Annotated in this window: 53 protein-coding genes (2 of these 53 only partly in view); 38 read left to right on the forward strand and 15 right to left on the reverse strand. The window is 65.5% G+C overall.

The features are described 5' to 3' along the window. The 7 genes from ACZ52D_RS11525 to pgi all read left to right on the forward strand — a co-directional run. A protein-coding gene (locus ACZ52D_RS11525) for a GntR family transcriptional regulator (protein ID WP_222455040.1) crosses the window boundary here: on the forward strand, positions 1 to 279 show its 3' end. It extends 477 nt beyond the left edge of the window; only the last 279 of its 756 coding nucleotides appear in the window; its start codon lies beyond the left edge, outside the window; its stop codon occupies positions 277 to 279. Between the two features lie 31 nt (positions 280 to 310). Beyond that, positions 311 to 1339 (forward strand): SIS domain-containing protein, encoded by a 1029-nt coding sequence (locus ACZ52D_RS11530; RefSeq protein WP_464441401.1) that lies wholly within the window; start codon positions 311 to 313, stop codon positions 1337 to 1339. Continuing rightward, positions 1336 to 2469 (forward strand): N-acetylglucosamine-6-phosphate deacetylase, encoded by a 1134-nt coding sequence (gene nagA, locus ACZ52D_RS11535; RefSeq protein ID WP_464441402.1) that lies wholly within the window; start codon positions 1336 to 1338, stop codon positions 2467 to 2469. The genes ACZ52D_RS11530 and nagA overlap by 4 nt, the downstream gene beginning before the upstream one ends. A 287-nt stretch (positions 2470 to 2756) precedes the next feature. Beyond that, positions 2757 to 4217, forward strand: a complete 1461-nt coding sequence (gene zwf, locus ACZ52D_RS11540) for a glucose-6-phosphate dehydrogenase (RefSeq protein ID WP_222455043.1) — start codon at positions 2757 to 2759, stop codon at positions 4215 to 4217. 38 nt (positions 4218 to 4255) lie between these two features. Beyond that, on the forward strand, positions 4256 to 6067 hold the full coding sequence (gene edd / locus ACZ52D_RS11545) for a phosphogluconate dehydratase (RefSeq protein WP_464441403.1): 1812 nt from the start codon (positions 4256 to 4258) through the stop codon (positions 6065 to 6067). A 3-nt stretch (positions 6068 to 6070) separates the two neighbouring features. After that, the gene (gene eda / locus ACZ52D_RS11550; protein ID WP_464441404.1) at positions 6071 to 6724 is read left to right on the forward strand and encodes a bifunctional 4-hydroxy-2-oxoglutarate aldolase/2-dehydro-3-deoxy-phosphogluconate aldolase; all 654 of its coding nucleotides are present in this window, start codon (positions 6071 to 6073) and stop codon (positions 6722 to 6724) included. Then, positions 6721 to 8346, forward strand: coding sequence for a glucose-6-phosphate isomerase (pgi, locus tag ACZ52D_RS11555; RefSeq protein ID WP_464441405.1), 1626 nt, complete (start codon positions 6721 to 6723; stop codon positions 8344 to 8346). Before eda ends, pgi begins: the two co-directional genes overlap by 4 nt. Before the next feature lie 126 nt (positions 8347 to 8472). Here pgi and katG read toward each other — a convergent pair whose 3' ends face one another. Further along, positions 8473 to 10692, reverse strand: a complete 2220-nt coding sequence (katG, locus tag ACZ52D_RS11560) for a catalase/peroxidase HPI (protein ID WP_464441406.1) — start codon at positions 10690 to 10692, stop codon at positions 8473 to 8475. A gap of 156 nt (positions 10693 to 10848) precedes the next feature. Here katG and ACZ52D_RS11565 point away from each other — a divergent pair, with 156 nt between their 5' ends. The 3 genes from ACZ52D_RS11565 (at position 10849) to ACZ52D_RS11575 (ending at position 13459) form a co-directional block, all read left to right on the forward strand. Continuing rightward, the gene (locus ACZ52D_RS11565; RefSeq protein WP_464441407.1) at positions 10849 to 11766 is read left to right on the forward strand and encodes a LysR substrate-binding domain-containing protein; all 918 of its coding nucleotides are present in this window, start codon (positions 10849 to 10851) and stop codon (positions 11764 to 11766) included. 341 nt (positions 11767 to 12107) lie between these two features. Then, entirely contained in the window at positions 12108 to 12728 is a 621-nt protein-coding gene (gene rpsD, locus ACZ52D_RS11570; protein ID WP_369925509.1) for a 30S ribosomal protein S4, read from the forward strand. Positions 12729 to 12886: 158 nt separating this feature from the next. Further along, the gene (locus tag ACZ52D_RS11575; RefSeq protein WP_464441408.1) at positions 12887 to 13459 is read left to right on the forward strand and encodes a PA14 domain-containing protein; all 573 of its coding nucleotides are present in this window, start codon (positions 12887 to 12889) and stop codon (positions 13457 to 13459) included. A 101-nt stretch (positions 13460 to 13560) separates the two neighbouring features. Here the strand turns inward: ACZ52D_RS11575 and ACZ52D_RS11580 are convergent, their stop codons facing one another. Next, complete coding sequence (locus ACZ52D_RS11580; protein WP_417472694.1) at positions 13561 to 14022, reverse strand: Lrp/AsnC family transcriptional regulator; 462 nt, start codon at positions 14020 to 14022, stop codon at positions 13561 to 13563. Between the two features lie 105 nt (positions 14023 to 14127). Between ACZ52D_RS11580 and ACZ52D_RS11585 the strand changes: the two genes are divergently transcribed. The 4 genes from ACZ52D_RS11585 to ACZ52D_RS11600 all read left to right on the forward strand — a co-directional run bounded on the left by ACZ52D_RS11585 (position 14128) and on the right by ACZ52D_RS11600 (position 18361). After that, positions 14128 to 15552 (forward strand): aminotransferase class V-fold PLP-dependent enzyme, encoded by a 1425-nt coding sequence (locus tag ACZ52D_RS11585; RefSeq protein ID WP_464441409.1) that lies wholly within the window; start codon positions 14128 to 14130, stop codon positions 15550 to 15552. A 96-nt stretch (positions 15553 to 15648) separates the two neighbouring features. After that, positions 15649 to 16734, forward strand: coding sequence for a histidinol-phosphate transaminase (gene hisC, locus ACZ52D_RS11590; protein WP_369925505.1), 1086 nt, complete (start codon positions 15649 to 15651; stop codon positions 16732 to 16734). Beyond that, positions 16731 to 17651, forward strand: a complete 921-nt coding sequence (locus ACZ52D_RS11595) for a prephenate/arogenate dehydrogenase family protein (RefSeq protein WP_222455053.1) — start codon at positions 16731 to 16733, stop codon at positions 17649 to 17651. The genes hisC and ACZ52D_RS11595 overlap by 4 nt, the downstream gene beginning before the upstream one ends. After that, a complete protein-coding gene (locus ACZ52D_RS11600; protein WP_464441410.1) occupies positions 17648 to 18361 on the forward strand; it encodes an extensin-like domain-containing protein in 714 nt (237 codons plus the stop codon). The genes ACZ52D_RS11595 and ACZ52D_RS11600 overlap by 4 nt, the downstream gene beginning before the upstream one ends. A 282-nt stretch (positions 18362 to 18643) precedes the next feature. On the opposite strand, the gene ACZ52D_RS11605 is transcribed toward ACZ52D_RS11600, so the two are convergent. Further along, entirely contained in the window at positions 18644 to 19642 is a 999-nt protein-coding gene (locus ACZ52D_RS11605) for a DUF2125 domain-containing protein (RefSeq protein WP_464441411.1), read from the reverse strand. 67 nt (positions 19643 to 19709) lie between these two features. On the opposite strand from ACZ52D_RS11605, the gene ACZ52D_RS11610 reads away from it, so the two are divergent. The 3 genes from ACZ52D_RS11610 (at position 19710) to ACZ52D_RS11620 (ending at position 23352) form a co-directional block, all read left to right on the forward strand. Beyond that, positions 19710 to 20240, forward strand: coding sequence for a gamma-glutamylcyclotransferase (locus ACZ52D_RS11610; RefSeq protein ID WP_464441412.1), 531 nt, complete (start codon positions 19710 to 19712; stop codon positions 20238 to 20240). A gap of 76 nt (positions 20241 to 20316) precedes the next feature. Continuing rightward, positions 20317 to 21507 (forward strand): biopolymer transporter ExbB, encoded by a 1191-nt coding sequence (locus ACZ52D_RS11615; RefSeq protein ID WP_464441413.1) that lies wholly within the window; start codon positions 20317 to 20319, stop codon positions 21505 to 21507. Between the two features lie 3 nt (positions 21508 to 21510). After that, complete coding sequence (locus tag ACZ52D_RS11620) at positions 21511 to 23352, forward strand: peptidoglycan -binding protein (RefSeq protein ID WP_464441414.1); 1842 nt, start codon at positions 21511 to 21513, stop codon at positions 23350 to 23352. A 420-nt stretch (positions 23353 to 23772) separates the two neighbouring features. Here the strand turns inward: ACZ52D_RS11620 and ACZ52D_RS11625 are convergent, their stop codons facing one another. From ACZ52D_RS11625 to gloB, 3 genes are all read right to left on the reverse strand, one after another. Next, positions 23773 to 24747, reverse strand: a complete 975-nt coding sequence (locus tag ACZ52D_RS11625) for a M23 family metallopeptidase (RefSeq protein WP_464441415.1) — start codon at positions 24745 to 24747, stop codon at positions 23773 to 23775. Beyond that, entirely contained in the window at positions 24747 to 27071 is a 2325-nt protein-coding gene (gene clpA / locus ACZ52D_RS11630) for an ATP-dependent Clp protease ATP-binding subunit ClpA (protein ID WP_222455060.1), read from the reverse strand. Before clpA ends, ACZ52D_RS11625 begins: the two co-directional genes overlap by 1 nt. A 177-nt stretch (positions 27072 to 27248) precedes the next feature. Continuing rightward, positions 27249 to 28022: a hydroxyacylglutathione hydrolase gene (gene gloB / locus ACZ52D_RS11635; RefSeq protein WP_464441416.1), complete on the reverse strand. Its 774-nt coding sequence runs from the start codon at positions 28020 to 28022 to the stop codon at positions 27249 to 27251. Between the two features lie 55 nt (positions 28023 to 28077). Between gloB and ACZ52D_RS11640 the strand changes: the two genes are divergently transcribed. The 6 genes from ACZ52D_RS11640 (at position 28078) to ACZ52D_RS11665 (ending at position 34135) form a co-directional block, all read left to right on the forward strand. Next, positions 28078 to 28824, forward strand: coding sequence for a class I SAM-dependent methyltransferase (locus ACZ52D_RS11640; protein WP_369925493.1), 747 nt, complete (start codon positions 28078 to 28080; stop codon positions 28822 to 28824). A gap of 401 nt (positions 28825 to 29225) precedes the next feature. After that, positions 29226 to 29786 (forward strand): F0F1 ATP synthase subunit delta, encoded by a 561-nt coding sequence (locus ACZ52D_RS11645; RefSeq protein WP_222455063.1) that lies wholly within the window; start codon positions 29226 to 29228, stop codon positions 29784 to 29786. Then, positions 29787 to 31325 (forward strand): F0F1 ATP synthase subunit alpha, encoded by a 1539-nt coding sequence (atpA, locus tag ACZ52D_RS11650; RefSeq protein WP_222455064.1) that lies wholly within the window; start codon positions 29787 to 29789, stop codon positions 31323 to 31325. Between the two features lie 15 nt (positions 31326 to 31340). Then, complete coding sequence (locus ACZ52D_RS11655) at positions 31341 to 32216, forward strand: F0F1 ATP synthase subunit gamma (protein ID WP_222455065.1); 876 nt, start codon at positions 31341 to 31343, stop codon at positions 32214 to 32216. A 21-nt stretch (positions 32217 to 32237) separates the two neighbouring features. Beyond that, entirely contained in the window at positions 32238 to 33662 is a 1425-nt protein-coding gene (gene atpD, locus ACZ52D_RS11660) for a F0F1 ATP synthase subunit beta (RefSeq protein ID WP_222455066.1), read from the forward strand. Positions 33663 to 33721: 59 nt separating this feature from the next. After that, complete coding sequence (locus ACZ52D_RS11665; protein WP_222455067.1) at positions 33722 to 34135, forward strand: F0F1 ATP synthase subunit epsilon; 414 nt, start codon at positions 33722 to 33724, stop codon at positions 34133 to 34135. A gap of 213 nt (positions 34136 to 34348) precedes the next feature. On the opposite strand, the gene ACZ52D_RS11670 is transcribed toward ACZ52D_RS11665, so the two are convergent. Next, positions 34349 to 34870, reverse strand: coding sequence for a carboxymuconolactone decarboxylase family protein (locus ACZ52D_RS11670; RefSeq protein ID WP_464441417.1), 522 nt, complete (start codon positions 34868 to 34870; stop codon positions 34349 to 34351). Positions 34871 to 35087: 217 nt separating this feature from the next. Here ACZ52D_RS11670 and ACZ52D_RS11675 point away from each other — a divergent pair, with 217 nt between their 5' ends. From ACZ52D_RS11675 to ACZ52D_RS11685, 3 genes are all read left to right on the forward strand, one after another. Beyond that, positions 35088 to 36707, forward strand: a complete 1620-nt coding sequence (locus tag ACZ52D_RS11675; protein WP_464441418.1) for a class I SAM-dependent methyltransferase — start codon at positions 35088 to 35090, stop codon at positions 36705 to 36707. 108 nt (positions 36708 to 36815) lie between these two features. Beyond that, complete coding sequence (locus ACZ52D_RS11680; protein ID WP_464441419.1) at positions 36816 to 38039, forward strand: PAS domain-containing protein; 1224 nt, start codon at positions 36816 to 36818, stop codon at positions 38037 to 38039. A 141-nt stretch (positions 38040 to 38180) separates the two neighbouring features. Then, positions 38181 to 38531: an H-type lectin domain-containing protein gene (locus tag ACZ52D_RS11685; protein ID WP_464441420.1), complete on the forward strand. Its 351-nt coding sequence runs from the start codon at positions 38181 to 38183 to the stop codon at positions 38529 to 38531. Here the strand turns inward: ACZ52D_RS11685 and ACZ52D_RS11690 are convergent. Then, the gene (locus tag ACZ52D_RS11690; RefSeq protein WP_464441421.1) at positions 38528 to 38929 is read right to left on the reverse strand and encodes a helix-turn-helix domain-containing protein; all 402 of its coding nucleotides are present in this window, start codon (positions 38927 to 38929) and stop codon (positions 38528 to 38530) included. The genes ACZ52D_RS11685 and ACZ52D_RS11690 overlap by 4 nt on opposite strands. A 69-nt stretch (positions 38930 to 38998) precedes the next feature. Between ACZ52D_RS11690 and ACZ52D_RS11695 the strand changes: the two genes are divergently transcribed. Further along, positions 38999 to 40195 (forward strand): MFS transporter, encoded by a 1197-nt coding sequence (locus tag ACZ52D_RS11695; RefSeq protein ID WP_464441422.1) that lies wholly within the window; start codon positions 38999 to 39001, stop codon positions 40193 to 40195. 68 nt (positions 40196 to 40263) lie between these two features. On the opposite strand, the gene ACZ52D_RS11700 is transcribed toward ACZ52D_RS11695, so the two are convergent. Continuing rightward, on the reverse strand, positions 40264 to 41286 hold the full coding sequence (locus tag ACZ52D_RS11700) for a ribose-phosphate pyrophosphokinase (protein WP_369925477.1): 1023 nt from the start codon (positions 41284 to 41286) through the stop codon (positions 40264 to 40266). 107 nt (positions 41287 to 41393) lie between these two features. Here ACZ52D_RS11700 and ACZ52D_RS11705 point away from each other — a divergent pair, with 107 nt between their 5' ends. After that, a complete protein-coding gene (locus ACZ52D_RS11705; RefSeq protein WP_464441423.1) occupies positions 41394 to 41996 on the forward strand; it encodes a DsbA family protein in 603 nt (200 codons plus the stop codon). After that, positions 41993 to 42946 (forward strand): alpha/beta fold hydrolase, encoded by a 954-nt coding sequence (locus tag ACZ52D_RS11710; protein WP_464441424.1) that lies wholly within the window; start codon positions 41993 to 41995, stop codon positions 42944 to 42946. The genes ACZ52D_RS11705 and ACZ52D_RS11710 overlap by 4 nt, the downstream gene beginning before the upstream one ends. A gap of 71 nt (positions 42947 to 43017) precedes the next feature. On the opposite strand, the gene ACZ52D_RS11715 is transcribed toward ACZ52D_RS11710, so the two are convergent. From ACZ52D_RS11715 to ACZ52D_RS11735, 5 genes are all read right to left on the reverse strand, one after another. Then, positions 43018 to 44052, reverse strand: a complete 1035-nt coding sequence (locus ACZ52D_RS11715; RefSeq protein WP_464441425.1) for a threonine aldolase family protein — start codon at positions 44050 to 44052, stop codon at positions 43018 to 43020. A gap of 36 nt (positions 44053 to 44088) precedes the next feature. Continuing rightward, positions 44089 to 44568 (reverse strand): YcgN family cysteine cluster protein, encoded by a 480-nt coding sequence (locus ACZ52D_RS11720; protein WP_464441426.1) that lies wholly within the window; start codon positions 44566 to 44568, stop codon positions 44089 to 44091. After that, positions 44565 to 45497, reverse strand: a complete 933-nt coding sequence (locus ACZ52D_RS11725) for a bifunctional riboflavin kinase/FAD synthetase (protein WP_464441427.1) — start codon at positions 45495 to 45497, stop codon at positions 44565 to 44567. Before ACZ52D_RS11725 ends, ACZ52D_RS11720 begins: the two co-directional genes overlap by 4 nt. 515 nt (positions 45498 to 46012) lie before the next feature. After that, entirely contained in the window at positions 46013 to 46456 is a 444-nt protein-coding gene (locus tag ACZ52D_RS11730) for a MaoC family dehydratase (protein ID WP_222455080.1), read from the reverse strand. Positions 46457 to 46640: 184 nt separating this feature from the next. Then, positions 46641 to 47516: a TIGR01459 family HAD-type hydrolase gene (locus ACZ52D_RS11735; protein WP_222455081.1), complete on the reverse strand. Its 876-nt coding sequence runs from the start codon at positions 47514 to 47516 to the stop codon at positions 46641 to 46643. Positions 47517 to 47666: 150 nt separating this feature from the next. On the opposite strand from ACZ52D_RS11735, the gene ACZ52D_RS11740 reads away from it, so the two are divergent. Continuing rightward, positions 47667 to 48065, forward strand: coding sequence for a VOC family protein (locus tag ACZ52D_RS11740; RefSeq protein ID WP_464441428.1), 399 nt, complete (start codon positions 47667 to 47669; stop codon positions 48063 to 48065). An 82-nt stretch (positions 48066 to 48147) separates the two neighbouring features. On the opposite strand, the gene ACZ52D_RS11745 is transcribed toward ACZ52D_RS11740, so the two are convergent. Continuing rightward, positions 48148 to 49068 (reverse strand): manganese-dependent inorganic pyrophosphatase, encoded by a 921-nt coding sequence (locus ACZ52D_RS11745; protein WP_464441429.1) that lies wholly within the window; start codon positions 49066 to 49068, stop codon positions 48148 to 48150. Between the two features lie 187 nt (positions 49069 to 49255). On the opposite strand from ACZ52D_RS11745, the gene ACZ52D_RS11750 reads away from it, so the two are divergent. The 8 genes from ACZ52D_RS11750 to ACZ52D_RS11785 form a co-directional block, all read left to right on the forward strand. Further along, positions 49256 to 50296 (forward strand): glycosyltransferase family 2 protein, encoded by a 1041-nt coding sequence (locus tag ACZ52D_RS11750; RefSeq protein ID WP_464441430.1) that lies wholly within the window; start codon positions 49256 to 49258, stop codon positions 50294 to 50296. Between the two features lie 104 nt (positions 50297 to 50400). Beyond that, positions 50401 to 51087 (forward strand): DUF2161 domain-containing phosphodiesterase, encoded by a 687-nt coding sequence (locus ACZ52D_RS11755; RefSeq protein WP_464441431.1) that lies wholly within the window; start codon positions 50401 to 50403, stop codon positions 51085 to 51087. A 185-nt stretch (positions 51088 to 51272) separates the two neighbouring features. After that, on the forward strand, positions 51273 to 51560 hold the full coding sequence (groES, locus tag ACZ52D_RS11760; protein ID WP_222455086.1) for a co-chaperone GroES: 288 nt from the start codon (positions 51273 to 51275) through the stop codon (positions 51558 to 51560). Between the two features lie 64 nt (positions 51561 to 51624). Further along, positions 51625 to 53274, forward strand: coding sequence for a chaperonin GroEL (groL, locus tag ACZ52D_RS11765; RefSeq protein WP_222455087.1), 1650 nt, complete (start codon positions 51625 to 51627; stop codon positions 53272 to 53274). Between the two features lie 362 nt (positions 53275 to 53636). Continuing rightward, complete coding sequence (locus ACZ52D_RS11770) at positions 53637 to 54227, forward strand: hypothetical protein (protein ID WP_464441432.1); 591 nt, start codon at positions 53637 to 53639, stop codon at positions 54225 to 54227. Between the two features lie 165 nt (positions 54228 to 54392). Beyond that, positions 54393 to 55265, forward strand: coding sequence for a DMT family transporter (locus ACZ52D_RS11775; protein WP_464441433.1), 873 nt, complete (start codon positions 54393 to 54395; stop codon positions 55263 to 55265). 44 nt (positions 55266 to 55309) lie between these two features. Further along, complete coding sequence (locus tag ACZ52D_RS11780) at positions 55310 to 56089, forward strand: alpha/beta fold hydrolase (RefSeq protein ID WP_464441434.1); 780 nt, start codon at positions 55310 to 55312, stop codon at positions 56087 to 56089. Then, positions 56086 to 56479, forward strand: the 5' end (the start) of a protein-coding gene (locus tag ACZ52D_RS11785) for an alpha-D-ribose 1-methylphosphonate 5-triphosphate diphosphatase (protein WP_222455090.1). The gene runs 758 nt beyond the window's last position; the window shows 394 of its 1152 coding nt (coding positions 1–394); it begins with the start codon at positions 56086 to 56088; its stop codon lies beyond the right edge, outside the window. The genes ACZ52D_RS11780 and ACZ52D_RS11785 overlap by 4 nt, the downstream gene beginning before the upstream one ends.

A 56479-nucleotide genomic window follows, 5' to 3' on the forward strand; every position in this document is an offset into this window, starting at 1 on the left:
CTGCCGCTGGATATCCTTCCGAACCCCTTGGCGGTGCGCGATTCGCTTTACGAACTGCTGGAGAAGGACGGGCTGCGGCCGGTTCGCGCGATCCAGAAAATCTCGGCCGTCAACCTTGGCCCGGCAGACGCGGAATTGCTGGGCGTGGCCGAGGGCGACGCCGGGCTGCGCATCCAGCGGATTTCGTATCTCGACAGCGGCCGCGTGGCCGAATTCACCCGCTCGCTTTACCGCGGCGACGCCTATGACTTCGTGGCCGAGCTGCGCTTGACCCCGTGACCCCGAAACCCGACTTGAGAGGGCTGCCAAGATGACGTCCACCAAAACCCTGATGCGTCAGGAAATCGAAGAGATCCCGGTTGCCGCAGAGCGCCTGCTGACCGGCGGCGGCGAGGCGGTTGCCGCCGCTGCCGCGATGGCCCGTGCGGGCGGGATGCGGTTCATGATGTCGGTGGCGCGCGGCTCCTCCGACCATGCCTGCACCTATCTGAAATACGCCAGTGAACTGACGCTGGGCCTGCCGATGGCGTCGGTCGGCCCTTCGGTGGCCTCGGTGTACGGCGCAGAGTTGCAAGCAGCCGGGGCGCTGTGCCTCGCGATCTCGCAGTCGGGGCAAAGCCCGGACATCGTGCGGCTGACCGAAAGCGCGCGCGCCTCCGGCGCCAGCACCGTGGCGTTCACCAATGATCCCAGGTCGCGGCTGGCTGGCGTGGCCGAGGCGACGCTGCAGCTCCACGCCGGGCCGGAGCGCAGCGTGGCGGCAACCAAGACCTTCGTGACCTCGCTGATTGCCGGTTTGTGGCTGATTGCCGAGCTGAAGGTAGACGAGGATCTGCTGGCGGCGCTGCACAAACTGCCGGAGCATCTGGAGGCCGCCACCCGCTGCGACTGGGGCGCGGCCGCGGCGGCGATCACCGGCAGCTCCCTGTTCACCCTGGGGCGCGGCCCGAGCCTTGCGATCTCCAACGAGGCGGCGCTGAAGTTCAAGGAGACCTGCCAGATCCACGCCGAGAGCTATTCCTCGGCCGAGGTTCTGCACGGGCCGGTCTCGATCGTCGACAGCGGCTTTCCCGTTATCGCCTTTGCCGCCGCCGATGCGGCAGAACCGCTGCTGGCCGAGGTTGCGGATGCGCTGGCGGCCAAGGGCGCGCAGGTCTTTGCTGTCACCGATCAGGTCAAACAGGCGCAGATCCTGCCGCATGTACGTACCGGCCACTGGCTGGCGGATCCGATCGCGGCGATCGTCTCCTTCTATGCTATGGTCGAGCAGGTGGCCGCGCAGCGGGGCATCAACCCGGATGCGCCGCGCCACCTCAAGAAAGTGACGGAAACGGTATGAGCGCGCAGGCAACCCTCTATCGTGGCGGGCGGATCTTTGACGGTGTCCGCTTCCACGAGGGCGCAGCGCTGCGCACCGAGGCGGGCCGGGTCACCGCCCTGGGGGCGGAGGCCGAAGAGCAGGGCGGCGATATCGTGGATCTGAACGGCGATATCCTGTCGCCGGGCTATGTCGACCTGCAGGTCAACGGCGGTGGCGGGGTCCTGTTCAACGCCGAGCCGACGGTCGATGCGCTCGCCTGCATGGCCGCGGCGCATCGTTCGCTGGGCGCAACTTCGATCCTGCCGACGCTGATTACCGATACGCCGGACAAGACACGCGCGGCGATTGCCGCAACGAAGGCGGCAATTGCGGCCGGGGTGCCGGGCATTGCCGGGCTGCATCTGGAAGGTCCGCATCTCTCGGTGGCTCGCAAGGGCGCGCATGAGGCGGCACTGGTGCGACCGATGGAGGCGACGGATATCGCCCTTCTGGTCGCGGCCGCGCAGGATCTTCCCGCACTGAAGATGACCCTTGCGCCGGAAAGCGTGACGCCTGCGCAGGTGCGCGAGTTGACCGCGGCGGGGGTGGTGGTCTCGCTTGGGCACACGGACGCGGATTTTGACACCTGCATGACCTACGCCGAGGCCGGTGCCAGCTGCGTCACCCATCTGTTCAACGCCATGAGCCAGCTGGGCAACCGCGAGCCGGGCCTTGTTGGCGCGGCGCTGGCGGCGCCGGGGTTGAATGCGGGGCTGATTGCCGACGGCATTCACGTGCACCCGCAAGTGATCCGCGCCGCCTGGGCTGCCAAGCGCGGTCCGGGACGTATTTTCCTGGTCAGCGACTCGATGTCGCCCGCGGGTACGGATCAGACAGAGTTCGAGCTGACCGGGCGCATGATCTCGCGCCGGGATGGGCGGCTGACGCTGGCGGACGGCACCCTGGCGGGGGCGGATCTGGATCTGACCACGGCACTGCGGGTGCTGACCGGAAAGGCGGATGTGCCGCTTGAGCAGGCATTGGCGGCAGCCACCAGCGTGCCTGCGGGGGTCGTCGGCCTGACCGGGGTGGGGCGGCTGCGGATTGGTGATGCGGCGGATCTCATCCGTATTGCCGGTGATCTGTCCTCCGTCGCCGTATTGGATTGAGTTGTCGGCGACATGTGCTCTGGACCCGGCGCGGGCTTGCCGCATCTGGTGTGGCAATGCCTCGGGCGCTTGCAATTGGGCCGGGTTGCGGCAAGATGCCCCGGTCAGCCGCGCGGCGGAACTGCCTTGACTTGACGCATCGTTATCGTTACCGTTACCGATAACATAAACACCCACCCGCTTGCATTGGCTTCCCGGCGGCGGCATGTCAAACTCAGCCGTGGCGACGCCGGGCTGATGGTATGCGTGAACCGGGCCGCCGGCCAGGGCTGACAGAGGTTGAATCAATGGTTTCGCGCGTCATTCCCGTCGCTCCTTTTGATCTGGTGCTGTTCGGTGCGACCGGCGATCTTGCGCGTCGCAAGATCCTGCCGGCCCTGTTTCACCGCTTTCAGATCGGTCAGTTCGGCAATGACTGCCGCATCATCGGCACCTCCCGCACCGAGCTGAGCGGCGAGGAGTTCCGCAGCCAGACCGCCGAGGCCATTCGCGACTTTGGCCAGGATGTCGAGACAACCGCCGAGGAGATCGCCGAGTTCACCCAGCTGTTGGACTATGTTGCGGTTGATGCGCGCGGCACCGGCGGCTGGGACCAGATCAACGAAAAGCTGCGCGATGACGCTGTGCGGGCCTTCTACCTGTCGGTGGGCCCGTCTCTGTTTCCCGACATCGCCCGCCGCCTCAGCGAGACCGGCATCGCCACACCGGAGAGCCGGATCGTTCTGGAAAAGCCCTTTGGCCATGATCTGGCCTCGGCGCAGGAGCTGAACGCCGCCCTGCGCGCTCATTTCCAGGAAAAGCAGATCTACCGGATCGACCACTATCTGGGCAAGGAAACCGTGCAGAACCTGATGGCGCTGCGCTTTGCCAACTCATTGTTCGAGCCGCTGTGGAACTCCTCCCATATCGATCACGTGCAGATCACCGTGGCCGAAAGCATCGGCGTCGAGGGGCGGGGCGAATACTACGATAAATCCGGCGCCATGCGGGACATGGTGCAGAACCACCTGATGCAGCTCTTGTGCCTCACCGCGATGGAGCCGCCGGCGCGGTTCACCCCCAACGCGGTGCGCGACGAAAAGGTCAAGGTGATCGAGGCGCTGCGCCCGGTGCCACAGACCAGCATTGCCCGTGGCCAGTACCGTGGTCGCAGTGATGGCGGTGCCGGGGACGGGTACCGCGACCATGCGGGCAACCCCGCCAGCCGCACCGAAAGCTATATCGCGCTCAAGGCCGAGGTCGCCAACTGGCGCTGGGCCGGTACGCCCTTCTACCTGCGCACCGGCAAGCGCCTGCGCGAACGTGTGAGCGAGATCGCGGTGTTCTTCCGCGACCCGCCGCACAATATCTTCGAAGGCTCCGGCCCGGTGCATGGCAACGTGCTGGTGATCCGCCTGCAGCCGGACGAGGGTATCACCCTGCGCACCACCATCAAGGATCCCGGCCCGGGCGGTATGCGCCTGACCGGCGCCAACCTCGACATGACCTTTGCCGAGGAACTGCCGGAATCGGGCCGCCCGCAGGACGCCTATGAACGGCTGATCATGGACGTGATCCGTGGCAACCAGACCCTGTTCATGCGCGGCGACGAGGTCGAGGCCGCCTGGGCCTGGGCCGACCCCATCATCGCCGGCTGGGAAGAGGGCGGAGAGGCGCCGCAACCCTATGACAGCGGCAGCGCCGGTCCCGATGACTCGCTATTGCTGATCCACCGCGACGGCCGCCGCTGGCGCGGCATCGGCAGCTGAACACCCGCAGCAGGACAGACACCGGAAAGGCATCTGACATGAGCTTGAACTCCACCTTGGCCGCGGTCACGGAACGTATCATCCGGCGCAGCGAAGAGACCCGCAGCACCTATCTGGAGCGGATGCGCGCGCAGGGGCGCAAAGGGCCTGCGCGGGCGCATCTGTCGTGCTCGGGTCAGGCGCATGCCTATGCTGCCGCCGGTCCCGACCAGTCGGCCCTGGCGGAGGCCACCACCGGCCATCTTGGCATCGTCACCGCCTACAATGACATGCTGTCGGCGCACCAGCCGTTTGAAACCTATCCGGCTCTGATCCGCGACGCGATCCGCGCTGCGGGTGGCACGGCGCAGGTGGCGGGCGGCGTGCCTGCGATGTGCGATGGCGTTACCCAGGGCGAGGCGGGCATGGAGCTGAGCCTGTTTTCCCGCGACACCATCGCCATGGCCACCGGGGTGGCGCTCAGCCACAACGTGTTCGACGCGGCTGTCTACCTCGGCGTCTGTGACAAGATCGTGCCTGGCCTGGTGATCGGCGCACAGGCGTTTGGCCATGTGCCTGCCGTGTTCCTGCCCGCAGGCCCGATGACCAGCGGCCTTGCCAATGACGACAAGGCCAAGATCCGTCAGAAATTCGCCGCCGGTGAGGTCAGCCGCGCAGAGCTGTTGAAGGCCGAGATGGCCGCCTATCACGGCCCCGGCACCTGCACCTTCTACGGCACCGCCAACACCAACCAGATGCTGATGGAGTTCATGGGGCTGCATCTGCCCGGCTCCTCCTTCGTCAATCCCGGCACGCCCCTGCGTGAGGCGCTGACGGTGGAGGGCGCAAAGCGTGCCCTGTCGCTCAGCGCGCTTGGCAACAATTACACCCCGGTCTGCGAGGTGCTGGACGAGAAGGCCTATGCAAATGGCATCGTCGGGCTGATGGCGACGGGCGGCTCCACCAACTTGCTGATCCATCTGATCGCCATGGCGCGGGCGGGCGGTATCATACTTGACTGGCAGGATTTCGCGGAGCTGTCGGACGCGGTGCCGCTGCTGGCGCGGGTCTACCCGAACGGGCTGGCCGACGTGAACCATTTCCACGCCGCGGGCGGGCTAGGCTACATGATCGGCGAATTGCTGAAGTCCGGCTTCCTGCACCCCGATACCCGCACCGTCGCGGGGGAGGGGCTGGAGCATTACGTGCAGGAACCTTTCCTGAGTGACGAAGGGCTGACCTATCGCCCCGGCCCGCGCAAGACCCTCAACGACAAGGTGCTGCGCCCGGCCTCGGACCCGTTCCAGAAAACCGGCGGGCTGAAGCGGCTGACCGGGAACCTCGGCACCGCGGTGATGAAGGTTTCGGCGGTCGCGCCCGAACATCACGTGGTCGAAGCGCCCGCACGGGTGTTCCACGACCAGGACGACGCCAAGGCCGCATTCAAGGCGGGCGAGCTCGCAGAAGGGGATGTGATCGTCGTGGTTCGCTTCCAAGGCCCCAAGGCCAACGGCATGCCGGAACTGCACAGCCTGACGCCCTTCCTGGGCATCATGCAGGGGCGCGGTCAGAAGGTGGCCCTGGTCACCGACGGGCGCATGTCGGGCGCTTCGGGGAAGGTGCCTGCCGCGATCCACGTGGTGCCAGAGGCGCTGGACGGCGGTCCGATTGCGAAAATCCGCGACGGTGACATGCTGCGCGTGGACGCCGTGAAGGGGACCCTTGAAATCCTCGATGAGAATGTGCTGGAGCGCGACAACGCCACGGCCGATCTGTCGTCCAGCCAGCATGGCACCGGACGAGAGCTGTTTTCCCTTTTCCGCCGCTCGGTCGCTTCGGCCGATGAAGGCGCAAGTGTATTTGGAGTTTAAGCAATGCCCATAACCGCACAGCAAGCCAGCCAGCGGACACGCGAAATTTGTGCCATGGCCCCGATTATGCCGGTGCTGGTGGTGGAGGATGCTGGCCACGCCCGTCCCTTGGCCGAAGCCCTGGTCGCCGGTGGCCTGCCTGCACTGGAGGTGACCCTGCGCACCGCCGCCGCGCTGGATGTGATCCGCGAGATGGCGCAGGTGCCCGGCGGCGTGGTCGGGGCGGGAACGCTGGTAACCCCCGCCGATGCCGAGGCCGCCAAGGACGCGGGTGCGCAGTTCGGCGTCTCGCCCGGTGCCACCGACGCGCTGCTGGATGCCTGTGAGCAGATCGGCCTGCCGATCCTGCCCGGTGCCGCGACCGCCAGCGAGGCGATGCGGCTGCTGGCGCGCGGCTACGACATGTTGAAATTCTTCCCGGCCGAGGCATCGGGCGGCGCGCCTGCGCTGAAAGCCATCGGGGCGCCGCTGCCACAGATCTCCTTCTGTCCGACCGGTGGCGTCAGCCCTGCCAATGCAGACAGCTACCTCAGCCTGTCCAACGTGGTTTGTGCCGGTGGGAGCTGGGTTGCCCCCAACGATCTGGTGCAGAGGGGGGATTGGGGCGCGATCAAACAGCTGGCCGCAGAGGCCAGCCAGCTAGGTGGCCGCAAATGACCGGCGCCTGGGATACGCTCGAAAAACTGCACGCCGATATCCGGGATCGCCGGATCCTGTCGCTGTTCGATGCGGATCCCGCCCGCTTTGACAGCTTCTCGGCAGAGGTAGACGGGCTGCTACTGGATTATTCCAAGACCAACATCGATGCCGAGACCCGCGCCGCGCTGCTGGAGCTGGCCGAGGCGGCAGACGTGCCCGGCCAGCGCGACCGGATGTTCAGTGGTGGCATCGTCAATAGCACCGAGGGCCGCGCGGTTCTGCACACTGCCCTGCGCGCACAGACCGCCGATCCGCTGCTGGTCGGCGGCCAGGATGTGCGTCCCGGCGTGGCAGAGATGCTGCGGCGGCTGGAAGAGTTTGCCGAATCCGTGCGCTCGGGGGCGCTTGCCACCCCGTCAGGACGCAAGTTCACCGATGTGGTCAACATCGGCATCGGCGGTTCCGATCTTGGCCCGCTGATGGCGGTACGTGCGCTCGCGCCCTACCACGACGGGCCTGCCTGCCACTTCGTCTCCAACATCGACGGCGCCCATGTATGCGACACGCTGGCGGCGCTGAACCCGGAAACGACGCTTGTCATCATCGCTTCCAAGACCTTCACCACGGTGGAGACGATGACCAACGCCGCCGCCGCGATCCGCTGGCTGGAAGCCGCTGTCGGCAAGGAGGCAGCCGGTCATCTGGCAGCCGTGTCCTCGGCGCCGGACCGGGCGGCCGAGCTGGGCATCACTGCCGACCGGGTGTTCGGCTTCGCCGATTGGGTTGGCGGACGCTATTCGCTGTGGGGGCCGGTGGGGCTGCCGATCATGCTGGCCATCGGGGCTGCGAACTTCCGCGATTTCCTGGCGGGTGGCGCGGCGATGGACGACCATTTCCGCAGCGCCGAGGCCGACCGGAACCTGCCCTTGATGATGGGGCTGGTCGGGATCTGGCACAACAACATCTGCGGCTATGACTCGCGGGCGGTGCTGCCGTATGACCAGCGGCTGGAACGGCTGCCTGCGTATCTCCAGCAGCTGGAGATGGAAAGCAACGGCAAGCGGACCAAGATGAACGGTGAAACCGTGGAGCGGGCGACCTGTCCCATCGTGTGGGGCGAGCCGGGCACCAATGGTCAGCACGCCTTCTACCAGCTGCTGCACCAGGGGACCCGGATCGTACCGGCCGAGTTCCTGATCGCAGCCGAGGCGCATGAGCCGGACTTGCAGCATCACCACGACCTGTTGAAGGCAAACTGCCTGGCGCAGTCCGAGGCGCTGATGTGCGGCCGGTCTCTGGAGGAGGCGCGCGACCTCGTCGCCAAATCCGGGCTGCCGGACGGAGATATCGAGGCCGAGACACTGGCCTGTCACCGCAGCTTCCCGGGCAACCGGCCCTCGGTCACGCTGGCCTACCCCAAGCTGACGCCCTTCGTGCTGGGCCAGATCATCGCGCTGTACGAACACCGGGTGTTTGTCGAGGGCGTGATCTGGGGCATCAATTCCTTCGATCAGTGGGGGGTGGAGCTGGGCAAGGAACTGGCCAACTCACTGCTGCCCATGGTTCAGGGGGCCTCGGCGGAGCGCAAGGATGGCTCCACCAGGGGGCTGCTGGCGAAACTCTCCGGATCAAGCGCATAAGGCAGCGCGGCCCCTAGGGGGCGGCGGGCCGGATGACGGTCGAACAAATCAAAGGGGGCGCATTGGCTGAACCAATGCGCCCCCGTTCTTTATGCGCGTCCCGCACGTTGGCAGGGCCGGGGCAGGTCAGGCGGCGAGGTCGAAGCGGTCGGCTTCCATCACCTTGACCCAGGCGGCAACGAAGTCATGGACAAACTTCCCGGCGCCATCGTCCTGCGCATAGACCTCGGCCAGCGCCCGCAGTTGCGAGTTGGAGCCGAACACCAGGTCGGCGCGGGTTGCGGTCCACTTCGGCGTCCCGCTGGCGCGATCCACGCCTTCGTACAGCCCGTCGCCGGTGGGTTTCCACTTGGTGCCCATGTCGACGATGCCGAGGAAGAAGTCGTTGCTGAGAACCCCGACGCGGTCGGTGAACACCCCGTGCGGGCTGTTGCCATGGTTGGCCCCCAGAACCCGAAGGCCTCCCAGCAGCGCTGTCATCTCCGGCGCGCCAAGGCCCAGCAGCTGCGCGCGGTCGACCAGCAGCTTCTCCGCGGGGATGCTGTAGGTGCCTTTCTGGAAGTTGCGGAACCCGTCAGCTTCCGGTTCCAGCACGGCAAAGCCCTCGACATCGGTCTGCTCCTGGGTGGCGTCGGTGCGACCGGGAGTGAAGGGCACCTCGATCGGGAAACCTGCCGCCCGGGCGGCTTCCTCCACCGCGGCGCTGCCTGCCAGCACGATCAGATCGGCAAGCGAGACCTTCTTGCCCGCCGGAGCGGCGGCGTTGAAGTCGCTCTGGATCTGTTCCAGCACGTCCAGAACACGGGCCAGCTGCTCGGGCTGGTTCACCTCCCAGTCCTTTTGCGGCGCAAGGCGGATGCGCGCGCCGTTGGCACCCCCGCGGTGGTCCGATCCACGGTAGGTCGAGGCCGAAGCCCAGGCCACCGACACCAGTTCCGGCACTGTCAACTCGGACTCCAGAACCTGCTTCTTCAGCGCCGCCACGTCCGAGGCATTGATCAGTTCGTGATCCACCGCGGGCAGCGGGTCTTGCCAGATCAGGTCCTCGTCCGGCACCTCGCTGCCGAGGTAACGCGACTTGGGCCCCATGTCGCGGTGGCACAGCTTGAACCAGGCACGGGCAAAGGCGTCGGCGAACTTGTCCGGGTTGGCGTGGTAATCGCGCGAGATCTTCTCGTAGATCGGGTCCATCCGCAGCGACATGTCGGCGGTGGTCATCATCGGCGGATGCATCTTGCTGGGGTCATGGGCGTCCACGACCATATGCTCCGGCTTCACGTTCTGCGCCTCCCACTGGTGCGCGCCGGCAGGGCTTTTGACCAGCTTCCACTCGTAGCCGAACAGCACGTCGAAATAGCCCATGTCCCATTTGGTCGGGTTGGGTTTCCACGCGCCCTCGATGCCGCTGGTGGTGGTGTCACCTGCGTTGCCGGTGCCGTGGGTGTTGATCCACCCGAGGCCCATTTCCTCGACGTCTGCCATCTCTGGCTCGACGCCGACCAGCTCGGGGTTGCCCGCGCCGTGGGCCTTGCCGAAGGTGTGCCCGCCGGCCACCAGGGCCACGGTTTCCTCGTCGTTCATGCCCATGCGCGCAAAGGTGTCGCGCACGTCAAAGCCCGAGGCGATCGGATCGGGGTTGCCGTCCGGTCCTTCCGGGTTGACGTAGATCAGACCCATCTGCACGGCGGCCAGCGGATGTTCGAGTTCCCGCTCGCCGGAATAGCGGCTGTTGGGCTTGTCGCTGGTGGCCAGCCATTCGGTCTCGGAGCCCCAGTAGATGTCTTCCTCGGGTTCCCAGATGTCTTCGCGGCCACCGCCAAAGCCGAGCACCGGGCCGCCCATCGATTCAATGGCGCAGTTACCGGCCAGGATCATCAGGTCCGCCCAGGAGATCCGGTTGCCGTATTTCTTCTTGATCGGCCACAGCAGACGGCGCGCCTTGTCGAGGTTGCCATTGTCCGGCCAGCTGTTCAGCGGCGCAAAGCGCTGGCTGCCGGTGCTGCCGCCACCGCGGCCATCGGCGCTGCGGTAGGTGCCCGCACTGTGCCAGGCCATGCGGATGAACAGGCCGCCGTAGTGGCCGTAGTCCGCGGGCCACCAGTCCTGGCTGTCCGTCATCAGCGCGAATAGGTCCTTCTTGACCGCGTCCAGGTCGAGCTTCTTGAACTCTTCGCGGTAGTTGAAGTCCGCGCCCATCGGGTTCGACTTGGCCGAATGCTGATGCAAGATCCGCAGATCCAGCTGATTTGGCCACCAGTCCTGGTTCCTGGTGCCGCCGCCGCGGGCGGTGTTATGCGCCGATCCATGCATTACCGGGCATTTTCCTGCGGGGGTATTGCCGTCCATCTTTCTCTCCGATCGTGGCTGCAAAGTGGGTTGTGCTACGTGACGCAACATCTTGAACCTTGGCGCGTCTCGCCTGTCCTGATGTTGAGAAAACCCTAGCAGACGTCGCTGATTGGATTAAGTTGCATTTATTCATCGCAGTGATAGGTTTGCCTTATGATAAATGTGACCTTGCGCCAGATGCGATATTTTGAGGCCCTGGCCCGCCACCGCCATTTCGGTCGTGCCGCGGATGCCTGCGCCGTGTCCCAGCCCGCCCTTTCGGTTCAGATCAAGGAGCTGGAGGAGGTGCTCGGGGTGCAGCTGGTCGAGCGGGGGGCCCGCCAGGTGCGGCTGACCAGCCTGGGCGAGGACCTGGTGCAGCGGGTACGCGGCATCCTGCGCTCGGTGGATGAGCTGGGAGAACTGGCGCGCGCCTCCCGTGAGGGGCTGGCGGGGCGCCTGCGGATCGGGGTGATTCCGACCATCGCCCCCTATCTTCTGCCAGCCATCGTGGCGACGCTCGCCCGCGACCACCCCGAGGCCGACATCCGGGTGCGGGAAACCGTGACCCCGAAACTGCTCAAGGAGCTGGGGGAGGGGCGGCTGGACACCGCCATCGTGGCCTTGCCGGTCTCGGAACCGGCGTTTGAGGAGGTGGCGCTGTTCAGCGAGCGTTTCGTGCTGGTGCGCCCCGGCGAAGACGGAGATTTGCCGGTGCCCGGCCCGGAGGGTCTGCGCGAAATGCGCCTGTTGTTGCTGGAGGAGGGGCACTGTTTTCGCGATCAGGCGCTGTCCTTTTGCAACATGCAGTCTGCCGCCCCGCGGGAGTTGCTCGATGGCAGCTCGCTGTCGACGCTGGTGCAGATGGTCGGCGCCGGCATCGGGGTGACGCTGATCCCGGAAATGGCAATCCCGGTCGAAACCCGCTCGGCGGCCGTTTCGGTAGCGCATTTTGCCGACCCGCAGCCCGCGCGCACGATCGGCATGATCTGGCGCCGCAGCAATCCGCTGGCCCGGCAGCTGACCCAGGTGGCCGAGCTGGTGCGGGAAACCGCGCGCACCCGGCTTGGCGCGACACCGGTGCAGGGTTGACGCAGGCGGGCGGGGCTGTGCCTTTCGGATGAAGAGGGGAGGGCACACCCCCTGTTTTTCGTGGGCGATGCATCTTTTCACCAAAACCCGTGCCGCCGATGTTGACTCTGCCACCGCCCTCTATATAAGCGCGGATTCATTGGTGTTGGTGGCCCCCGCAAGGGGATGCCTGTCATGCCCGGATCCTGGATGCGGAGCAAGAGGACAACGCCCTTCGATTGTTGCAGAGGCTTCTGGGACAGGCGAACACGGACGGTGCGGTCGCACAAGCGATTACAACCGTCCACGTGGGAACCGGTTTTGGAAAGTGGCTGCAGCGCCACTCAAGAAGGAGATCAGCCGTGACCAAACGCACGTCTGCCAAGTACAAAATTGACCGCCGCATGGGCGAAAACATCTGGGGCCGCGCCAAGTCCCCGGTCAACCGCCGTGAGTACGGCCCCGGCCAGCACGGCCAGCGCCGCAAGGGCAAACTGTCCGACTTCGGTATCCAGCTGCGCGCCAAGCAGAAGCTCAAGGGCTACTACGGCGACCTGACCGAAAAGCAGTTCCGCCGCATCTACGGCGAAGCCGAGCGTGTGAAGGGCGACACCGGTGAAAACCTGATCGGTCTGCTGGAGCGCCGCCTGGACGCCGTTGTCTACCGCGCCAAATTCGTTCCCACCGTCTTTGCGGCTCGCCAGTTCGTGAACCACGGCCACGTGACCGTGAACGGCAAGCGCGTGAACATCCCCTCCTACCGCGTGAAAGAGGGCGACGTGATCGCCGTTCGTGACAAGTCCAAGCAGCTGGCCATCGTGCTGGAAGCCGTGGGCCTGGCAGAGCGTGACGTTCCGGACTACCTGGAAGTCGACCACTCCAAGATGACCGCGACCTTCGTGCGCACCCCGGGTCTGAGCGACGTGCCGTACCCGGTCGTGATGGAACCGAACCTGGTCGTCGAATTCTACGCCAAGAACTAAGTCACCTGCCCCTTGGGCATGCGACTGGAAGGGCTGTCCTGCGGGGCAGCCCTTTTTCGTGGCGCAAAACGGTCGCAAAGTGGCGCATTGCAATTTTCCTGTGGCTGTTGGTCGTGGATCGCTCTACCCTCGAGTCAGAAAAAGACCGGGAGTGTATGATGAAATTCATTGCAGGGGCGGTCTCAGCCGCCGTAATTGCCTTCTCCGCCGCGGCGGCCTTGGCGGCACCTCTGAAGCTGACGCCAGCCAATCCTCAGCCATCTTCGGTCAAGCCGGGGCTGGCGGTTACCTACGCCTATCCGCAGGACGTCAAATCTCTGGCGCAGGCGGAATGGGCCTTGAAATCCCACGGTGAGCCGGGACGCCCGATTGCCGGGCTCGACAATCGCGACACCGCAGAGGGCGAGCCGACGCTCACCTCCAAACGTGCCATGCATGTGGCGGCGCGCATCACCGGCTACGTGCGGCTGGATCAACCCGGCGTGCACACCATCGACTTTCTGACCAATGACGGGCTGCTGGCCCGCATCGGCGGGCAGGAGGTCGGAAAGTTCGATGGCCGACAGGCCTGCGACAGCACCGTCCAGACCGAGGTCGAAGTGCCCAAGGCGGGATGGTACCCTGTAGATATCCTTTATTTTCAGAGGCTTGGAACCGCCTGCCTGCACATGCGCATGGGCCCCAAAGGCAAGCGTCCGATGTGGATGAAGAACAGCGCCTTCGGCCACTGAGGTCAGGCTTGGCCGGTCCCGTCGGCCAGCCGTGTCCACCCGCGGCAGCTGCCGGGTCCCTCTGATATTGGGCCGCGGGAACGCGGGGCCTTTGGGCGCGCCTACAGGGGCAGCGGCCGGGCCTCGGCGATAGCTTCCATCGCGAAATACGAGGTCACGCTGTCCAGTTCCACCCCCGCGATCAGCCGCTGGTAGACACGGTCATAGCTGGCCATATCCTGGGTGACCACCTTCAGCTGATAGTCGTAGTCCCCGCCAATGCGGTGGAAGTCCACGACCTCGGGAATGGTCAGCACGTGGCGGCGAAACTTTTGCAGCCAGTCTGCGGAATGATGCCGGGTCCGCAGCATCACAAAGACGACAAGATCCAGATCCAACGCCGCCCGGTCTATCCGCGCGGTGGACCCCTGCAATACCCCGCTGTCATTCAGCGCCTTCAGACGCCGCCAGCAGGCGTTCTGCGACAGCCCAACCTGCTCTGCCAACTCGCGTTGCGACAGGCTGCCATCCATTTGCAGCGCGCGCAGGATGCGCCTGTCTATCTGATCGATTATTTTGCTCATTTTGCGATCATACGACACAAAAATTGGCCAAAATAGTCATTAGTTGATGAAGAATCCGCGCTCAATGCCGTTCAGAATGCCGCTGCGACTACATGAGGGGCCGACATGACACTGGCAGCATTCAAACAATCCATCAAAATCGCCGCGCAAGATGGCAGCCTGGAGCAGGGGTTGATCGGAGAAGGGGTGATGATTCCCGGTCTCGATGGCGAGGTGCCGTTGGTCTATGCGGACTACGTCGCCTCCGGACGCCCCCTGCGTCAGGTCGAGGAGTTCGTCGCGCAAGCGGTTCTGCCGTTCTACGCCAACTCCCACACCGAAGCCTCCTACTGTGGCTCCTACATGACCCGCCTGCGCCGCGAGGCGCGCGCCGAGATCGCCCGCCTGTGCGGCGCGATGCAGCAGGACAGCGTGATCTTCACCGGTTCCGGCGCGACGGCGGGGCTGAACCGTCTGGTCAGCCTGTTCGGCGTCAACGAGGCCGCGCAGCCGGTGGTTTTCATCGGCCCGTATGAGCATCACTCGAACATCCTGCCGTGGCGCGAAAGCAAGGCCAAGGTGGTGGAAATTCCCGAGGCCGCAGGGGGCGGCGTCGACCTGGAGGCGCTTGCGCAGGAACTGGCGGCCCATGCGGACAGCGATCTGAAAATCGGCAGCTTTTCCGCCGCCTCCAACGTGACAGGCATTCTGACCGACCCGGATCCCGTCAGCCGGCTGCTGCACGCCCATGGCGCGCTGGCGGTCTGGGACTACGCCGGCGGCGGTCCCTATCTGCCGATCGACATGGGCGGGCAGGGCGCGGCCCGCAAGGATGCGGTGGTGGTCTCGCCGCACAAGTTCCCCGGTGGTCCAGGCTCTTCCGGCGTGCTGATCGTCAACGGTGCCGAGGTGCGCCGCCGTTGCCCCTCCTGGCCCGGTGGCGGCACCGTCAGCTTTGTGTCGCCCTGGCATCATGAATACAGCCGCGACCTGGCAGCGCGCGAGGAGGCGGGCACCCCCAATGTGATCGGCGACATCCGCGCAGCCCTCGCCTTTCTGGTGAAGGAAGCTGTCGGGCAGCAGCGGATCGAAGCGCGCGAGGCCCGCTATGCGCAGATGGCCTGGGACGGCTGGGCCGACAATCCGCGGCTGCGCGTCCTCGGCCACCGCGCCGCGCACCGGTTGCCGATCTTTTCTTTCCTGGTCACCGACGCGTCGGGCGCGCCGGTGCATCAGCAGCTGTTCACCCGCATGCTCAGCGACGTCTATGGCATTCAGGCCCGGGGCGGTTGCGCCTGTGCCGGGCCTTACGCGCACCGGCTGTTGGGCATCGGCGCGGCCGAGTCGGCGTCCCTGTTCCGGGATCTGCAGGCCGGAGAGGAAATGAAGAAACCCGGCTGGGTGCGGCTGAACTTCTCCTACCTGATGCGGGACGAGACCGCCCGCTACATCATCGACAGTGTCAACGCGCTGACCGAACGCGTCGGCGCGCTGGCGCCGCGCTATGGTGCCGATCCCGAAACGGCACGCTTCCAGGCGCTTGTCGCCTGACCCAAGTGGCAGCAGGTCGGCTGGGGGCGGCATCTTGGTGCTTCCCCAGCCCGCCTTGGGCCGCTATGACGGGCAGGAATTAACGGAGCCCGTATTATGACCCAAATCACCCCGCAGCCCGGCATCATGGACATCGCTCTGTATCAGGGCGGAGCCGCCCATGTGACTGGGGTGAGCAACGTTGTGAAACTCTCCTCGAACGAGAACCCGTTCGGGCCCAGCCCCCGCGCGGTTGCCGCGATGCAGGAGGCTGCGGCCAACATGCATCGCTACCCCAGCTCCGACCACGCCTCGCTGCGCCGGGCCATCGGAGAGGTTCACGGATTGGCGCCGGAGCAGATCATCTGCGGCGCTGGCAGCGACGAGATCATTGCCTTCCTGTGCCAGGCCTATGCCGGGCCGGGTGACGAGGTGCTGTTCACCGAACACGGGTTCGCCATGTACCGCATCAGCGCTTTGGCAGCGGGCGCGACCCCGGTCGAGGTGCCCGAGCGCGAGCGCGTCACCGATGTCGACGCCCTGCTGGCAGGGTGTACCGACCGCACCCGGCTGGTCTTCATCGCCAATCCCAACAACCCGACCGGCACCATGATCAGCGCGCGCGAGGTCGCCCGGCTGGCCGATGGCATCCCCGCGGGCGCGCTGCTGGTGCTGGACGGCGCCTATGCCGAATACGTCGAAGGCTTTGACGGCGGCGCCTCGCTGATCGCCGAGCGCAACAACGTGGTGATGACCCGCACCTTCTCCAAGATCTACGGCTTGGGTGGCGCGCGCATCGGCTGGGGCTACGGCCCGCAGGAAATCATCGATGTGTTGAACCGCCTGCGTGGCCCCTTCAACGTCTCCAGCACCGCGCTGGCGGGGGCCGAAGCCGCGGTCCGCGACACTGACTACCTCGACCACTGCCGCGCCGAGAACGCCAAGTGGCGCGGCTGGCTGGCGGATGCGCTGGCTGAACTGGGGGTGCCGTCGGATGTCTCCTGCACCAATTTCATTCTGGCGCGATTCGGCAGCCAGGCCGAAGCCGAGGCCTGTGACGACTACCTGCAGTCGCAGGGGCTGATCGTGCGCCGGGTGGCGGGCTACAAGCTGCCCAACGCGCTGCGCATCACCATCGGCGACGAAGACGCCTGCCGCCGTCTGGCCGCAGCGGTGAAAACCTTCAAAGAGGGCCGGGCATGAGCACGCAGGTTTACGAGCGCGTCGCGCTGATCGGGCTGGGGCTGATCGCCTCCTCGATGTTCTGGGCGATGAAACGTGCGGGGCTCGCGGGCGAGGTCACAGGCTATGCCCGCAGCAGCGAGACCCGCGACACCGCCCGCCGCATCGGCTTGTGCGACCGCGTCTGCGACACCGCGCGCGAGGCGGTTGCGGATGCCGACCTGGTGGTGCTCTGCGTGCCCGTCGGCGCCATGGGCCCGGTGATGGAAGAGATCGCGCCGGTGCTGAAACCCGGTGCCACGGTTTCGGACGTGGGTTCGGTCAAGCGCCATGTGATCGACGCGGTGCAGCCGCATATCCCCGAGGGCGTGCATTTCGTGCCCGCCCACCCGCTGGCCGGGACCGAGCATTCCGGGCCTGAATCCGGCTTTGCCGAGCTGTTCGACAACCGCTGGTCGCTGCTGGTGCCGGTCGAGGGCACCGATCCGGAGGCCACCGCCCGCCTGCGGGCGCTGTGGGAGGGGATGGGCGCCAACGTCGATGAGATGGACGCCGATCACCACGACCTGGTGCTCGCCGTCACCTCGCACACGCCGCACCTGATCGCCTACACGATGGTGGGCGTCGCTGACGATCTGCGCCGCGTCACCGACAGCGAGGTGATCAAGTATTCCGCCGCGGGTTTCCGCGACTTTACCCGGATTGCGGCCTCGGATCCGACCATGTGGCGCGACGTGTTCCTGACCAACAAGGATGCGACGCTGGAGATCCTCGGCCGCTTCACCGAGGAGCTGTTCGCGCTGCAGCGGGCCATCCGTACCGGCGACGGCGAGCATCTGCACGATTACTTCACCCGCACCCGTGCCATCCGCCGCGGCATCATCGAGGCGGGGCAGGACACCGATGCGCCGGACTTTGGCCGGAGCCTGAAGAAGTGATCCGCGCGGGCGTCCTCCTTGCAGCGCTGCTGCTGGCGCCCGCCGCCATCGCAGGGCCGCAGCAGGAGCCCCCCGCGCCTGCAACGCAGCTGGCCGCGCTCAGCGTCCCGCGCGGGGTGCCCCCCTTGCCGCAATCGCTCGCGCCTCCGCAGGCCACGGAGGTTCTGTTCGGCCGCAAGAAGCGCCGCGAAGGCTCGGTCTGCGGCGATCCCGAGATCAAGGGCGATGACTTTGGCGATGTGGCGGGCAAGCTGCCCGGCTGCGGCGCCAAGGATGCGGTGCAGGTGCGCGAGATTTCCGGCGTGCGTCTCAGCCAGGCCTCCTTGATGACCTGCAGAACGGCGCGCGCGCTGAAGACATGGATCAACCGCGAGGTGGAGACTGCCTTTGGTCGCCGCAACAAGGTGGTCGGCCTGCGGGTCGCCGCGCATTACGCCTGCCGCACCCGCAACAACCGCCCCGGGGCCAAAATCTCGGAACACGGGCGTGGTCGGGCGATCGACATTTCCGGCTTCACGCTCGAAAGCGGCGAGACCATCAGCGTTCTGCACGGCTGGCAAAAGCGCAAGACCCGGCGCAAGCTGAAGAAGATCTGGCGCGCCGCCTGCGGCCCCTTCAGCACCGTGCTGGGGCCAGAGGCCGACCGCTATCACCGCGACCACTTCCACCTGGACGTTGCCCGCCACCGCAACGGCGCCTATTGCCGCTAGGCAGCGCCGGAAGGGGCGGCTCCCGCGCCTGAAGATGCCCTTGCGGGCATATTGCAGCCTTGGGCCCCGCGCGCTGCGCGCGCCGTCCGCCTGTTGCGCTGCGCGGGCACTTGAGCCTGATGCGCTGCGTGCAAACCATCAGAAGAACATGCTGAGAGGCACCTCAGGGGCAGGTCTGCCCTGATGCGCCATGTCCAATATGCCGGTAGAGGCGTGTAAAGGGTAAACGGCGCGTCGCGCCGCCGCTGCGCGGCCCTTGACAGGCTGGCGCGCGTTGGCGCTTCAGCGCAGGATCAGGCGCGGCGCGGGGCCGATCGGCAAGGGGCCCAGCATTACCTGGCCGTTCTCAAAGCCCAGCGTCAGATCCAGATGCTCCGGGTTGCCTCCGGACTGCGCCAGGAGACCTAGCACGCGCTCCGCCGTGCGGCGCAACGCGGGCGCAAGCACACCGCTGCGCTCGGCCATCGACAGGATGTCACGCCAGTTTTCCGCCCGCAGGGCGACGCGCCCGTCGGGCCGACCCTGCGCGTCCACGGTCACCGCGCCGCTGGCCTTCAGTCGCAATGCGCCCCAGTGGGCGTCGGCGAAATGCAGCTCGATGCGGCGCGGCTGCGGGCGGCTCTCCTCCAGGGCGCTGCGATCCCAGGCGCGGTCGAACGCCACCGTCATCTCCAGCGTCAGCGTCTCCAGCGCCTCTGGCAGGTCGGGCCCGGCGGCCAGGCGCCGCCGCCAATGCTCTCCCGGTACCAGGCCATCGGCCCGTGCCCGCAGCTGATAGGTCTCGGGGGTGTCGGTTTGCACCATGCCGATGTCCAGTGTCCGGGCGGCCAGCGCGATGTCTTCGCCCATCGCAACCTGCCAGCGCCCGGCGGTCAGCTCCAGCGCTTCGATGGTGAGGGCGGTGCCGGGCGCCAGCCGCAGGTCTGCCTGCAGTTCCTGCGCGGCGATCACCGCCGTCTGGTCCAGATAGGACAGCCGTTGCCGCGTTGCCGGAAAGCGCAGCGTCATCGCGCCGGGCCAGAGCGCGGGGCTGTCCAGCTCCAGCCAGTCGGCCCGCCAGGCAAGGCCGGTGCCCGGATCGGCCAGCGCGGGCTGAGCCAGCCGGGTGCGGTGGCGCCACGGGTAGCCCTCGGTGTTCAGCGCTGCGACATCTGCCTGCCAGCCGTGCGCGCGCCGGTCCTCGAACCAGGCGGCCACCCCCGCACGCAGACCCCAGCCTGCAACGGCCCAATACAGGCTCCAAAGCAGCAAACCGGTCAGCAGCAGTTTCACCAGGCGCATGGGATAGCCTCTTTTGTCCGGGGTGGGATTGCTGTTTATAGGGGGAGAGCAGAAAGGGCCAGACGGCATGACAATGTGGGTATTCGGTTACGGATCTCTCCTGTGGAACCCGGGGTTCCCGGTGGCGCGTCGCGAGGTGGCGGTGCTGCACGGCTATGCGCGATCTTTCTGCATGAGCTCGGTCCACCATCGCGGCACCGAGGAGAGACCGGGGCTGGTGCTGGCCTTGGACGAGGTGAAGGGCGCTCATTGCAAGGGGCTGGCGATGGCCGTGGAAGCCGGACATGAGGCGCAGACGCTTGACTACCTGCGCGAGCGGGAGCTGATTTCCTCGGCCTACGTGGAGCGCAACCTCGAGGTTGAGCTGACGAACGGGCGCAAGGTCACCGCGGTGACCTATGTGATCGACCCCGATCACGTGCAGTATTGCGGCGGCATGGGGCTGGAGGAACAGGCCCAGATCATCGCCCATGCGGTCGGCGGGCGGGGGCCGAACACCGAGTATCTCTACAACACCGCCGATCACCTCTCCGAAATCGGCCTCCATGACGTCGATCTCGACTGGCTGGCCCGACGGGTGCGGGAAATCACCGCATAAAGCCTTGGCGCTGCAAGCTCTTTGCTTATAGGCTGCAAGCGAAGCAAGAGCAGGCAATCGGTCAGGACCTAGGACTATGGCGCAGCCAGACCGCAAGACGCGGCCGCAATTTTCACAGCCGGTGCGGCAGATCATCATGATGCTGATCGCACTGGGGCTCTCGGGCTTCGGCGCTTTCGTCGCCCTGCCACGGGTGCTGCCGGTGTTCGAGGCGAACCCCTGGCTCAACGGCTTTATCGTCTTTGTCTTCGTGATCGGGGTGCTGGCCTGTTTCTGGCAGGTGGTGCAACTGATCGGCTCGGTGCGCTGGATCGAGCGCTTTGCCGCCGGCGACAGCCAGGAACACCGCCGACCGCCCTCGATGCTGGCGCCGCTGGCGTCGCTCCTCGGCTCGCGCTCGGCGCGGATGCAGCTGGGCTCGACCTCGACGCGCTCCATCCTCGACTCGGTTGCCAGCCGCATCGACGAAGATCGCGAGATCACCCGATATATCGTCAACCTTCTGATTTTCCTTGGCCTTCTCGGCACTTTCTACGGCCTCGCCACCACCGTTCCCGCCGTTGTGGACACCATTCGCAGCCTCGCCCCGCAGGAGGGCGAAGAAGGCCTGTCAGTCTTCAACCGCCTGATGACCGGGCTGGAGGCGCAGCTGGGCGGCATGGGCGTGGCTTTTGCCTCCTCGCTTCTGGGTCTTGCCGGTTCGCTGATCGTGGGGCTGCTGGAGCTGTTCGCGGGCCACGGGCAGAACCGCTTTTACCGCGAGCTGGAGGAATGGCTGTCCTCGATCACCCGTGTGAGCTTTGCCTCGGGCGAGGAGGGGGCGGGCGACAGCAATGTGGTGTCGCAGGTGCTGGACACGATGGCCGAACAGATGGACGCGCTGCAGGCGATGTTTGCCGAGACCTCCGAAGGGCGCGCGGCGGTGGACCGGAAGCTGGGCGACCTGGTGGAGACCATCCAGGAGATGAACCGCCGCCAGGAGCAGACCGGCACCATCACAGCGGCACTCGACCGTGTCGCGGTGGGGCAGGAGGCGCTGACAGAAATCCTGCGCGCGCAGGGCGAGCAGGGCGGCATCGACGCCGAAAGCCGCATGCGTCTGCGCTCGATCGACGTGCAGATGCTGCGCATCCTCGAGGAAATCTCGGCTGGGCGGCAGGAAAGCCTGGCGGAGCTGCGCAAGGACATCGATCTGATGATCAAGGCCTTTGCCCGCCCGCGTGGCCTGTCGCGCGGTGGCGTGTCCGACCGCAGCGCGGGGGACTGATCCATGGCCCTCTCGCGGCGCACAGGGCAGCGGTTTCAGGCCTCGATCTGGCCCGGCTTCGTCGACGCGATGACCGGGTTGTTGCTGGTGCTGATGTTCGTGCTGACCATCTTCATGGTGGTGCAATTCGTGCTGCGCGAGACCATCACCGGTCAGGAAAGCCAGCTGGATGAACTGTCGGCAGAGGTGAGCGCGCTGGCCGCCGCGCTGGGGCTGGAAGAGCGCGAAAATCGCCGCCTGCAGGCGCGGATGGGGGCGCTGACCTCGACCCTGAACACCGCGCAGTCGGATCTGGAAGAGGCAGAGGGGCGGATCGCGGCACTGACTGCCGAGCGTGACCGCCAGGCGGATGCGCTGGCCGAGGCCGAAACCCGCATCACCAGCTTCGAGGCGCAGGTGGCCGCGCTGATCGCCAGCCGCGACGCGGCGCAGGCGCGGATCGCGGATCTCAGCGCCGAACGCGACAGTCTGGAAGCCGCCCGCGATGAGCTGCTGAGCGAACAGGAGGCTCTCAACCTCGCGCTGGCTCAGGCCCGCGACGAACTTGATGCCGAGGCCGAGGCGGCGCGACGCGCTGCTGCCGAGCGGGAGGCGATGGAGGCGCTGATCGCGTCCCTCGAAGAGGAGAGGACCCAGCAATCCCAGCAGATCAGCAGCTTGCAGGAGCAGCTTGACGCCGCCGACTCCGCTCGCCTGCTGGAAGCCGCTGCCGCCGAAGCCCTGCGCGAGAAACTGCAGGATGCCGATGCCGAGCTGACCGCCATGACCCTGGCGCTGGAGGCGCAGCGGCAGGAGGCCGAGGACACGCTGACGCTGCTGGCAGCCTCCGAGGCGGCGAAGAAGCAGCTCGATGCGCAACTGGCCGAGTTTGAGGCCGCCCGCGCCGCCGCCGACAAGGAAACCGCAGAGCTGGCAGCCGAACTGGCCGAAGCCAAGGCGGCGCTGTCGGTGGCCGAGGCCAGCGCGGATGAGCTGGATGTGCTGCGTCAGCGCCTGCTGAATGCGGTGGCGGCGCAGGAGACGGCCGAAGCGCGCGCGGCCGAAGAGTTGAGCCGCGCCGAGGAGCGCGCGGCGCTGCTGGCGCAGGCGCGGGAGGCCCTGGCACAGCAAAAGGCGGTGTCCGAGGACGCCCGGCGCGAGACTGCGCTGCTCAATCAGCAGGTTGCGGCGCTGCGCGAACAGCTGGGCAGCCTGCAGGCCTTGCTGGATGATTACGAGGCGCGCGACGCCGCGCAGCAGGTGCAGTTGCAGAACCTGGGCCAGGACCTGAACGCAGCCCTAGCCCGCGCCGCCTCCGAGGAGCGCAAGCGGCGGCTGTTGGAAGAGGCAGAGCGCAAACGGCTGGAGGCCGAGGCGGCCGCCCTTGCCGACAAGGCGCAGGATCTGGAGCGCTACCGCTCGGAGTTCTTTGGCCGTTTGCGCGACCTTCTGGGCAACCAGGAAGGGGTGCAGATCCAGGGCGACCGCTTTGTCTTTGCCTCCGAGGTGCTGTTTGCGCCCGGCAGTGCCACGCTGTCTCCGGAAGGCAAGGTCGAGATCGCCAAGGTGGTGTCGATCCTGCAAAGCGTGGTGTCCGCGATCCCGCCTGAAATCAACTGGATCATTCGCGTTGACGGGCACACCGATGACACGCCGCTGGGCGCCCATCCTAAGTTTTCCGATAACTGGGAGTTGAGCCAGGGGCGGGCGCTGTCGGTGGTGCGCTACATGGTCGAAGCGTTGGGAGTGCCGCCCTCGCGGCTCGCGGCCAACGGGTTTGGGGAGTACCAGCCGGTCAACACCGCCGACACGCCGGAGGCCCGCGCGCAAAACCGCCGGATCGAGTTGAAATTCACCGAGAAGTAAGCCGCCCTCGACCGCCAGGGGCATGCCGATGCAACGGCATTGGAGGTCGGCATGCGGTATTGAGGGGTGCAATCGGGAGGTTGCGCGCCCAAGGAATGCCGCGCCCGGTTTGCGGCGCGTGCCCGGGTGCAACCCGCTTCACCATTGGAGACAGACTGCTCCCTGCGGAGACAGATCACTAGTTACACACGGGTTGCGGCCCCACCGGGCAGCAGGGCCTCTTTAGATCTATTGCTGGGAGCGATGAAATCAAATCCGGCAGCTTGCAGGCGGGAGGGGGCGGTCGGGACGAAGGGCTCCCGCCAGGCGCAGCCGCTCCGGAGGGGCGGTTTGCCTGTTGGGCCGGGCTGCCGCCGGGGCTTGCGCCCCGGCGGCAGCGGTCGTGGCTGGGGCGAGGGCATGGCGCAGGGCGAGGGCGGATCAGCGGGCCGGGATCGTCATGCTGTGGCTGTAACTGTCGACCTGCTGCCCATCACGCAGCAGGCGCGCGGTGCCGGTATAGGTGCCGTCTGGCCAGCGATCCCGCCGTAACCGCCGCCCGGCGGCGCGGAAGAACTGGGCCTGGTTGCGGTCCAGCACGGTGCTGTCGGACACCAGCGCGCCGTCGGGACCGGTCACCGTCAGCTCCAGTTGGTCGCCTGCGCGGCCGCCATAGGCATAGGCCCAGAACACCAGTGCGGGCGCTTGGGCATCCAGCGGTGTCTCGTCGGCGTGGCCTTGCTTGATGGCGTCATAGGCGGGCACCCCCGTGCTGAAGCCCGCGCCAAGCAGCCCGCCGGGCTGATAGGGCGGCAGCGGATCGGCCCAAAGTGTGTCCTTCGCCGGAGCACCGCAGCGATCCGCGGAGTGGGGCGCGAATGGGTCCACCACCGCACCGTCCCGGCGCACCGACAGGTGCAGATGCGGGAACTGGCTCTTGCCGGACAGCCCCACTTCGCCCAGCACATCGCCAGCGCGCACCTGCGCGCCGGTTTCCACCCGGATCGAGCCGCGTTTCATGTGGCAATACTGGGTCTCCCACCCGCCCGCATGGCGCAGGACCACCCCGTTGCCGCATTCGCGGCCCTTGATTGCCGCGGCATTGGCATCGGTGGCATAGGCGTCCGGCATTACATCGCGGGTGCCGCGCACCACACCGTCGGCGGCGGCGCGCACCGCAACGCCCGCTTCCATGTCCGTCAGGTAGGGTAGGGCAAAATCGGTGCCCTTGTGCCCCTCGTAGCTGAGGGTGCCGCAGGTGAAATCCGTGGCGCCCGGGCCCGGATCATGGTCGACGAACTGCTGGATATGGCAGTCTTCGCCCAGGGTGCAGTCCAGCGGGAACTGCAAACGAAAATCGCTCGCCGCGACGGGCGCGGCGAGCGAGACTGTTGCGATCAATGCCGCAAGGCGCATTATTCAGCGGTCAGCAGCGGCGGCTTGTCACCGGAGATACGCGGCTTGCCCGGACCTTCGAGGCGCAGCTCCAGCTTGCCGTCCTTGATGCCGACCTGCACCACGCCGCCCTTGGTCAGCTTGCCGAACAGGAGCTCCTCGGCCAGCGGCTTCTTGATGTGCTCCTGAATGACACGGCCCAGGGGGCGTGCGCCCATGCGGTCGTCGTAGCCCTTGTCGGCCAGCCATTCCGCGGCCTTGCGCGTGAGCTCGATCGAGACATTGCGGTCCATCAGCTGGGCCTCCAGCTGGAGGACGAACTTCTCGACCACCTGCAGGATCACCTCCTTGCCCAGCGGCGCGAAGGAGATCACCGCGTCCAGACGGTTGCGGAACTCCGGCGTGAAGGTGCGCTCGATGGCGGCGGTGTCCTCGCCCTCGCGGCGGTCGCGGCCGAAACCGATCGCCGCCTTGGCCATGTCAGACGCACCGGCGTTGGAGGTCATGATCAGGATCACGTTGCGGAAGTTGACCGTGCGGCCGTTGTGGTCGGTCAGCTGGCCGTTGTCCATCACCTGCAACAGGATGTTGTAGACGTCCGGATGCGCCTTCTCGATCTCGTCCAGCAGCAGCACGCAGTGCGGGTGCTGGTCGACGCCGTCGGTCAGCAGGCCACCCTGGTCAAAGCCGACATAGCCCGGAGGCGCGCCGATCAGGCGGGAGACCGCGTGTTTCTCCATGTATTCCGACATGTCGAAGCGCAGCAGCTCGACACCCAGCTGATCCGCGAGCTGTTTCGCGACCTCGGTCTTGCCGACGCCGGTGGGGCCAGCAAACAGGTAGTTGCCGATCGGCTTTTCCGGTTCGCGCAGGCCGGCACGGGCCAGCTTGATGGCGCTCGACAGGGCGGTGATCGCATCATCCTGGCCAAACACCACGCGTTTCAGCGATTTTTCCAGGTCCTTCAGCACCTCGGCATCGTCTTTCGAGACATTCTTGGGCGGAATGCGGGCGATCTTGGCGACCACGGCCTCGATCTCCTTGACGCCGATGGTCTTGCGGCGCTTGCTCTCGATCACCAGATGCTGCGCGGCGCCGGCCTCGTCGATCACGTCGATGGCCTTGTCCGGCAGCTTGCGGTCGTTGATGTAGCGCGCCGACAGCTCCACCGCGGTCTTGATCGCGTCCGAGGTGAACTTGATGCCGTGGTGCTCCTCGAAATAGGGCTTCAACCCTTTCAGGATCTCGATGGAGTCTTCCACCGTCGGCTCGTTCACGTCGATCTTCTGGAACCGGCGGGACAGCGCGCGGTCCTTCTCGAAATGCTGGCGGAACTCCTTGTAGGTGGTGGAGCCCATGGTGCGCAGCTTGCCGCCCTGCAGGGCAGGCTTCAGCAGGTTGGAGGCATCCATCGCGCCGCCCGAGGTCGCGCCCGCACCGATCACGGTGTGGATCTCGTCGATGAACAGCACCGCATCCGGGTGGTCTTCCAACTCGGTGACAACGGCCTTCAGGCGTTCCTCGAAATCGCCGCGGTAGCGGGTACCGGCCAGCAGCGCGCCCATGTCGAGCGAGTAGATGGTGGTTTCAGACAGAACTTCCGGCACTTCGCCATTGACGATCTTGCGCGCCAGCCCCTCGGCGATGGCGGTCTTGCCGACGCCGGGGTCACCCACCAGCAGCGGGTTGTTCTTGCGCCGGCGGCACAGCACCTGGATGCAGCGCTCCACCTCGTGGTCGCGGCCGATCAGCGGGTCGATGTCGCCTTCGCGGGATTTCGCGTTCAGGTCGACACAGTATTTCGCCAGCGCGGATTCCTTCTTTTCGCCTTCGGGCGTGGTCGCCAGGCCTTCTTCTTCCTGCTCGGTGGCGCCGGTCACCGGGCGCGATTCACCGTAGGCAGGATCCTTGGCCACCCCGTGGGCGATGAAGTTCACCGCGTCGTAACGGGTCATCTCCTGGTCCTGCAGGAAGTAGGCGGCGTCGCTTTCGCGTTCGGCGAAGATGGCGACCAGCACATTGGCCCCCGTCACTTCGGTCCGGCCGGAGCTTTGGACGTGAATGGCCGCGCGCTGGATCACCCGTTGGAAGGCGGCGGTGGGCACCGCCTCGGAGCCGTCCACATCGGTAACCAGGTTGGCCAGATCTTCATCCACGAATTCCACCAGCGCGGATCGCAATTCGCCGAGGTCGACACTGCAGGCGCGCATCACGCGGGCGGCGTCGGGCTCGTCGATCAGGGCCAGAAGCAGATGTTCCAGGGTTGCGAATTCATGACGGCGTTCATTCGCCAGCGCCAGCGCTGCGTGAATGGCCTGTTCCAGGGTGCTCGAGAATGAAGGCACGGGCGTGCTCCTCTGATCTTGGGTTGGCCGGTGGAGAGGTATTAACCAACTCCTCAGTTCAACCATGTGCTTATAAGGTTAGAGTTTGGTTGATAGCGCGCCGGCTTCAAGGTCTTTTCTTCATTTTGCGGTCACATTTATTTTGGTCCTGTTGCAGCCGGATACCGCCGAAAGGGATCAGAAATTGTCCTTGCGCTTGCGGACCTCGGCAAAAACCTCAACGTCTTCAGCATCTTCCATGCGCAACGCGGCGCGGATGGCGGGGTCGTGCGGGCGCAGGAAGGGATTGGTGTCAAGCTCAAGCTGCAGCGAGGCAGGCACCGTGGGGCGGCCTGCGGCGCGGGTCGAGGCGATATCGCGCAGGCGCTCTTGCAAGGCCGGGTTGTCCGCGTCGATGGTGGCGGCAAAGGCACCGTTGGACTGGGTGTATTCATGGCCCGAATAAACCATGGTCTGCGGGGGCAGACCCGCCAGCCGCGACAGGCTGGCCCACATCTGCTGGGGCGTGCCTTCGAACAGCCGTCCGCATCCCAGCGCCATCAGGCTGTCGGCGGTGAACACCGCCTCGGCACCGGGCAGGTAAAAGGCGATGTGGCCGACCGTGTGACCGGAGACATCCATCACCAGAACCTCCTCGCCCAGCAGCGAGAAGCGCTCGTTGTCGGCAACCGCCTGGTCCAGTGGCGGCAGCCGGTGGGCGTCAGCCGCGGCGCCGATCACCCTGGCGCCGTAGGCGTCGCGCAGGTCGGCCACGCCGTCCACGTGGTCCCAGTGGTGGTGGGTCAGCAGGATCCAGTCCAGCCCCCAGCCACGCTCCGACAGGGCGGCCTTGATCGCGCCTGCCTCGGGTGCATCCACCAGTGCGGTCTCGCCCGAAGCCGGATTATGGATCAAATAAGCATAGTTATCCGACAGGCAGGGCAGGGTGATGATCTCAAGAGGCATGGTCATTCGCCTTTACATTGCTAAACTGAGTCCAGATTGGCCGAAGCAACAGGCGCCCGCAATGCATCTTGATGTCCAGGATCTGAGGAACTTCTACTACCGCAGCACGCTGGGCCGGGCCGCGCAGGCCTCGATCCGTGGCCGCTTGACCCAGCTCTGGCCCGAGGCCGCGGGGTTGACGGTGGCGGGCTTCGGATTCGCGGCCCCGCTTCTGCGGCCCTACCTGTCCGAGGCCCGGCGGGTGATGGCGCTGATGCCCGGGCCGCAGGGGGTCATGCAATGGCCCGCAGGCCAGCCCAATGTCTCGGTCCTGTGCGAGGAGACCAGCTGGCCGGTGGAGACCGGGCGGATCGACCGGCTGGTGCTGCTGCACGGGCTGGAAACCTCCGAGCGGCCCGCCCGGCTGCTCGAGGAATGCAGCCGGGTTCTCGGGCCGGGCGGCAGGGCCATCTTCATCGTGCCCAACCGGGCCGGTCTGTGGGCTCGGTCGGACCTGACCCCCTTTGGCTTCGGACGCCCCTACACGCTGCGTCAGCTGGAAGGTCAGCTGCGCGAGCATGAGTTCACCATCGAGCGCCACACGGCCGCGCTGTACCGGCTGCCCAGTCACAAGCGGTTCTGGCTGAAAACCGGTGCCATGTTCGAGCGCATGGGGGATCGGCTGCCCGCGATGCTGGCGGGGGGCGTGTTCATGGTGGAAGTCAGCAAGCAGACGCATCCGCAGAAGGGCCACATGATCCGTCCGCGCACCCCCAACCCCATCCGGGTGCTGGAGGGGCTGTCAAACCCGCTGACCGAACCGGCCTGAGCCCCCGCCCGGGCGTCCGCGGGCAGGCGTTTTGCGGCCGATTTGGTTTTTCCGAATTGACGCCCCATGGTCGTGGCGCTCAGATGCGGCTGCAAACGCGGTGCTGGTGTAACAATTTTGCCGTGGATTCGGGCTTTCGGAATCGCCAATTTGCGCGCTTCTGGTGCAGTTTTTGTGGATTATATTGCGGTCAAAGGGCCGCACTCGTCGCAAGTGTTTGAAATGACGGGGAACTCGCATTCTTTCAATACCGTTATAGACAGTTGATAGGTCGCATCCGCTCTGCTAGACCCACGCTGATTTCAACGCCCCGCTGCCTAGGGCGGGCTGACTCACGCCCCCGGACGCCGCCTGTTGCCAGGTATGCCAACCGGGGCCAAAAACATATCGGAAGGGTGGACGTGTCCGAACCAGCTTCGATTTCTGCAGGCATTGCTGCGCGCTATGCCACTGCGGTGTTCGACATCGCGGAAGAGAACAAGGCGCTCGACAGCCTTGAATCCAGCATCAATGATCTGGCAGCCGCGCTGGCTGACAGCGACGACCTCAATGGCCTGATCCGCTCGCCGCTCGTCTCGCGCGAGGAGCAGGGCGCCGCAATCACCGCGGTCGCGGACAAGATGGGGCTGGACCCCGTCCTGCGCAATACCCTGGCACTGATGGCGGACAAACGCCGTCTGCACGTGCTGCCCGCGCTGATCGACGCGCTGCGCGCCCGCCTGGCCGAAGCCCGTGGTGAAGTCACTGCCGAAGTGACCTCCGCCAAGGCGCTGACCAAGACCCAGAGCGAAAAGCTGGCCAAGACTCTGGCCGAGCGCGTGGGCAAGAAAGTCACTATCAATGCCACCGTCGATGCCTCCATCATCGGCGGTCTTGTCGTTAAAGTGGGCTCGAAGATGATCGACAGCTCGATCCGCTCCAAGCTCAACTCCCTACAGAATGCAATGAAAGAGGTCGGATAAATGGGTATCCAAGCAGCAGAGATTTCTGCGATCCTTAAAGACCAGATCAAGAATTATGGTCAAGAAGCAGAAGTGGCAGAAATCGGCCGCGTGCTGTCCGTTGGGGACGGTATCGCGCGCGTTTACGGCCTCGACAACGTCCAGGCCGGCGAAATGGTCGAATTCCCGGGCGGCGTCATGGGGATGGCGCTGAACCTCGAAGCCGACAACGTCGGTATCGTGATCTTCGGCTCCGACCGCGACATTAAAGAAGGTGACACCGTCAAGCGCACCAACTCCATCGTGGACGTGCCGGTGGGCAACGGCCTGCTGGGCCGCGTTGTCGACGGTCTGGGCAACCCGCTGGACGGCAAGGGTCCGATCACCGACGTCACCCGCGGCATCGCCGACGTGAAGGCGCCGGGCATCATCCCGCGTAAGTCGGTGCACGAGCCGATGGCAACCGGCCTGAAGTCCGTTGACGCGATGATCCCCGTTGGCCGCGGCCAGCGTGAGCTGATCATCGGCGACCGTCAGACCGGTAAGACCGCGATCGCGCTCGACACCATCCTGAACCAGAAATCCTACAATGACGCCGCTGGCGACGACGAGTCCAAGAAGCTGTACTGCGTCTACGTGGCTGTGGGCCAGAAGCGTTCGACCGTTGCCCAGCTGGTGAAGAAGCTGGAAGAGACCGGTGCGATGGAATACTCCATCGTCGTGGCGGCAACCGCGTCCGACCCGGCACCGCTGCAGTTCCTGGCGCCCTACGCCGCGACCGCGATGGCGGAATTCTTCCGCGACAACGGCCGTCACGCGCTGATCATCTATGATGACCTGTCCAAGCAGGCCGTGGCCTACCGCCAGATGTCGCTGCTGCTGCGCCGTCCGCCGGGCCGTGAAGCCTATCCGGGTGACGTTTTCTACCTGCACTCCCGCCTGCTGGAGCGTTCGGCAAAGCTGAACGAGGACTTTGGTGGTGGCTCGCTGACCGCGCTGCCGATCATCGAAACCCAGGGCGGCGACGTGTCCGCGTTTATTCCGACTAACGTGATCTCGATCACCGACGGTCAGATCTTCCTGGAAACCGAACTGTTCTACCAGGGCATCCGCCCCGCCGTGAACACCGGTCTGTCGGTGTCGCGCGTTGGCTCCTCGGCCCAGACCAAGGCGATGTCCTCGGTTGCCGGTCCGGTGAAACTGTCGCTGGCCCAGTACCGCGAGATGGCGGCCTTCGCCCAGTTCGGCTCCGACCTGGATGCCGCCACCCAGCAGCTGCTGAACCGTGGTGCGCGCCTGACCGAGCTGATGAAGCAGCCGCAGTACTCGCCGCTGACCAACGCGGAAATCGTCTGCGTCATCTTCGCCGGCACCAACGGTTACCTCGACAAGGTCGACGTCAAGGACGTGGGTCGCTACGAGGCTGGCCTGCTGAGCCACCTGCGCGGCAAACACGCCGACCTGCTCGCCGACATCACCAACAACGACCGCAAGGTGAAAGGTGAGCTGGCTGACAAGATCAAGGCTGCGCTGGACGAGTTCGCCGCTAGCTTCGCTTAAGGGGAGGATGAGGCTATGCCGAATCTCAAGGACCTTAAAAACAGGATCGCGTCGGTCAAATCGACCCGCAAGATCACCAAAGCCATGCAGATGGTGGCCGCGGCGAAACTTCGCCGCGCCCAGGAGGCTGCCGAGGAATCCCGCCCCTATGCCAAGCGCTTCAATGCCGTGATGGCGGGGCTGGCGGCCTCGGTCGGTGGCAGCGACACCGCGCCCAAGCTGCTTCGCGGCACGGGCTCGGACCAGGTGCAGCTGCTGGTCGTGATGACCGCAGAGCGCGGCCTGTGCGGCGGCTTCAACTCGAACATTGCCAAGCTCGCGCGCCAGAAGGCGCACGAGCTGAAGGCCGCGGGCAAGACGGTCAAGATCCTGACCGTCGGCAAGAAGGGCCGTGACGCCCTGAAGCGCGACTTTGGCGATGACTTCATCGGCCATGTGGACTTGAGCGAGGTCAAGCGGGTTGGTTACGCCAACGCGCAGGAGATCGCCAAGGGGATCCTCACCCGCTTTGACGCAGGTGAATTCGATGTTGCCACGATCTTCTACGCGGAGTTCGTCAACGTCGTGACCCAGATCCCGACCGCACAGCAGATCATTCCGGCCTCCTTCGAGGCGGCGGAAGGGGACGGCGCGAGCGCGCTGTATGACTACGAACCCAGCGAAGAGCAGATCCTTGCCGACCTGCTGCCCCGCGGCGTGGCGACCCAGATCTTCTCGGCCCTGCTGGAAAACGGTGCATCCGAACAGGGTGCCCGGATGAGCGCGATGGACAACGCGACCCGCAACGCGGGCGAGATGATCGACAAGCTGACCATCGAGTTCAACCGGTCGCGCCAAGCCGTGATCACCAATGAGCTGATTGAAATCATTTCGGGCGCTGAGGCGCTCTAAGAGACAACCGGAGACCAACAAATGGCACAAGCAAAAGGCAAGGTGACTCAGATCATCGGCGCCGTTGTGGACGTCCAGTTTGACGACCACCTGCCCGCAATTCTGAACGCGCTGCACACCGAGAACGACGGCAAGACCCTCGTCCTCGAAGTGGCGCAGCACCTCGGCGAAAACACCGTCCGCACCATCGCGATGGACGCGACCGAAGGTCTGGTCCGCGGTCAGGAAGTGACCGACACCGGCGCGCCGATCTCGATCCCGGTGGGCAACGCCACCCTGGGCCGCATCCTGAACGTCGTCGGCGAGCCGGTTGACGAAAAGGGTCCGGTCAACGCCGCGGAAACCCGTGCGATCCACCAGCCCGCACCGGAATTCAACGACCAGTCCACCGAATCCGAGATCCTGGTGACCGGCATCAAGGTGATCGACCTGCTGGCCCCCTACGCCAAGGGCGGCAAGATCGGCCTGTTCGGCGGCGCCGGCGTGGGCAAGACCGTTCTCATCATGGAACTGATCAACAACATCGCCAAGGTGCACTCGGGCTACTCCGTGTTCGCCGGTGTTGGTGAGCGGACCCGTGAAGGTAACGACCTGTACTGGGAAATGATCGAATCCAACGTGATCAAGCCGGACAACCTGGAAGAATCCCAGGTGGCCCTGGTCTACGGTCAGATGAACGAGCCTCCGGGAGCCCGTGCCCGTGTTGCGCTGACCGGCCTGACCCTGGCCGAGCAGTTCCGCGACCAGTCCGGTACCGACGTTCTGTTCTTCGTCGACAACATCTTCCGCTTCACCCAGGCGGGTTCCGAGGTTTCGGCTCTGCTCGGCCGTATTCCTTCGGCGGTGGGCTACCAGCCGACCCTGGCAACCGACATGGGTGCGATGCAGGAGCGTATTACCTCCACCAAGAACGGCTCGATCACCTCGATCCAGGCCGTCTACGTTCCCGCGGACGACCTTACCGACCCGGCGCCGGCAACCACCTTTGCCCACCTGGACGCAACCACCGTTCTCAACCGCGCGATCTCGGAACTCGGCATCTACCCCGCCGTGGACCCGCTCGACTCCTCCTCGCGCCTGATGGACCCGCAGATCGTTGGCGAAGAGCACTACAAAGTGGCGACCGACGTTCAGCAGATCCTTCAGCGCTACAAGTCGCTGCAGGACATCATCGCGATCCTCGGCATGGACGAACTGTCGGAAGAGGACAAGCTGACCGTTGCGCGTGCGCGTAAGATCCAGCGTTTCCTGTCCCAGCCGTTCGACGTGGCAAAGGTCTTCACCGGTTCCGACGGTGTCCAGGTTTCCCTGGAAGACACCATCGCCTCGTTCAAGGCGGTTGTGGCCGGCGAATACGACCACCTGCCCGAAGGCGCCTTCTACATGGTTGGCGGCATCGACGAAGTGATCGCCAAAGCCGAGAAGATGGCTGCGGAAGCCGCCTAAGAATGGATTTTCCCCCGCGCCCTTTGCCGGGGGCGGGGGAACCCTGAAAGGAGGCCCAAATGGCACAAACGATGCAATTCGACCTCGTGAGCCCCGAGCGGAGCCTGGCTTCGCAGCAGGCAAGCGCGGTTCTGATCCCCGGAGCCGAGGGTGACATGACGGCGATGCCTCAGCATGCGCCGACCATCACCACCCTGCGCCCCGGCGTGCTGAAGGTCGAAAGCCCGGAAGGCAACTCGGAGTATCTGGTGACCGGCGGTTTCGCCGAAATCGCGGGCGACAGCCTGTCGGTTCTGGCCGAACGTGCGATCCCGATGAACGAACTGACCCGCGAGCAGCTCGACGCGCTGATCGAAGAAGCCCGCGAAATGTACAAGACCGCGAAAGAGGAAGACCAGCCCCACGGCCTGGTCGAGGACGCAGCCAAGCTGCTCGCCGACATGGAAGCCCTGGGCACCCATATGGCGATCTGATCCTCCCGCGGATTGGACGATCCTGAAACCGGCTCCCGAAAGGGGGCCGGTTTTTTGTTGGCGTTTGAAAGGGTTTTCTTGGCGCTGGGTACCTATTGGGCTGACGCTAAAACCAGTGTTGCACCCGGGGGCCGATAATTGTCAGCAAAGCGGGACAAAGTGAGCTTTCGCTGGACGTGCGCCAAGGTCAACTTCCCTCGCTGGCTATCGGATTCAGCCAATTTTCCGAAGCGTTTGAAGGTCGCAAATCGTTGCGTACCCCATTGCCCTCTTGATACCGGGCAACAGCGCAGCTCCATTCATCGCGAAACTGATTTCTATCAACCCAGCTTCGCCATAAGCGTCTAGGACCTTGGCCCGGGCTTCAGCATCGTCTTGACGTTGGCCCACAACGGCATCTGAGAGGCGAGCAACCGCTTGTAATTCGTCTGACAGTGCTGAGTAGCTTGACTGCAGGATCGCAGTTATAGCGTCCCGCGAAACGCCCGCTTTCCTGGCCAAGTTGATTTCTGCTTCGACGCAGGTGCCGCAATCCGCTGCGATTGCCCCCCGAAGACGCGCCGTATGATACGCTTCGGCCGGCACGTTTTTGTTTGGATCCAGAAAGGAAAATATCTTTCCATAGCGTACCATCAAACCGAAATCAGTTTTTGCAATCTGATGAGCATAATCTAAGTTGACGCCAGTGCGCTTTTCCCCTGCTGACACCAACAAACCTAAAATTTTTTTCAGCATCCCGTCTCCTCATATCCCTAAAAGCTAAAAGCCATAAATAAACCGGACATTGGTTCAAGGTGCGGCATTGTGCAAGAATGGGTTCTAAGCAGCCATCCAATGGCTCCATGGCGCGGCGTCTGCCGCGCTACAGCTCCCCCCTCCCACACCCGTGATGCCACCGTAGCGCCACATTCCCTTAACCCGTTCCTCATCAATTTTCTGAAAATTACCCTGCATGACATTTACCCAATCTGCAGGATTCTCCGTGACCGACTGGACCTCCGGCTATGTCGCCGACATCGACTACACTCACGACTTCCACAGCCAGCTGACCCCGGCGACCCTCGCCTTCTGCGCCACCGCGCAGGGGCATCGGCACGGGCTTGGCCAGCCGGGACTCAGCTATTGTGAACTCGGCTGCGGGCAGGGGTTCTCGGCCAACCTGCTGGCCGCCGCGAACCCCCATATCGAGTTCCACGCCATGGATTTCAGCCCGGCGCATATCGCCGGTGCGCGCGAACTGGCCCGGCAGGCGGCGCTGGACAACGTCCAGTTCCACGAACGCTGCTTCGCCGATTTTCATCAGGCCGCCGGCCTTCCGGCCAGCTTTGACATCATTGCGCTGCACGGGGTGTTCAGCTGGGTCTCGGCAGAGAACCGCGATCACATCCTGCGCTTCATTGCCGACAGGCTGAAGCCGGGCGGGCTGGTCTATGTCAGCTACAATGCGATGCCGGGCTGGGCCGCGGCCATGCCGCTGCGCCAGCTGCTGCGCAGCCGTGTCGAACAGGGCAGCGGCCCGCTGCCGACCCGCATCCAGGAGGCCATCGGCTGGGCGCGCAAACTGCAGGAGGCCGGTGCCGGTGTCTTTGCCCGCAACCCGCTCGCGGGCAAACGGCTGGCCCACATGCAGAAGATGCCGGAAAACTACCTCGCGCATGAATACTTCAACGCCGACTGGACGCCCTTCTATTTCGAAGACCTGAAGGATGAAATGGGGCAGGCCAAGCTGGATTTTCTCGGCTCCACCAGCCCGCTCGACAACCTGGATGATGTGCGCTTCACCCCCGAGCAGCAGGCGCTCCTTGAGGCGGAGAGCGATCCCTGCCGCCGCGAGGGGCTGCGCGACATGCTGCTGAACGAGCATTTCCGCACCGATGTTTTCGTGAAGGGCAAGCTCGCCCATACCCCGCGCGGCGAAATCGGCGGCTGGTTTGAAACCCCTCTCGCGTTGGTGCGCCCCTATTCCGGCGGCCGGTTGACCTTCCAGCACCGGGGCGCCGAGATCGACCTTGCGCCGGAGCAGTATGCCCCGGTCCTGACTGCCCTGTCACAGGGGCCCGCCACGGTGCGCGCGCTGCTGGACCAGGGGGTGTTCGGTGGCATGGACTGGGCCAGCATCCGGCGCATGCTGATGGTGCTCATTGGCTGTGGCTGCCTGGTGCCCTGTCTGCCGACGGAAGACCTTGAGCGACGCCGCGACAGCTGCCGCAAGTTCAACCAGGCGGTGTGCAAACGGGCCGAGGACAGCGACACCCTGGGCTTCCTCGCCTCGCCGGTCACCGGCGGCGGGGTGGCGCTGGATCGGCTGGAACAGCTGTTCCTGTTGGCGCTGGACGAAGGCGCGCAGGCGCCGACCGACTGGGCGGCGCTGGCGTGGCGCATCCTCGCGCCGCAAGGCCAGAGGTTGCAGCACGAGGGCCGGGTGCTGGAAAGCGACGAGGAAAACATCGCGCTGCTGAAAGCCCGCGCCGGTAATTTCGCGGCCCGCCGGCTGCCGGTGTTGCGCAGCCTGGGCGTCGCGCCCGCACCACAGCAGGCACCCGCCGCACAGCGCGCCAGCGCCGTCGCCTGACGCCGGTCCGGGGCAGGCCCGCGGTATCCGGGCCTGCCATTAGCAATTTGAAAATCTGTCGTCGCTAGACAGATTTGGCAGACGTATTTCACTGACAGGAACCAACACGTGTCCTTTGAAGATCGCACGCTGGCCCCGCAGGCCAGAGGCCGTGAGGCCGCCTTTGCCCTGGATGAAGTGTTTTTCTCTCGTACGGATAGCCGCGGGGTGATTCTGGCGGGCAACACGGTGTTTAGCCGGGTGTCCAAATTCCCGCTCCAGGAGATGCTGGGCGCTCCGCACAAGCTGGTCCGTCACCCCGACATGCCGCGGGCGGTGTTCCAGTTGATGTGGGACACCATCCGCAACGGCGACACCGTCGGGGCCTATGTCAAGAACAAGGCCAGCGACGGCAGCTACTACTGGGTGTTCGCGGTCATCACCCCCTGCGAGGGGGGCTACCTGTCAGCTCGGATCAAACCGTCCAGCCCGTTGTTGAAGACGATGCAGCAGGAATACGCGTGCCTGCGCCAGGCCGAGCTGAACGAGGGGCTGGAGCCCAAGCAGAGCGTCGACCGGCTGCTCGCGCGGCTGCGGGAGATGGGCTATGCCACCTACAGCGATTTTGCAGGCCACGCGCTGGCAGAGGAGTTGGTGGCGCGGGACGCCGGGCTGCATCGCCCGGCAGACGAGCGAATCGTCGAACGGCGCGCCATGTTCGCCACCGCCGAACGGCTGGTGCAGGAAACCGAGGCGCTGGTGCAGGATTTTGAATCGATGCGTACCATCCCGCACAACCTGCGGGTCATCGCCTCGCGTATCGAGCCGGCGGGCGGGCCGGTCACCGTGTTGTCGCAGAACTACAGCGCCATGTCGCGCGAGATGTCCAGCTGGTTCGAGGCGCATGTCTGGGGCAAGGACAGCAATTTCCGCGCGATCAAGGGCACCGTGACCGCGGCCATCTTTGTCGAGGGGCTGGCGCGTATCCTGACCGAATGCGGCCACCAGCTGGAGCAGGAAAACCCGGACGCCGCGGCCACCATCAACATCACGCATGAGCAGGGCATCCTGAAGCAGCTGAAGGGCGTGCAGGTCGAAAAGGCGGGCAGCAGCCTGCGGGATGTGCGCTTCGAGGCCGCCCGCATTCAAAAGGCCTGCATGACGTTGCACCGGCATTTCATGGCGCTGACCACCACGCGGGTGCTGTGCAAGATCGAATGCGCGCGGCTCGGCAACGTGGGCGAGTCGCTGAATTCGATCATCGACGAATTGGGCCTGTTCCAGGACCGGATCTCCGCCCGGCTCGAGGAAATCACCCGGCTCAGCACCGCGCTCAGTGCCGAGGACAGCTGAACGCCGCCGCGCCGCACACCCCGAGACCGCATGTGGCAATTCGGCCAGTTTCAGGGCGCGGGCCCGGTTTGCGCGAATTGTTGCTGATCTTCGCCCGGTGGCGGGCTAAAATACCGGGCGAGTAGGGGGCTGGAACGCGGAATGATAAGACTACGAAATCCCCGCACGGGGATTCTTCAGGGAGATACGGTGGTATTTTCCGACTTCGAAGACGGCGGCGAGATGTGGACCGGCACCGGCCTGCGCGAGCGGCGCTGCAAGGTGGACTTCAGCGAAGGTTTTGCCCGTCCGCCCGCCGTGCAGGTGTCGCCATCCCTGTGGGACATGGACACCAAGGCCGCGATCCGCGCCGAACTGGTGGCCGAGAACATCACCCGCAACGGCTTCGAAATTGTCTTTCGCACCTGGTCCGACAGCCGCGCCGCCAGGTTGCGCGCGGCCTGGATGGCCATCGGCGAGCTGCCTTACGCCGACGACTGGGACGTTGACTAGACCTCTGCCGTAAGGCTGCCTGCACGCAGCAACTTCTGAAACTTGGGACAGTCCAGATGGCTGGGCGCGGGGCAGTCGGCCACGTGGCGGAGCGCATCGCGCAGGGTCGTCAGCTCGTGGATCTGTGCCTCGAGGGCGTCGGCGCGGGCATGCAGCTGATCGCGCGGCAATTCGGGGCGGCCGCCCTGTCCGAACATGCCCGCGATGTCCTTCAACGCGAAACCGGCTGCCTTTCCCAGCGTGATCAGCGACAGTTGCAGCAGCACTTCCGGCCCGAACTGCCGCCTGAGCCCGTTGCGCCCGCAAGAGGTTATCAGCCCGAGGTCCTCGTAGTACCGCAACGCCGAGGGCGCCACGCCGGACCGTTCGCTGACCTCTCCGATATCCAGAAGTTTCATCATTGACCTCAAGCTGACTTCAAGTGGCAGGGTGCCAGTCCTGATTGAAATGGACAAGGGGACACCCGGATGAAGACGAGTAATGGCGCGCTCTGGCGCGAGCCACGCGCGATGGCGCTGTTGATGGCGGCCAGCCTTACGGTGATGGCAAATGCCACCATCAGCCCGGCGTTGACCGGCTTGGAACAGGAGTTTGCAGCGCAGCCCGGGGCGGCGGTCCTGGTGCGGCTGCTGGTCACCGCGCCCTCGCTGGCGGTGGTGCTGGTGGCACCGCTCGCCGGATGGCTGACGGATCGTGCGGGGCGACGGCGGGTGCTTCTGGCCGGGGTCTGGCTGTTCGTGCTCTTCGGTACCGCCGGGGCTTATCTGCCCGGGTTGCAGATGGTTCTGGTCAGCCGCTTTGGCCTCGGAATTGCGGTCGCGCTGATCATGACGGCGCAAACGGCACTGATTGGTGACTACTTCACCGGCCCGCGCCGTCAGGCGCTGACCGGCCTGCAAATCTCGGCGCGCAACTTCGGCGGACTGCTGTTCATCGGCCTGGCGGGCCTGGCTGCCGCGGTCTCGCCCCGCCTGCCGTTCCTGATCTACGCTTTGGCCCTGGTCTGCCTTTACACCGTCTGGCGCCACGCGCCGGAGCCCGCGCGCAACCGGGCCGAGGGGGACAGACCCCAAGCAGACGCGGCGCACCCGGCCTGGCTGGCGCTGGTTCTGGCGGTATCGGCTCTGCAGATGCTGACCAATGGCCTGTTTTTCCTGATGCCGACACAGCTGCCCTTCTTCTTTCAGGCACAGGGCTTCGACAGTTCGGCGATGACGGGTGCCGGGCTGGGGCTGCTGTCGCTCTGTGGTGGCATTGCGGCGCTGTTCTACGCCCGGCTGAAGGCGGCGCTGCCGCAGGCGCTGATCTTTGCCCTCGGCTATGCCGCGCTGGCGGTGGGCTTCTGGTGTCTGGCGCAGCAGGGCAGCGCGGCGCTGTCTCTGGCCGGCGCAATGGCGGTGGGCGTCGGCTATGCCACCGTCTCGCCCGGCTTTGTCGCCATCGCGCTGGAGCTCGCCCCCGCCAGCCGCCGCGGCACGGCGGGGGCGATCCTCACCGCCTCGGTGTTCAGCGGCCAGTTCCTGTCGCCGCTGGTCAGTACGCCTGCCATCAGCCAGTGGGGCTATGGCGGCACCTTTGCCGGGGTGGCGGGGGGCGTTGCGCTGCTGTCGGTGGGGGCCGGAGTGGCAGCGCTGCGCCAGCACCGCCGTCGCGTTGCCGCCTGACGCGCGGCGGGCAAAGAAAAAGCCCCGCAGGCTGCGGGGCTTTACATTCTTTGGCAAGGCGGGCTGTCTTAGCCGCCGTTGCTGTACAGGCTCTCGTAGATCGGCACCAGCGTCTTGTCCTCGAACAGCGACGACACCGAGGTGCCGTGCCAGATGTTCAGGATCGCCTGGGTGAACAGCGGCGCGGTCGGCAGGATGCGGATGTTGGGCGCGGCGGCCACCGCCTCGGTCGGCTGGATCGAGTCGGTCAGCACCAGCGATTTCATCACCGAGTTGGTCACGCGCTCCACCGCCGGGCCGCTCATCACGCCGTGGGTGATATAGGCGTGCACTTCCTTGGCGCCGTTGTCGAGCAGCACCTGCGCCGCCTTGCACAGCGTGCCGGCGGTGTCGCACATGTCGTCGACGATCAGGCAGATCTTGTCGGTCACATCGCCGATCACGGTCATCTCGGCCACTTCACCGGGCTTCTCGCGGCGCTTGTCGACGATCGACAGCGGCGCGTTGATGCGCTTGGCCAGTTCGCGTGCGCGGGCCACGCCGCCCACGTCGGGGCTGACGACCATCAGGTCTTCCATCTGGTCCTTGAACTGCGCCTTCACGTCCAGCGCGAAGATCGGGCTGGCATAGAGGTTGTCCACCGGGATGTCGAAGAAGCCCTGGATCTGCGCCGCGTGCAGGTCCATGGTCAGCACCCGCTCGATACCCGCACCGGTCAGCATGTTGGCCACCAGCTTGGCCGAGATCGGGGTGCGTGCCTTGGTGCGGCGGTCCTGGCGGGCATAGCCGAAGTAGGGGATCACGGCGGTGATCCGCTGGGCCGAAGAGCGGCGCAGCGCATCGGAGATGATCAGCAGTTCCATCAGGTTGTCATTCGCCGGGTTCGAGGTCGGCTGAATGATGAACATGTCCTCGCCGCGGACGTTTTCATAGACTTCGACGAAGATCTCGCCGTCATTGAAGCGCTCCACGCGCGCATCGACCAGACCCTGGTCAACGCCACGGTGCATGCTCATCCGGCGGGTGATGGCTTGGGCAAGAGGAAGATTGGCGTTCCCAGCAATCAGCTTGGGTTCGTTCAAGGTCGGCATTGGCTGTGATCCCCAGGCAGCAATGGCAATGTGTCAGATTCGTGATATTGAACCCCGCTTATCATGCACTTACCGTCGCGCAAAGTTATTAGCGGGAGAAACAACCAATGGCAGCCGTGGATTTCTACTTCTCAACCCTGTCGCCCTTTACCTATCTGGCCGGCAGGCGCCCCTGGGAGATCGCCGCGCGCCACGGGGTGACGCTCAACCTCAAGCCCCTGGACATCATCGCGCTGTTTCCCCGCACCGGCGGCACCCCGCCCGCGCAGCGCCATCCGGCGCGGCAGGAATACCGGCTGATCGAAATGCAGCGCCAGGCGGCGGCGCTGGGGATGCCGATCAATCTGAAACCGGCCCATTGGCCCACCAATGCCGCACCGTCTTCCTATGCGATCATCGCCGCGCAGGCGGCCGGGGGCGGCGATCTGGCGCAGCTGGTGACCTCGATCCTCAGCGCCTGCTGGGCCGAGGAGAAGGACATCGCCGAGGACGCGGTGATCCGCGGCTGTCTCGATGGCGCCGGCTTTGACCCCGCGCTGGCGGACAGCGGCCTCCTGGCCGGCGCGGAAACCTATGCGCAGAACCTCGAGGATGCCGTCACCGCGGGTGTCTTCGGCGCGCCCTTCTGGGTGACGGCGGACGGAGCCCGTTTCTGGGGCCAGGACCGGCTGGCGGATCTGGACGCGCATCTGGCCGGGGGGCAGCCGTGACGGAGCTGCCGCAGGGGATCTTCGCGCGCAGCTTCGGCGAGGGGCCGCGGCCGCTCCTGGCGGTGCATTGTTCGCTCGCCCATTCCGGCGCCTGGCGCGGTCTGGCGGCGGCGATGGAGCGCGAGGTCACGCTGACCGGCTTTGACATGCTCAACCACGGGCGCAGCCCGGACTGGGACGGGCAGGGCAACTACCAGCTGCTGAACACCGAGGCCGGTCTGGTGCTGCTGCAGGACATGGCCGCAAGCGACGGTGCGCAGGACACCCCGGTGGACGTGATCGGCCATTCCTTCGGGGCCACGGTGGCGCTGCGCATGGCGATGGCGCGGCCCGACCTGGTGCGCAGCCTGACCCTGATCGAGCCGGTGCTGTTCGCGGTGGCGCGCAGCGACGATCCGGGCCTGCTGGCCGCCATCGAGGCCGAGAGCCTGCCGTTCGACCAGGCCTATGCAGCCGGTGATCTGGAGCGCGCAACGCGGCTGTTCAACCGCCTGTGGGGGCCGGGCCACCCGAAGTGGCCGGACCTGCCCGAGAGCTCGCGGGCGGCGATGATGCGGGCAATGCCGGTGATCCCGGCCAGCCACGCGACCCTCTACGACGACGAGAACGGCACCCTTGCGCCCGGCGCGCTGGACGGGGTGACGATGCCGGTTCAGCTGATCTACGGCAGCAAGAGCCCGGCGGTGATGGCGGTGATTGCCCGCGGGCTCAGCCGACGCCTGCCGCAGGCGCTCTGCGTGGCGATGCCGGGCGCCGGGCACATGCTGCCGGTGACGCATCCGCAGCAGACCGCGGCCCTGTTGCGCCGGTTCTGGAACGGTCGACCGGAGGCCGCGCGCGCGCCTGTGGCACAGACGCCCGAGGCAACCGCGGCCGCGGAGCGCGCGGGCGGGACGGCAGGCGGGACCACGGCCGAGAACAGGGCCGAGGAGGACAGCCGCCAAGACTGAGATGCAGGGTGGTCAGGTTCAGGCGGCCTGTCCGCCTGCACCAGAGGCGGTTGCGCCTTCCGGTGTTTGACCTACAGCAGCGCCAGCAACGCGTCGATCTGCGCGTCCGGCACCGACCAGTCGCAGACGAACCGCGCGGTCACCATCTCGTCCTCCGGGCCGTCCATGCCCCCGTCCCACAGGTGATAGGCGGCACCGGCGTCGAACAGGCGCCGGTGGGTGGCGCGGGGCAGCGCGGCAAAGATCATGTTGGCCTGCACCTTGTGGCTGAATTCGGCTCCGGCCGCGGCCAGACCCTTGGCCAGCCGCGCGGCCTTGGCATTGGCGGCACGGGCGTTCTGAAGCCACAGATCATCACTCAGATAGGCCAGCATCTGCGCCGACAGGTAGCGGTGCTTGGAGAACAGATGCGCGCCGCGCTTGCGGCGGTACTCAAACTCCTCGGCGCGGGCGGGGTCGAACAGCACCACCGCCTCGACGCCCAGGCAGCCGTTCTTGGTGCCGCCAAAGGACAGCGCCTCAACCCCTGCCTTCCAGGTCATCTCGGCGGGCGTGCAGCCCAAGGACACCAGCGCATTGGCAAAACGCGCGCCGTCCATATGCACCGGCAGGCCATAGTCCCGCGCCACCGCGCCCAGCTCGTTCAGCTCCGCGACCGAGTAGACCGTGCCGAACTCCGTCACCTGCGACAGCGACACCGGCCCGCGCTTGGGGCCGTGCACGCCGCGGTTCTCCTCGCCCTCCAGGGCGCGGCGCAGATCCTGCGCGGTCATCTTGTCGGCATCGCAGACCGTGGTCAGCTTGGCACCGCCGCTGAAGAACTCCGGCCCGTTGCATTCATCCACGTTGATATGCGCCTGCCGGGTGCAGAACATCGTCTGCCATGGCTGGCACAGCGCCGACAGCGCCAGCACATTGGCGGCGGTGCCGGTCGCCACCAGGTAGACCGCCGCTTCGGGGGCCTCGAAGATCTCGCGGATGCGGGCGGTGACCTGTTCCATCTGCGGATCAGCGCCATAGCCCATGGCATAGCCCTGGTTGGCCGCGGCCAGCGCATCCAGGACCTGCTGCGGCACCGGGCCGGAATTGTCAGAGGCGAAATGCATGGCAGTAGCTCCTTGGGAAATCTGGAAAACAAGAACTCAGGTGGGTTCCTCGATGATGTGGTCTTCCCACTCATCCTCGGGTGTTTCGAACTCCGATACCGTCCAGCCGCGCACCGAGACACCGGCCGCGTGCACGCTCTCCGGCGTGCCGGTCAGCAAGGGATGCCACTCGGGCAGCGGCTTGCCCTGCCACACCAGCCGGTAGGCGCAGGTCTCGGGCATCCAGTAGGCGTGGGTGTCGAGGTTGTCGGGCTTCAGCACGATGCATTCCGGCACGAACTGATGGCGGATCGGATACTGCGAGCAGCGGCAGGTGGCATCATCCAGCAGGCGGCAGGCGACCCGGGTCAGAGCCACTTCACCGGTCTCCTCGTCCTCCAGCTTGTTGAGGCAGCATTTGCCGCAGCCGTCACACAGCGCTTCCCATTCCTTCTGGTTCAGCTCGCTCAGCGGCTTCTTCTCCCAGAACCGCGGCGCCAGACCCGCGCGGTCGATCACGTCCTTGCCCCGTTTCATAACGCGGCCAGAATGCCGCGGGCGCGGGCGCAGTCTGCATCCATCTGCGCGATCAGCGCGTCCAGCCCGTCGAACTTCAGCTCGGGCCGCAGGAACTCCACCAGCCCCACCGACAGCGTCGCGCCATAAAGGTCGCCCGAGAAATCAAACAGGTAGGTCTCGATATTGGGCACCACGCCGCCGAACATCGGCCGCACCCCGATCGAGGCCGCGCCGTGGTAGCTGCCCTTATGCGGCCCGTCCAGTACATCGACCAGCACCGCGTAGACCCCAAAGCGCGGCTGGTGCAGCCCGTCGATCGACATGTTGGCGGTGGGAAAGCCCAGCTCGCGGCCGCGCTGCTCGCCGCCGATCACCACGCCCTCGATGCGGTGCCAGTGGCCCAGCATCTCCTTGGCGTCGGCCGGGCGGCCTTCGGTCAGCGCGTTGCGGATCGCGGTGGAGGACACCGCATGTTCGGAATATTCCATCAGCGGCGCGATGGTGACGCCAAAGCCATATTGCGCGCCGAAGCGTTTCAGATCTTCGGCATTGCCCGCGCGCGCCTTGCCAAAGCAGAAGTCGGCCCCGACCACCACGTGCCGCAGCCCCAGCCCCTTGGCGATCACGTCGCGGGCGAATTCCTCGGGTGTCAGGCTGGAGAGGGCGGTGTTGAAGTTCAGCTCATAAAGCCGCGCCACGCCCAGCTTCTCCAGCCGGTGCGCCCGCGCATCGGCGCGCATCAGCCGGAACGGCGGGCTGTCGGGCGCGAAATACTCGCGCGGGTGGGGCTCGAAGGTCATCACGCCGAGCGGCGCATCGGGGGCGGCCTTGCGGGCCAGCTCGATCACCGACTGATGGCCCAGGTGCACGCCGTCGAAATTGCCGATGGCGACGGTGGCGCCCCGGTCCTGGTCTTCGACGAACTGATAATCTCTGACGATACGCATGGCGCATGCCTATCCGCAGCCGCCCGCCGGTTCAAGCGGCCAGTGGCAGGGGAGGGCGCGACGCCGGGCGGGCAGGCGCTGGCCCGGCGGTGCCGCGCGCCCTGTTCCGGGCGGGTGCCGCCCCAAGGAGCAAGGTGTTGCGCACCCGGCGTACGCTGCCTTCACGCAATTCTCAGGCCGCTGTGCCAGACTGCGAGGCGATCGATCATTCGCCATGGCCCTGTGGCCATGACACCCGGCGCTGGGCGAACTGTGTGGCCGCCCGCGCATCATCAGGAGACCGGCCCCGATAAAAAGGGGGTCGTTCAGGATATCCTGTCCGAGCCTCCCCCGCGGGGGAGCGCCCATCCTCCGTCCGGCGGCGCCGCCACCCTTTGCGGGCACGTGCTCCACGGCAGATACAAAAGAGACCAGAAAAACAAACCGCCAAGGCCAAACGGCCCCGGCGGCTGAACCTGCAGCAAAGCGCCGCTAAAGCGCCAGTCGCGGACGACAGAGCGCGGGCCGTGCCCGGTTCAGTCGAACTTGCGCGACGGCGCCAGCACCATTGCCTCGCCCTCCAGCACCTTCTTGCCGTCGACGATGCAGCGGCAGTCCAGCTTGACCCGGCGCTTGTCGATCACGATGTCGGTGACCTCAACCTCCGCCAGCACCATGTCGCCGGGGCGCACCGGTGCGAGGAACCGCAGCGACTGGCTCATGTAGATGGTGCCGTGGCCGGGTAGCTGCTCGCCGATCACCGCCGAGATCAGCCCGGCGGTCAGCATGCCATGGGCGATGCGGCCCTCGAAAATCGTGTCCTGGGCATAGGCGTCATCCAGATGCACCGGATTGCGGTCGGTGGAGACCTGGGCGAATTTCTCGATATCCTCATCGGTGATGGTTTTGCGCAGGTAGCGCACCATGCCCATCTCGATGTCCTCGATGCAGATGGTGCCGCGGGGCAGGTTGTCCAACATCCGGTCCTCCGTCCGTGGTGCCCCGGTCCGGCTGCGGCCGTGGGCGTTCTGAAATATTTGCGCGCCAGATTGCCCGCTTGCGCAACTTTATTACTTTGCAACTGCAGAAAATCAAGGGGCTTCAGCACGAAAAACCCCGCCCTTTCGGGGCGGGGTGCGGCGATCCACTATTGGATGGGTAATTTTAGCGCAGGAAACCAATGGCATAGGTGGGGGCGGATTGCTCCTGCGACAGGTAGTCCGCCAGCGCATCCGCATCCGGCTGCTGCGCGGTTTTGGTCTCGCGCGCGGCCAGGCCGCCAGTGATGAACAGGGAATCGATGCCCTCGCCCATGGCACCTGCGATGTCGGTATGCGGCCCGTCGCCGATCGCCAGGATGTCCGCGTCGGCAATGTCGACGTCCAGCTCTGCCAGGCGGCGGCGGGCGAGGTCATAGATCGGCGGATGCGGTTTGCCGAAATAGAGGCTCTCGCCGCCCATCTCGGTATACAGCCGCGCCAGCGCGCCGGCGCACCACTCGCGGGTTTCGCCGCGGTCCACCACGATGTCGGGGTTGGCGCACAGCAGCTTCAGTCCCATCTGCTTGGCATAGAGGAAATCCGGACGGTTCACATCCGGGTCAGCCTGGGTGTCGAAGGGGCCACAGCAGACGATTCCTTCGGCCTCCTTCAGCGGCACAATGGAGATCTCGACCGGATCGTGGATCACGTTCAGCGGCTCGAAGAAGCCGGCATCGCGTTCCCACTCGCCCATGAAATACACCTTGTTGCCGACAGCCCCCGTGAACATCGCGGCCCGCGCGCTGTCGCCGGAGGTGGCGATGGTGTCATAGGCATCGTCGGGCACGCCGAATTCGCCCAGCTGCGCGGCAACCCCGGCCCGCGGCTTGGGAGAATTGGTGACCAGCACCACCAGGCCGCCCTGCGCCCGGTAGGCCTGCAGCGCCGCGACCGCTTCGGGAAAGGCGGTGATGCCGTTGTGCACGCAGCCCCAAAGGTCCACGAACAGCGCCTTGTAGCGGCTGGAGACTTCGGCGAGGGAATTGATGATCTGGGTCATGGGCGATCTCCTGAGGCAGGTTTCCCCCGCTTATGCCCGAGCCGCGCCGACAATGCCATGGGGCAACCGCTTTCGCAGCCCCCGCATTGCCGCTAAACCGGCGACAGGGAGAGACCACCGCCCCGCCGGGGCAACCGGAGAGACGACAAGATGGCAAAACCGATTCACTCGATGGTCCGCGTGCTGGACGAAGCCCGCTCGCTGGCCTTTTACAAGGCGGTATTCGGCATGGAGGTGCGCGACCGTTTCGACTTCGAGGGCTTCAGCCTGATCTACCTCGCGACCGATGAAAGCCCCTTCGAGCTGGAGCTGACCGTGAACAAAGGGCAGGAAACGCCCTACGAGCTGGGCAACGGCTATGGCCACCTGGCTTTCGCGGTCGAGGATCTCGAAGCTTCCCATGCCGCGGCCAAGGCGGCCGGTTACGAACCGCGCGACATCGTCGAATTCAAACCCGATGGCGAAAACATCCTCGCGAAGTTCTACTTCATCGCCGATCCGGACGGCTACCAGATCGAGGTGCTGCAGGCCGGCGGGCGCTATCGCTGACAATCGCAAGCCGCAGCCGCCGCAAAACGAAAAAGGCGCCCCGAGGGGCGCCTTTTGTGAATCAGCGATCTGCGGGTCGCGATCAGACCTTCAGGTTCGGGATGATCTGCTTCTTGCGCGACATGACGCCCGGCAGCACCACGGTGTCGCCGTCCGCATCCGCGTCAAAGGATTTCTTGGCGACGGTCTTCACCAGGTCGTTCGGCACCAACAGGGTGGCTTCCTCGTTCAGGATGTCCACGACGAACAGCAGCACCTGGTCGACGCCGTCCTCGGCTGCCACGGTGGTCATGGTCTCCATCAGCGAGGCCTTGCGGTCCAGCACAACGGCCGGCGCGGTGGTTTCCAGCACGGAGACGCGGAACTTGGTGCCATCGACTTCGTATTCCTTGGAGTCCATGCGCAGCAGTTCGGCGTCGGAGAAGGACGACACATCGGACTTTGCCGCGAACATCTCTGCCGCGTAGTCGGCGATGTTGATGCCCAGGTCGGCGGCCAGTTTCTCGGCCACTTCCTTGTCATGTGCGGTGGTGGTGGGCGAGCGGAATTCCAGCGTGTCGGACAGGATGCAGGTCAGGGCGGCACCCTTGATCGCCTCGGGCATCTTGGCGGCGTCGTCGCCCATCAGGTCAACCATGATGGTGGCGGTGCAGGCCAGCGGGCGGATGGTGATGTCGATCGGGCCCTTGGTTTCCAGGCCGCCGACCAGCTTGTGGTGGTCGATGATCGCCTGCACGTCGGCGCCGTTGATGTTGGCGGGCAGCTCGGCCGGGTTGTTGGTGTCGACGATCACGACGGCGGCGTCATCGGCCACGTCTTCGATGATCGCGGGCTTCTCGAGACCCCAGCGCTGCAGCATGAAGGCCGCTTCGGTGTTCGGCTCGCCCAAGAGCTTGGGCTCGGCGGCCACGCCTTTCACCTCGTTCAGGTACCAGGCCCAGACAATGGGGGAGCCGGTGGAATCGGTGTCGGGGGATTTATGGCCGAAAACTTGAATGGTCATGGGCTGTCCTGTTCACTCATCTGACATGAAATAGGGGAGATTTGCGCGCCTTATAGAAAGGCTGCGCGCCCGTGTCATCCCATAACTCCCAGGTGCCGCGCCGCAGCGCCGATTTGCCGCCGCTTGTCTCGCCCCGGACCAAGGCCTAGGGTCGCAGCAAACGGGCAGGGCAGGCGCAGGGGCAGGCATGGGACAGACATCCAGGGCGCTGAAAATCGACATCGGCATCTTTGCCCATAACGAGGGCGCAGGCATCGCCGCCATGCTGGCGTATCTGGCCGGGCAGTCGCTGCTGCAGGCGGGCGCGGATCTGCGGCTTTTCGTGCTGGCCAACGGCTGCAGCGACGACACGGTCGCACAGGCCCGCGCCGCCCTTGCGGCCAGCGCGCTGACGGACCGGGCCGAGGTGCTGAAACTCCCCGAGCCGGGCAAGAGCCGCACCTGGAACCGCTTCACCCACGAGTTTTCGCGCGCCGAGGCGGATCTGCTGATCTATTGCGACGCGGACATCCGCTTTGCCGATGCCTCCACCTTGCAGCAGCTGGCCGATTTCATGCAGGCCAACCCGCAGCTGGCCGCCAGCAGTTCCTTTCCGGTCAAGGATCTGGCGCTGGCCGAGCGCCGCCTGTCGCTGGTCGAAAAGCTGATCGTCTCCGGCGGTAGCAGCCGCGAGGAGGTGCGCAGCCACATCTGCGGCCAGTGCTATGCCGCCCGCGCCGCGGAGGTGCGTGCGGTGCATATGCCCGCGGGCCTGCCGGTGGAGGACGGCTTCCTGCGCGCCATGCTGCTGACCCGCAATTTCACCGCGCCGGAGGATCTGTCCCGCATCGATGCCAGCCCGGCTGTCTGGCACATCTATGAAAGCGAGCGGACCCTGGCTGCGCTGATCCGCCATCAGACCCGCATCGTGATCGGCGGCGCGGTCAATCTGGCGCTGTTCGACCACCTGCGGCGGCTGCCGCGGAATCAGCGCTCGGCCGCGCTGCAGCAGGCGGCGGCGCAGGAGGGCTGGTTGCAGAACATGCTGGCGACGGCGCTGCCGCGCGCGCCCTGGGGCTGGGTGCCGGTGCATTTCCTGGTCAAGCGCAGCGCGGCGATGCTGCGGGCCCCCGGCACCTTGCGCCCCGGACGGCTGGCGAAGCTGATCGCAGGGCAGGGGTTCGACCTCGTGGTCTGGCTCTTGGCGCAATGGCGCATGGCGCGCGGCAGCGGCGCGGGCTTCTGGTAGCCAGCGCTGCCGCCACCGCTTGCCTGCCTGCCGCCCCTTGGCGAATTCGTTGAACCTACGGGCGTTGCATTGCCAATCGCGCGGCATCCTGCCAGTCATGGCGCATGGAACGCGAGGATCAGCTTTATGCGCCGGTGAAGGCGCTGCTCGAGGCGCAGGGCTACGTCGTCAAGGGCGAGGTCGGCGCGGTGGACGTAATGGCCTGTCGCGGCGACGAGCCGCCGGTGATCGTCGAGCTGAAGCTGCGGTTCTCGCTGTCGCTGTTTCACCAGGCGGTGGCCAGGCTGGCGGTCAGCGATCACGTCTATATCGCGGTGCCACGGCCCTCGGGGCGGCAGGCGCGGCGCATGCTCAGGGATAATCTGGCGCTGTGCCGGCGGTTGGGGCTGGGCCTCATCACCATTCTGCCCGATGGCCGGGCCGAGGTGCATTGCGACCCCGGTCCCTACAGCCCGCGCAAGTCCAGGAAGAAACAGCAACGGCTGCTGCGCGAATTCCAGACGCTGCGGGGCGACCCGAACGCGGGCGGCGCCACCCGGCACGGCATCGTCACCGCCTATCGCCAGGATGCGCTGGCCTGTGCCGCGCATCTGGCGACGGTGGGCGCCTGCAAGGGCGCAGAGGTGGCCCGCGCCACCGGCGTCGCCCGCGCCACCCGGTTGATGGCCAGCAACCATTATGGTTGGTTCGCACGGGTCTCAACCGGCATATACGAGCTGACCGAGGCGGGGCGGAAAGGGCTGGCGGACTGGTCCGGCAGCTGGGAAGACACCGCCCCGGAGTGCCGCTGATCCGGTCGTCGGCGGATGCAATTTTTCTGCTGATTCCATGTTGACAAGCGCAGGGTGCATTCCTAGCTTCCCCTTCGTTAGCACTCACCCCGGGTGAGTGATAACGACCTCGGTCGAAGCCCCGATCTGCGGGCGCATCGAGGTGCACAAGATAACAACCTTTGAGCCTTTAAGGAGCTGCAAAGATGGCATTGAAACCGCTTCATGACCGCGTCCTGGTGCGTCGCACCGAGAGCGAAGAAAAAACCGCAGGCGGCCTGATCATCCCTGATTCCGCCAAGGAAAAGCCGAGCGAAGGCCAGGTCGTCGCAACCGGTGAGGGCGCGCGTAAAGACAGCGGCGAGCTGATCGCCATGGCCGTCAAGCCGGGTGACAAGATCCTGTTCGGCAAGTGGTCCGGCACCGAAGTCACCGTCGACGGCGAAGAGCTGCTGATGATGAAGGAAAGCGACATCATGGGCATCATCGAGTAAGCCCTCCGGCTTCTCTGATCCCAATCTCGCTGAAACACACAGAAATTCTCTAGGAGAGTGAACAATGGCTGCTAAGGACGTCAAATTCGACACCGATGCCCGCAACCGCATGCTCAAAGGCGTCAACATTCTGGCTGATGCCGTGAAGGTGACCCTGGGCCCCAAAGGCCGCAACGTGGTTCTGGACAAATCCTTCGGCGCACCGCGCATCACCAAGGACGGCGTGTCCGTGGCGAAGGAAATCGAACTGGAAGACAAGTTCGAGAACATGGGCGCCCAGATGGTGAAGGAAGTTGCTTCCCGCACCAACGACGAAGCCGGTGACGGTACCACCACCGCAACCGTTCTGGCCCAGGCCATCGTCAAGGAAGGCCTGAAGCAGGTTGCAGCTGGCCTGAACCCGATGGACCTGAAGCGCGGCATCGATCTCGCCACCTCCAAGGTCGTTGAGAGCCTGAAGGAAATGGCCCGCGAAGTGAAAGACTCCGACGAAGTTGCGCAGGTTGGCACCATCTCCGCCAACGGCGAAGCTGAAATCGGCCGCCAGATCGCCGACGCGATGCAGAAAGTCGGCAACGAAGGCGTCATCACCGTCGAAGAGAACAAGGGCATGGAAACCGAGACCGACGTGGTCGAGGGCATGCAGTTCGACCGCGGCTACCTGTCGCCCTACTTCGTCACCAACGCAGACAAGATGGTTGCAGAACTCGAAGACTGCATGATCCTGCTGCACGAGAAGAAACTGTCCTCCCTGCAGCCGATGGTTCCGCTGCTGGAGCAGGTGATCCAGTCGCAGAAGCCGCTGCTGATCATCGCTGAGGACGTCGAAGGCGAAGCGCTGGCAACCCTGGTTGTCAACAAGCTGCGCGGCGGCCTGAAAATCGCAGCCGTCAAGGCACCGGGCTTCGGCGACCGCCGCAAGGCCATGCTGCAGGACATCGCGATCCTGACCGGCGGCCAGGTCATCTCCGAAGATCTGGGCATGAAGCTCGAGAATGTCACCATGGACATGCTGGGCACCGCCAAGAAAGTCGAAATCACCAAAGACGAAACCACCATCGTCGACGGTGCTGGCGAGAAGGCCGAGATCGAAGCACGCGTTGCCCAGATCCGTACCCAGATCGAAGAGACCACCTCCGACTACGACCGTGAGAAGCTGCAAGAGCGCGTTGCCAAACTGGCAGGCGGTGTTGCCGTGATCCGCGTCGGCGGCATGACCGAAGTGGAAGTGAAAGAGCGCAAGGACCGTGTGGACGATGCGCTGAACGCGACCCGCGCAGCCGTTCAGGAAGGCGTCATCGTGGGTGGTGGTGTTGCCCTGGTTCAGGCCGGCAAGGCTCTGGAAGGTCTGGAAGGCGCCAACGCCGATCAGAACGCAGGTATCAACATCGTTCGCAAGGCCATCGAAGCGCCGCTGCGCCAGATCGCCGAGAACGCCGGTGTTGACGGTGCCGTGGTTGCCGGCAAGATCCGCGAATCTTCCGACACCTCCTTCGGTTACAACGCACAGACCGGTGAATATGGCGACATGTTCTCCTTCGGCGTGATCGACCCGGCGAAAGTGACCCGTACCGCTCTGGAAGACGCGGCATCGGTTGCTGGCCTGCTGATCACCACCGAAGCCATGGTTGCCGACAAGCCCGCCAAAGAAGGCGCGGCAGCCGGCGGCATGCCCGACATGGGCGGCATGGGCGGCATGGGCGGCATGATGTAATCACAAATCCCTTTGGGATTTGGGATGCGGCGACAGGCGATTGGCCGAAAAGGCCAATCTGCCGAGAGCCCACCGCTGATGACGTGAAGATTTGGGGCTGCCTTCGGGCGGCCCCTTTTTGTTTGAGTGCGGCGGGCAGTGGCGCCCGGCGGCACGCCGGGCATCGCCCGACCGCCCCTATGGGCGGGCGATATTCGCCCACCCGCGGACGGGCGATGCCCTGAGCGTTTCACAAAAAATCACTGGCAAGTATGCGCAGAACTTAGTCCCTGCCCCCGCGGCCTGAAAAGGCCGTCCCTTTCCGACTTGCCGTTTTGGCTTGTTTCAGTAGGCTCTTGTAGGATTTGTACAGGATATTCGTTTTGCACAAGATACTTATGCCATCGTTGCCGGACCTCGGAGCTGAAGCCGCAGGAGGTTCTTCGGAGCAGCTGCTGATGGATTACCATGCGCTCATGTTCCCAGAGGCCGTTTCACAGGAGTTGCAGCAGCTACAAACGCCTGAAGCGGCTACCAGCGGGTTTGGTTTCTTGAAGGATCAAGGGATCATTAATGAATTACAATGGCTTGTCTTCTGCGCCTCGCATCTTACCGGCGGGATAGCCAATGGCGGCGTCTGGGATGGTCTGCTTGGCAACCAGCCGAAGCTGGTTGCGGATTGTGTTCCACTGCTGAGACGCTTGGGGTTGGCGAATGCAGCAGAACGTTTCGCCATGGTCTTCGCCCCGATATTGGAGTTGCAAGCCCGTGTCAGGCAAAGCCTGCAACTGGGCGCGTCAGTGAATATGGAGCAATATTGGGACGAATGGCAAACTGCTGAGGGTAAGCTCAATGACGATGATGTCGAGTCTTTCGAGCGTGACTTCCTGGGAGAGTACGGAGCTACCGGGCCAACGTTGAAAAGCGAGATCGAAGATGCGGCGATTTCCTTAGTGCTTTCTGTGCGAGATTGACGCCTTCGGAGGTGTTCAAGGCCCGCACCGCCTGTTGAATATGCGACTGCATACGCCATCGAGGTTATGATCTTCGATTAAGGCGGGGCTGCATGCATTTCGTCTTCGGGTGGTAGCACAAAAAATTCACTGGCCCCGCCCGGCGCGCCGCGGTAGCCACAGCCCATGCGCCTGTTTCTTCTCGTCTGTCTCACCATGCTGGCCTTTGCCGCCAATTCCATCCTCGGCCGTGCTGCCATCGCGGGCGGGCATATGGATGCCACCGGCTTTGGCCTGTGGCGGCTGGTGTCGGGCGCGCTGATGCTGGCGGTGCTGTGTGCCGCGCGCGGGCTGCAGCCGTGGAGCCGGGAGCGGATCCTGCGCCCCGCGTCGCTGTGGGGCGGGGCGGCGCTGACGCTCTATATGGCGGGGTTTACCCTTGCCTATCAGCATCTTGACGCCGGGCTCGGGGCGCTGGTGCTGTTCGGGGTGGTGCAGGTGTCGATGTTCCTCTGGGGCGCGCTGCGTGGCAATCCGGTCACTGGCTTGCAGGCCGCGGGCGCGGTGCTGGCCTTTGGCGGTCTCGCCTATGTGGTCTGGCCCGAGGAGGGCGCAGGCGTGCCGCTGACGGCGTCGCTGCTGATGGCGGCCAGCGGGCTGGGCTGGGGGATCTACAGCCTGTTGGGGCGCAGCGCGCAGCAGCCGCTGGCGGCGACGGCGGTGAATTTCGCCTGGTCCAGCCTGATGATGCTGCCGGTGCTGCTGCTGGCGGGCGGCGGCACGGCTGTCAGCGCCCATGGCATCCTCCTGGCGGTGCTGTCCGGCGCGGTGACCTCCGGCATGGGCTATGCGCTGTGGTACCGGGTGCTGCCGCAGCTGGCGCCCGCGGTGGCCGCCACGGTGCAGCTGAGCGTGCCGGTGATCGCCATCCTCGCCGGTGCGGCGCTGCTGGGGGAGGCGATTGGCTTGCGGCTGGTCTTTGGCACCATCGCGGTGCTGGGCGGCATCGCCCTGGTGGTGCTGCGGGGGCCGAGGGCGCGCCCTGCCGCGGCAGAGTGAGGCGGGGGCTTTTCCCGCCCGAGGAATGCGCCTATCTGCAACGGATGACATCTGTGCTGAAACCCCTGTGCCTTGCCGCCGCGGCGCTGCTGCCGCTGCCTGCCGCCGCCGACTGCGTGATCCTGCTGCACGGGCTGGCGCGCTCCGAGACGTCTTTTGCGGTGATGGAGGAGGTGCTGCGCTCGCGCGGTTACGACGTGGTGCGCCCCGGCTATGACTCGACCGATGCGCCGATAGAGGATCTGGCGGAAGCGACGCTGCCCCCGGCCTTTGCCGCCTGTGGCCGTCAGACGACGCATGTGGTCAGCCATTCCATGGGCGGCATCCTGCTGCGCTACTGGTTGCAGGAGGGCCATCCGCAAAACCTCGGCCGGGTGGTGATGATGGGGCCGCCGAACCAGGGCAGCGAGCTGGTGGATGAGTTGGGCGGCTGGGAGGTCTTCGGCCTGCTGAACGGCCCCGCCGGGCTGCAGCTGGGCACCGGTGCGGACAGCCTGCCCAGAAAGCTGCCGCCGGTGACGTTCGAGCTGGGGGTCATCGCCGGTAGTGAATCTCTGAACCCCTTGTTCTCGAACCTCATTCCCGGCCCGGACGACGGCAAGGTCTCGGTCGAGAGCACCAGGGTCGCAGGCATGCGCGCGCATCTGACGCTGCCGGTCACCCACACCTACATGATGAACAATCCGCAGGTGATGGCGCAGGCGCTGCATTTCATCGAGACCGGCCGCTTTGACCCGGATCTGGGCTGGCTGGACGCGGTGCAGGAAATTATCACGGAGGCCTGCCAGTTGAATGGCGGCTGCGAAGAAGAGGGCGAGGGATGAGCCTGGAACTGACCATGCAGGGCGGCGATGTATTGCGCCCCCAGGGGCTGCAGCGCGGCGGCGAGATCGCCATCGCCGGTGGCGTGGTGGTGGAGGAAACCGCCGGACGGGCGGTGGACCTTTCGGGCTACCTGGTGCTGCCGGGCATCATCGATGCCCATGGCGACGGGTTCGAACGCCACCTGGCCCCGCGCCGCGGCGCCATGAAACAGATGGCGGAAGGCGTGGTGGCGGCCGAGGCGGAACTGGCCGCCAATGGCATCACCACCGCAGTGCTGGCGCAGTTCTATTCCTGGGAGGGTGGCCTGCGCGGGCCGGAGTTCGCCGCACAGGTGTTCGAGGGCATCAAGGCGGTGCGCGGTGAGCTGGTCACCGATCTGATGCCGCAGC

This window comes from Leisingera sp. S2M4, from assembly GCF_055398055.1.

Coding starts and splice junctions, on each gene's coding strand:
- eda (WP_464441404.1), top strand. CDS start 6,071: ATGCCCATAACCGCACAGCAAGCCAGCCAGCGGACACGCGAAATTTGT.
- nagA (WP_464441402.1), top strand. CDS start 1,336: ATGAGCGCGCAGGCAACCCTCTATCGTGGCGGGCGGATCTTTGACGGT.
- ACZ52D_RS11745 (WP_464441429.1), bottom strand. CDS start 49,068: ATGACCATTCAAGTTTTCGGCCATAAATCCCCCGACACCGATTCCACC.
- hisC (WP_369925505.1), top strand. CDS start 15,649: ATGACCCAAATCACCCCGCAGCCCGGCATCATGGACATCGCTCTGTAT.
- ACZ52D_RS11655 (WP_222455065.1), top strand. CDS start 31,341: ATGCCGAATCTCAAGGACCTTAAAAACAGGATCGCGTCGGTCAAATCG.
- ACZ52D_RS11775 (WP_464441433.1), top strand. CDS start 54,393: ATGCGCCTGTTTCTTCTCGTCTGTCTCACCATGCTGGCCTTTGCCGCC.
- ACZ52D_RS11750 (WP_464441430.1), top strand. CDS start 49,256: ATGGGACAGACATCCAGGGCGCTGAAAATCGACATCGGCATCTTTGCC.
- ACZ52D_RS11615 (WP_464441413.1), top strand. CDS start 20,317: ATGGCGCAGCCAGACCGCAAGACGCGGCCGCAATTTTCACAGCCGGTG.
- ACZ52D_RS11640 (WP_369925493.1), top strand. CDS start 28,078: ATGCATCTTGATGTCCAGGATCTGAGGAACTTCTACTACCGCAGCACG.
- ACZ52D_RS11670 (WP_464441417.1), bottom strand. CDS start 34,870: ATGCTGAAAAAAATTTTAGGTTTGTTGGTGTCAGCAGGGGAAAAGCGC.
- atpA (WP_222455064.1), top strand. CDS start 29,787: ATGGGTATCCAAGCAGCAGAGATTTCTGCGATCCTTAAAGACCAGATC.
- katG (WP_464441406.1), bottom strand. CDS start 10,692: ATGGACGGCAATACCCCCGCAGGAAAATGCCCGGTAATGCATGGATCG.
- groES (WP_222455086.1), top strand. CDS start 51,273: ATGGCATTGAAACCGCTTCATGACCGCGTCCTGGTGCGTCGCACCGAG.
- ACZ52D_RS11675 (WP_464441418.1), top strand. CDS start 35,088: ATGACATTTACCCAATCTGCAGGATTCTCCGTGACCGACTGGACCTCC.
- ACZ52D_RS11585 (WP_464441409.1), top strand. CDS start 14,128: ATGACACTGGCAGCATTCAAACAATCCATCAAAATCGCCGCGCAAGAT.
- ACZ52D_RS11755 (WP_464441431.1), top strand. CDS start 50,401: ATGGAACGCGAGGATCAGCTTTATGCGCCGGTGAAGGCGCTGCTCGAG.
- ACZ52D_RS11705 (WP_464441423.1), top strand. CDS start 41,394: ATGGCAGCCGTGGATTTCTACTTCTCAACCCTGTCGCCCTTTACCTAT.
- ACZ52D_RS11625 (WP_464441415.1), bottom strand. CDS start 24,747: ATGCGCCTTGCGGCATTGATCGCAACAGTCTCGCTCGCCGCGCCCGTC.
- gloB (WP_464441416.1), bottom strand. CDS start 28,022: ATGACCATGCCTCTTGAGATCATCACCCTGCCCTGCCTGTCGGATAAC.
- ACZ52D_RS11695 (WP_464441422.1), top strand. CDS start 38,999: ATGAAGACGAGTAATGGCGCGCTCTGGCGCGAGCCACGCGCGATGGCG.
- ACZ52D_RS11580 (WP_417472694.1), bottom strand. CDS start 14,022: ATGAGCAAAATAATCGATCAGATAGACAGGCGCATCCTGCGCGCGCTG.
- ACZ52D_RS11720 (WP_464441426.1), bottom strand. CDS start 44,568: ATGAAACGGGGCAAGGACGTGATCGACCGCGCGGGTCTGGCGCCGCGG.
- ACZ52D_RS11685 (WP_464441420.1), top strand. CDS start 38,181: ATGATAAGACTACGAAATCCCCGCACGGGGATTCTTCAGGGAGATACG.
- edd (WP_464441403.1), top strand. CDS start 4,256: ATGAGCTTGAACTCCACCTTGGCCGCGGTCACGGAACGTATCATCCGG.
- ACZ52D_RS11575 (WP_464441408.1), top strand. CDS start 12,887: ATGAAATTCATTGCAGGGGCGGTCTCAGCCGCCGTAATTGCCTTCTCC.
- ACZ52D_RS11565 (WP_464441407.1), top strand. CDS start 10,849: ATGATAAATGTGACCTTGCGCCAGATGCGATATTTTGAGGCCCTGGCC.
- zwf (WP_222455043.1), top strand. CDS start 2,757: ATGGTTTCGCGCGTCATTCCCGTCGCTCCTTTTGATCTGGTGCTGTTC.
- ACZ52D_RS11715 (WP_464441425.1), bottom strand. CDS start 44,052: ATGCATTTCGCCTCTGACAATTCCGGCCCGGTGCCGCAGCAGGTCCTG.
- ACZ52D_RS11595 (WP_222455053.1), top strand. CDS start 16,731: ATGAGCACGCAGGTTTACGAGCGCGTCGCGCTGATCGGGCTGGGGCTG.
- ACZ52D_RS11530 (WP_464441401.1), top strand. CDS start 311: ATGACGTCCACCAAAACCCTGATGCGTCAGGAAATCGAAGAGATCCCG.
- ACZ52D_RS11605 (WP_464441411.1), bottom strand. CDS start 19,642: ATGCGCCTGGTGAAACTGCTGCTGACCGGTTTGCTGCTTTGGAGCCTG.
- ACZ52D_RS11665 (WP_222455067.1), top strand. CDS start 33,722: ATGGCACAAACGATGCAATTCGACCTCGTGAGCCCCGAGCGGAGCCTG.
- groL (WP_222455087.1), top strand. CDS start 51,625: ATGGCTGCTAAGGACGTCAAATTCGACACCGATGCCCGCAACCGCATG.
- ACZ52D_RS11735 (WP_222455081.1), bottom strand. CDS start 47,516: ATGACCCAGATCATCAATTCCCTCGCCGAAGTCTCCAGCCGCTACAAG.
- ACZ52D_RS11740 (WP_464441428.1), top strand. CDS start 47,667: ATGGCAAAACCGATTCACTCGATGGTCCGCGTGCTGGACGAAGCCCGC.
- ACZ52D_RS11690 (WP_464441421.1), bottom strand. CDS start 38,929: ATGAAACTTCTGGATATCGGAGAGGTCAGCGAACGGTCCGGCGTGGCG.
- ACZ52D_RS11725 (WP_464441427.1), bottom strand. CDS start 45,497: ATGCGTATCGTCAGAGATTATCAGTTCGTCGAAGACCAGGACCGGGGC.
- ACZ52D_RS11780 (WP_464441434.1), top strand. CDS start 55,310: ATGACATCTGTGCTGAAACCCCTGTGCCTTGCCGCCGCGGCGCTGCTG.
- pgi (WP_464441405.1), top strand. CDS start 6,721: ATGACCGGCGCCTGGGATACGCTCGAAAAACTGCACGCCGATATCCGG.
- ACZ52D_RS11610 (WP_464441412.1), top strand. CDS start 19,710: ATGACAATGTGGGTATTCGGTTACGGATCTCTCCTGTGGAACCCGGGG.
- atpD (WP_222455066.1), top strand. CDS start 32,238: ATGGCACAAGCAAAAGGCAAGGTGACTCAGATCATCGGCGCCGTTGTG.
- ACZ52D_RS11700 (WP_369925477.1), bottom strand. CDS start 41,286: ATGCCGACCTTGAACGAACCCAAGCTGATTGCTGGGAACGCCAATCTT.
- ACZ52D_RS11730 (WP_222455080.1), bottom strand. CDS start 46,456: ATGTTGGACAACCTGCCCCGCGGCACCATCTGCATCGAGGACATCGAG.
- ACZ52D_RS11620 (WP_464441414.1), top strand. CDS start 21,511: ATGGCCCTCTCGCGGCGCACAGGGCAGCGGTTTCAGGCCTCGATCTGG.